Below are 49,922 nucleotides of genomic sequence, written 5' to 3'. Positions count from 1 at the left end.
CCTTGTCGGCTAAATACTGACCTGCACGAAAGGCATAATGATCTCTCAACTGTCTCAACACTAGACTCGGTGAAATTATGGTCCCAGTGAAAACGCTGGGTACCCGCATCTAGACGAAAAGACCCCATGGAGCTTTACTACAACTTCGTATTGAAATTTGGCCTAACATGTGTAGGATAGGTGGGAGACTATGAAACCGGGACGCCAGTAACGGTGGAGTCATCCTTGAAATACCACCCTTGTTATGTTGAGTTTCTAACTTGCCATCATAATCAGGTGGGAGGACAGTGCGTGGTGGGTAGTTTGACTGGGGCGGTCGCCTCCTAAAGAGTAACGGAGGCGTTCAAAGGTACACTCAGTACGGTCAGAAACCGTATGTAGAGCGCAAAGGTAGAAGTGTGCTTGACTGTGAGACTTACAAGTCGAGCAGGTGCGAAAGCAGGACTTAGTGATCCGGCTGTACATTGTGGAATGGCAGTCGCTCAACGGATAAAAGTTACCCTGGGGATAACAGGCTAATCTTGCCCAAGAGATCACATCGACGGCAAGGTTTGGCACCTCGATGTCGGCTCATCGCATCCTGGAGCTGGAGTCGGTTCCAAGGGTTGGGCTGTTCGCCCATTAAAGCGGTACGCGAGCTGGGTTCAAAACGTCGTGAGACAGTTTGGTCCCTATCTGATGTGGGCGTTGGAATATTGATGAGAGCCGCTCTTAGTACGAGAGGACCGGAGTGGACGTACCGCTGGTGTTCCAGTTGTTCCGCCAGGAGCATAGCTGGGTAGCTAAGTACGGAAAGGATAACCGCTGAAAGCATCTAAGTGGGAAGCCTCCTCAGAGATGAGTATTCCCTTGAAATTCCTTATAGACTATGAGGTTGATAGGCTGGATGTGTAAGCACAGCAATGTGTTGAGCTGACCAGTACTAATAAATTGATAGGTTTAAAAGTAGAGATGTTTATTTTATGACATTTCAATGAAACATATAAAATTACTATTCAGTTTTCAGAGAACAAGTACCATTAAGGGTACTTTTTTTATATAATTTTTAAAGTAATATTTTTTACTAAAATGCCTATCAAATAGTGAAATAAATAAAAAATTTATAATATTTATGAAACTAAAGAAAATAATGTATACTATAAGAGTATTTATTGAATTAGCTACAAAAAAATAAATATAAAAAAGCTAAAAAAATGTTTTATTTAAATTGTAAGTATTGTATAATTAATATGCTTTTTTAAGCACAACAGGAGAAGTAGCTCAGCTTGGCAGAGCGCTACGTTTGGGACGTAGTGGTCGCAGGTTCAAATCCTGTCTTCTTCACCATTTATGGGGGATTAGCTCATTTGGCTAGAGCGCCTGCCTTGCACGCAGGAGGTGGTGGGTTCGAATCCCATATCCTCCACCATTTATGGCGTTGTAGCTCAGTTGGTTAGAGCATTCGGTTCATACCCGAAAGGTCAAGAGTTCGACTCTCTTCGACGCTACCATTTATATGGATAAAATTCTAACTGAAGGACCTATAGCTCAACGGTTAGAGCAACCGGCTCATAACCGGTTGGCTACTGGTTCGAATCCAGTTAGGTCCACCAAGGGTGATTACCCAAGTCTGGCTGAAGGGACTAGTCTTGAAAACTAGCAGGGGCTTCACGGCCCGCGGGGGTTCGAATCCCTCATCACCCGCCATTTGTTCAATAGAACACCAAACTTCACATATCGCGGAGTGGAGAAGTTGGCATCTCGCAAGGCTCATAACCTTGAGGTCACTGGTTCGAGTCCAGTCTCCGCCACCAAAATGGTCCAGTGGTAAAGTGGTTTAATACGCCTCCCTGTCACGGAGGAGATCGCGGGTTCAATTCCCGTCTGGACCGCCATGGCCCTGTAGCTCAGTTGGTAGAGCAACAGATTGAAGCTCTGTGTGTCGCTGGTTCGATCCCGGCCGGGGCCACCATAATTAAGAACACGTTAAATACGTGATTTTTTTATATCTTTTTTACTTACCTATTATTTTTACTTTTAAAAAATACGCATATAATATGCTTATGAAAAATAATAAAATTATGAATAAAATCATTAAAATAGGTTCTCCATTGCTTTTGACTATTTTGCCTGTTTCATTGTCAGTTTCGTGCAAAAAAACACCTGAATTAGACCAATTTATAATTGATAAAGCAAAGGTTAAATTTGATAGCAATTATGTTATTGACGACCAAGATAATGCTAAATTAGACTTATGAATGTTTAGATTGAGTTTTCCAAATCAAGTACAATTGCAAGAAGAAATCAATAAGATTAATAAGCTAGTTGCTAAAGATAGTTCGTTACTTAAAATATACCCATGAATTAAAGATATAAAGCCAGAATTAACAGATTTTACAATGGATTATTTATGGGGTCGTAATTTAATTAAAGTTGAAAATAATTTTCCTGCAAAATCTAATTTAAAGATTGAATTAAGAGTTATTTCACACCCTTCTACGCTCACTAAATTTAATATAACTTTTAGGTTATCAAATAAAAATAATAATGAAATTTATTCAAATATTAATATCTCAAATTATGATGTAACGTTTTTAAAACCAATTAGTAAGAACCATAACCATATTACTGCTTCAATAGTTAATGAATTAGGTAACAACTTAAAAGAAATGCTTAAATTCAATTCAAGTTCTATATAAATTAATAATAATTTTTAATAGTTTTTTGTAGCTATACTGTCAAAAATAGCTATTTTTTTATATAATTAAATAATATTATTTAATTATTTTTGGAGTATTATGACTAAATTTATATTTACAACTGGAGGTGTGCTTTCTGGATTAGGAAAGGGAGTTACATCTGCGAGTATAGGAAACTTATTAAAATCGCAAGGATTTAAAGTTTTCGCTTTAAAACTGGATCCATATTTAAATATTGATCCAGGTTTATTATCACCGATTGAGCACGGAGAAGTTTACATTACAAATGATGGCTGAAAATGCGACCTTGATTTAGGTCACTACGAAAGATTTATTGATGTGGATTTAAGTAAAAATAGCAATTACACAAGCGGAAGAATTTACAACGAAATCTTTAAAAAAGAAGCTAAAGGCTATTACAATGGTAAAACTATCCAAATTGTGTCACATGTAACTGATGAAATTATTAATATTATTGAATCAACAGCTAAAAAAGAAAAATGTGACTTCATGCTTATTGAAATAGGTGGAACAGTAGGAGATATTGAAAGTAGAGCTCATATTTACGCTATTAGCCAATTCGCTTTAAAACATCCTAAGCAAGTCTTTTTCAACCATATAGCCTTTGTACCTTATTTAAGTGCTTCTAAAGAATACAAATCAAAACCATCTCAATTTTCAATTGCAGAGCTTAGAACATTTGGAATTAACCCTAATTTATTACTTTTAAGATCTCAAGGTGAAATTGACGAATCAATCATAAATAAAGTTGCTAATGCATCATTTTTAAATAGTAGAAACGTTATTAGCGTACCTGATAAAGCAAATGTTTATGAAATTCCTATTTACTTATATAAACAAGATTTATTAAGTATTATTTATGACCATTTTGGTATTAAAAAAGAAATCGACGAAGATGCTTTAAAACCATGAGTAAACTTTACAAATAAATATAATCAAGAAAAAAATAATTCATTAAATATAATGATGCTTGGTGAGGATGTAGCACTTGAAGATGCATATCTTTCTACAATTACATCACTTAAAATTTCTTCAGTTTATGCAAATGTTAAATTAAACTTAATTTTTAAAAGCATTAAAGACTTTAAAAATTCAAGTTTAAAAGATTTTATTGATGAAAATAAGATCAAAGGTATTATGCTTTTGCCTGGTTCAACCGATAATAAAACCTTTATGGATAAGGTTAATTTAATTGGTCAAATTAAAGTACTTAATGTTCCTGTTTTGGCTTATGACGACGCTTTTTTAGCCACTGTCGCTAATTCAGTTATAAAATTAAACCAAAATGATTTAAATATTGATTTATTCAACAAAAAAACTACTGAAAATAGTTTATTTAAACCAGCTAATAAACAATTAAAAATTGGTTCAAATACGATTAAATTAATTAATAATACAATTATCCAAAATATTTATAAAACAGACGAAGTCAGCGAAAGATACAATATTAGATTTGAATTAAATGAAAAATTTTTAAACAACATTGTTCTTGATGATTTAATCTTTAATTCTTATGATGCACAAATGCAAGTACCACAATCATGTGAACTTAAAAATCATCCATTCTATCTAGCTGTAGAGTACCACCCTGAATTTACTACTAGGGTATTAAAATCTAATAAAATATTTGATGCATTCATTGATGCATGTAACAGTTCAAAATAAGGAGAAATATGAACGCAGAAGATTTAAAGAAAACTTTAAATATGCCTAAAACAAACTTCGATATGCGTGCTAATTTAGTGACTAAAGAACCACAATTTAGGGCGTTTTGAGAAGAAATAGATTTATATAATAAAGTTTTAAAGAAAAATGAAAATAATACACCTTTTGTATTGCATGATGGTCCCCCATATGCAAATGGAAACATCCATATTGGACATGCTTTAAATAAAATTTTAAAAGATATCATTGTACGTTATAAATCACTTAGGGGTTTTTATTCTCCTTATGTTCCTGGTTGAGATACACACGGTCTTCCAATTGAACACAAAATGCTATCAGAAGCAAAACTTAACTATAAAAATTTAAGTAAACTAGAATTAAGAAAAAGAGCATCTGCTTATGCCGATTCTCAAATTGAACAACAAATAAAACAATTTAAAGAATTACAAATGCTTACTGATTTCAAAAAGATTTATGTTACTAAAGATCCAAAATTTGAAGCTGCTCAATTAAAATTATTCAAAAAAATGATACTAGAAGGCCTTATTTATAAGGGTTTGAAACCAGTTTACTGATCACCATCAAGCCAAACAGCATTAGCTGAGGCTGAGGTTGAATATAAAGACATTGAATCACCTTCTATTTTTGTAGCTTTTCCAATTATTGATAACAATGGATCACAAAAAGTCAAGAATGCAGATAATTTAATTATTTGAACTACTACTCCTTGGACGCTTTTGGCTAACGCCGGAATTGCTGTTGGTGAAAAATATACTTATTGTCGTTTTGAATCTAATGGTATAGGTTATGTAGTTGCTAAAGATTTATTTGACAAAGTTGTTGAAGTTTGTCATTTTGAAAATGCTAAGATAACATCTGATTTTAGTGCTCTTGAATTAGTAAATATGAAATATAAAGGCGTTATAAATAATAATATTTGCCCTGTTGTTTTTGGACACCACGTAACACTTGAAACTGGTAGTGGTTTAGTTCATATTGCTCCTTTATTTGGTGAAGATGACTTTCAAATAGGAAATAAAAATTCACTTGAAATGATAATGCATGTTGAAGATGATGGAATTATTAATGAACAAGGCGGTAAATATCAAGGTCAATTTTATGAAAAAGCTAATGAATTAATTTTTGACGAATTAACCTCTAAAAATGCCTTATTGGCAAAAAATAAAATCAAACACTCATACCCGCATGACTGAAGAACACATCAGCCTATTTTATTTAGAGGTACTCCACAGTGATTCGTTTCAATTGATAAAATAAAACATGAATTATTAAGTGAATTAGATAACATTAATACATATCCTGAATGAGCTAAAAAGCGTCTTTCAATCATGATAAGTGAAAGAAATGATTGAACTATCAGCCGCCAAAGAACATGGGGGGTTCCAATTATCGTATTTTACGACAAAGACAATAAACCAGTCGTAAACGCTGAAATTTTAGACTATGTGATTAACTTAGTTGAGCAATTTGGAACTGATATTTGGTGAGAAAAAGAAGCTGATGAGTTGCTTCCTGAAGAATATCGTAATTTAGGTTTCACAAAAGAAATGGATATTATGGATGTTTGATTTGATTCTGGTTCAACATCAATAGCTGTTGAAATTGATCCTAAGGTTTCCAGTCCATACGATTTATATCTTGAAGGTAGCGATCAATATAGAGGTTGATTTAACTCTTCATTAATAAATTCCGTTGCATATACTTCGCACGCACCATACAAACAAATTGTTAGTCATGGTTTCGTGCTTGATGCTAAAGGCGAAAAAATGTCAAAATCAAAAGGTAATACTGTTGATCCTTTAAAAGTTATTAAAAAATCTGGTGCTGATATTTTAAGACTATGAGTAGCTAATTCAGAATATACTAATGATGTTTCTATTGGTGATGATATTATTAATCAAAATAGCGAAACATATCGTAAGATTAGAAATACAATTAAATTCTTACTAGGAAATTTAAACGATTACACCTATAATCCAGGCTTAAAAAGAACAGGTGTTCACGAATTTATTAAAAATCAATTAGAACAAATTAAGGAACAAGTTTATACAGCATACGATGAATATAAATTCTCAAGTGCAATTAAATTAATAAATAATTACGTAGTTGAATTATCAAGTTTTTACTTAAATATTTCTAAAGATGTCTTATATGTCTATGAAAAGGACTCAAAAGAAAGACAAATGACTTTATTAAATATTTATGAAATTACTGACTTCTTAATTAAAGCTATTGCCCCAATTTTGCCTACTACAGCTGAGGATGCGTATAAATACTTCAATAAGAACCAAAAATGTGAAAGTGTTCATTTAGAAACAATTGAATATCCAAAAGGTTTTGATACAAACATTATTAAGCAATGAGATGAATTCTTTAATCTTAGAGATGAAATTAATTTACATCTAGAAAAAGCAATTAAAGACGGCTTAATTAATAGAACAAATGAGGCTAAAGTTAAAATTAAAACACCTAGCGATTTTATTATGGGTCTTGACCTTAAACAACTATTCATGGTTGGATATGTAGAATTTTCAGATTCAACTGAAGTTGAAAAATTTGATTCATTAAAATGTTTTAGATGTTGAAATCATTTTATTCCGAGCCAAATTATGGATGAATTATGTCCATTATGTCACAAAGTGGTTGATAAGTTTGAGAAAGAAAATCAACCTAACTAGGATTTGCGATGAAAGAATCGAAAAGCAATATTTCATTTACAGATAAACTTAAAGTATTTATTAAATCTATTAAATTAAATTGAAAATCTATTGTTTTCAAATACATCTTATTTATAGCTGTTTTCGTTTGTCTTCTATTGATTGATCAGATTACTAAAAACTTCATTTTTGGTGAAGATTCTTCTATGGAAAGCTTCTTAAAAGATGTTGCAAGTGGAAAAAGTTATGATTTCGGCATAATAGGTTTTAAAGCTCTTGATCATCATGGTGTAACTGTTTTATCTAATAAAAATCTTGGTGATTTTGGATTTATGATTATTCATGTTATCAGCATTTTATTATTTATCATTATGCTATCACTTCCTTTATTTATCGAAGACCATGTTTTAATCATCTTGGTGGCAGGAATAGCCGCCGGCGATATTGGAAACTTTATAGATAGAATGAGATTTAATAATACTGTTAAAGATATTATTTATAGTCCTTTTATAGACAGATGAATGGGCAGATCTACAGGAGTATTTAATTTTGCTGACACTTTTATAATTGGCGGAATTATAACAATGGTTGTTTATTTATTATTTAGATCATCAAATTCTTCAATGCAAGAAAAACTTAATGATCAAAATATGGCTTACGAACTTTTTGTTGATCCCAAAGTTTTAGATGAAATTGAAAAAGAAAATAAAAAATCGGGAATTGATAAATTATTTAGTTAAAAAATAATGGTGATAAGACCATTATTTTTTGTCGTTTATGTTAGTTTTTAAGATGTTTAGGAAAGCTTCCTGCGGCACCTCAACTGTTCCAAGCATCTTCATTTTTTTCTTACCAGCTTTTTGTTTTTCAAGCAGTTTTTTATATCTACTTAAATCTGAGGCGTGAAGCTTATGTGTAACATCTTTTCTATAAGCCTTAATTGTTTCGCGGGCGATAACTTTTCCGCCGATTACGGCCTGGACAGGCACTTCAAAGTTTTGTCTTGGAATAGCTTCTTTTAATCTGACACATAAATCTCTAGCCTTTTCATAAGCTGAATCTTTATGGCTAATAATGCTAAAAGCATCAATTTTATCGCCGTTTAGCAAGATGTCCACTTTTACTAATTCGCTTGTTCTATAGCCTATTAAGTCATATTCAAATGATGCATAACCTTTACTTAAACTTTTCATTCTATCAAAGAAGTCAAAAACAATCTCAGCTAAAGGAAGCTCATATACTAATTTACTTCTTGTATCATCAATATATTCAAGCAATTTATAAATACCTCGTTTATTTTGACATAAGTCCATAATATTTCCAATATATTCATTAGGCAGAATTATGGTTGCTTCAATATATGGTTCTTCAATATGATCGATATAGTTTCTATCTGGTAATAAACTTGGATTAGAAATCATTTCGACTTCATGGTTTGTCATAAATACTTTATATTCTACTGTTGGACTAGTTGCAATAATACCAATTTTGTATTCTCTACTTAATCTTTCTTGGATTATTTCCATATGCAGCATTCCCAAAAAGCCTACACGAAAGCCAAATCCTAACGCTTTAGATGTTTCTTGTTCTCAAGTTATAGAACTATCACTTAAAGAAATTTTTTCAAGGCTTTCTTTTAATTCCATATAGTCTCTAGTATCAATTGGATAAAATCCGGTAAATAAAACAGGTTGTTTTTTCTTATAGCCCGGAAGAGCTTCTTTTGCTGGATTATCTACAAGTGTTATAGTATCGCCGACGTGAACTTCTTTAGCATCTCTAATTGTAGCAGCTACATAACCAACTTCACCAGCTTCAAGAACTTTCTTTTTAGTTTCTTTAGGGTTTCTAACGCCTAATTCAATAACATGATATTCAGCATCATTAGACATAAACTTAAATTTGTCCCCTACTTTTAAGGTTCCTTCAAAAACTCTAATTAACATAACTACTCCACGATATTCATCGAAATAAGAGTCAAAAATTAAAGCTTTAAGCGGTTTATTATCATCAGCCTTGACAGGCGCAGGAATATATTTTACAATTGCATCAAGCACTTGTTCACAGTTTAATCCGGTTTTTGCACTTATACAAATTGCATCATCACAAGGCAGACCAATAACACTTTCAATTTCATCTTTAGTTCTTTGAATATCTGCACTAGGTAGATCAATTTTATTAATAATTGGAATAATTGTTAGGTTATTTTCTAATGCTAAATAAACGTTTGCAAGAGTTTGTGCTTCAATTCCTTGTGTAGCATCAACTAATAACAAGGCACCTTCTGTGGCTGCTAATGATCTAGAAACTTCATATGTAAAGTCAACGTGTCCTGGAGTATCAATAAGGTGAAAAATGTAGTCTTTATATTTTATTTGAACTGCATTTAATTTTATTGTTATTCCTCTTTCACGTTCAAGATCCATTTGATCTAAAAATTGATCATCCATTTCATGTGTGCTAACGGTATTTGTTAATTCTAAAATTCTGTCCGCTAGTGTACTTTTACCGTGATCAATGTGTGCAATAATTGAAAAGTTTCTGATTTTTGATTTATCCATGTTAACCACCTTGTTATATTTTATGTATAAAATATACCAAAAATATAGGAACTGGTATCATTAATATCATATTTTAAAAAGTTGTTTATAATTAATCCATAAAAATGGAGGATAATATGGATAAAAAATATATAAAAATAGGTTTTACAAATATTTCATACTTGCAAGATGGATATTTTTATCAAGAAAAAAAATATACTGGTTTTAATCATAAATTAGATTATTCTTTATTATCTCAATTTTCGTTTGTGCCTAAATTATTGTCAAATTCAGAAAAAATAGCAAAATGAGAATACATTGAGGGAACAGAACCTAAAATGACCGATGAAAATTTAATTCAAATTGCTAGATATTTGAAAGAATTACATAATTCAAAATTGCCATTTCCCCCTTCAAATCACGCTCGCAGGGTAAAAGTTTATAGATCAATTTTAAGAGAAAAAAACATTAATATTCCAGCATTAAATAATTTTTATGATCACGTTAACGCCACTTTAAGTAAAATGGACAAAACTAAACCCTTACACAATGATTTATGACCTAGAAATATGGTTTGTGATGTAAATAATAAAATTTATATTTGTGATTGAGAATATGCTACCTTAGGAGATGTCAACTTTGAATTGGCATATTTTATCGAGAGTGCACAATTAACAGATGAACAAGAAACAACATTTTTAAAAGAGTATGACGACTATAGTTATTTATTTGTTTTAAGGCATAAAATTTTAGTTAATTACTTAGTTATTCTTTGAGCTCATTCCCAAGAAAAATTACCTTTTGAAACTGATTTTTACGAAAAGCGTTTATATGAATTAGATACACAACTAAAAAAATACAAAGAATCATAATGACCAATAGGTCATTTTTTATATATCTCTGTTTTATAGTATTTTTAGTAATTTAGATCCATTTATATAATTTAATTTAGGTGTACTACTAAATTTATTAATATAATTATAAATATAGTAATGTTATGGAGGCTAATATGGACAAAGAAAAAAATAAACAATATCAAAGTATTCTAAATAATTTATTAGATGTAAGTCCAAATGATACTGCGGTTTTTTGCAGAGTGAATAATAAAACTTGCTTTGATTTCTATTCTTTATTCGGTTCTGAAGCTTTCAATTATATATATCTAAATAAAAATTTTGATATTCCTATTTTAGAAGTGAATTTATTAAGAATTTCTCAAGAAATTAATGAATGTGATAATTTTGAAGGTATTTTGGAAATTTTAAAGTTTAATAATATTGAAATAAGTAATGCGAAAATAACATTATTAAAAAAAGATATTAAACAAGCAAAAGAAATTATTATTTCAGATTTAAAAGCTTCTTTTCAAAAACAAGCAGTAAAATGAAAAATCTTTTTGAATAAAGCTAATGAAATTAATACTGAAACTAATATTTGGCCAATGCATTTAGGTTTTTTCTTTGTTAAAACATCTATAGAAGGCAAAAGCATTTATGCACCTTTATTTCTTAAAGAAGTTTATATTGAAATTAGAAATGCAAGACCTTTTTTAGTTTCTAATGGTGATATAAAAATTAATGAAAAATTACTATTTTTATTAACAAATGCTGGATTTGATTTAGATTTATCTGATAATTTTGGCGACTGAAGTATCAAAGAATTAATTAAATATCTGAATAATGTATGAGGTCAAATTTATCAATTAAATCTCAATATTAATCAAAAGTTTAAAAATATTGATAGTGAGCTTATTTCTAATAAATCACTTGATTTTGAACCTGGTATAGTTTTAGGTTTATTTCAACCATCAGGTGGATATGTTAGAAATAGAATGCTTGAAATTATTGAGAATAATGAACTTAATAAAATTATTGACATTGAATTTAACAAAAACATCTATAAAAAACGTATCAATGATACAATTTATAATCCTAAAACCAGTATATTTAAAATTACTCCAACTAATTTTTCACAAGATAAAGCTATCGCAAGCTCACTTAATCAAAATACAATAATATGAGGCCCTCCTGGAACAGGAAAAAGTCAAACTATTGTGAATATACTTACAAATCTACTTGTTTACGGAAAAACATCATTAGTATGTAGCCAAAAAAAAGCTGCCTTAGAAGTTATTAGAAATAGAATGGGAGCATTACAACCATTTTGTCTATTTATGTTAAATTCTAAAAATATGAATAAGAAGAGTTTTTACGCTCCACTAAAAGAATATTTATATTATTTAGAAAACTTTGACGAAAAGGATTCATTAAAACCATTAAGGATTATTAACTATGAAGATTTAAACTTTGTGAATAATATTGGTACTATTTCTTCTGATTCGAGATTTTTGGAAGCGACTAAGATAATTGCAAAAATACATAATACATTTGAGTGTTATACAAGTGAATTCTGAGAAAAAATAGTAAATCTACCACGTAATATTAAATATCCTGAAAGTTTTGAATTTGAATATTCTAAGCAACTTTTGGTAAATATGCTTAAACTAAATAAAGTAAGATTTAAGCCGCATAAAAAACTTAATAGAGACATTAAAAAAGTTGCAAAAACTTTATTCAATGATTTTAAACATTACCAAGGTAACCTAAATGAAATTTTAGCTGAAGTTAAAACACTAAAAGCAGATGATTACGATTATTTAATTAATATTGTGAACATACTTCCTAAAAATAATTTAAATCAAGTTAGTGATGAAAATGAGTTAAAGAAATTTGTCGCTAAAAGCATTATAAATAAAGTTTCTTCGTTAAATGCTGATGAAAAAGCGGAATACATTGAATTTGCTGCAACGATTAGATTAGGTAATTTAGAACCATATAAATTCATTAAAAAATTTCCTAATATGATTAAAAAGTTATTCCCAGTAGTTATCGTAACTCCGGATGCTGACTTAAGCGCCTGAAAAAAAGAAGAATTTGATTATTCAATACTAGATGAATCTAGCCAAATTTTTCTTGAAAAAGGTCTTCCTGTATTGTATTTATCTAAGATTAAAATTCTTGCTGGTGATGATAAACAAATGAAACCAAGTAATTGATTTGGCGTTAGAGTTAGTGATGAAGAAAGCATTTATGGAAAAGTTGATTCGCTTTTAGATTTTGCGAAAAGTTTAGGTGTTTATAGTGTTTTATTAGACAAAAATTATCGTTCAAATTATGCTGCATTAATGACCTTTAGCAGTAAATATTTTTACGAAAGTACTTTGGATGTAATTGATTCGGCAAATTCGGAAGTTAATTACAAACCTATTGAAGTTATACAAGCTAATGGACAATGAGAAGATAATAAAAATATAGCAGAAGCAGCTTTGGCAATAAAACTAGCTTATGAAAATCTAAATAAATACGGCAAAATTATAATTTTATGTTTTAATGCTAAACAACAAGATTTTATAACGGCAAATATTTTTAAAAATTTTCCTGAACTTGAAAAAGCAGTGAATGATCAAACCTTATTGCTTAGAAATATTGAAAATATTCAAGGTGATGAAGCAGATTTAGTAATTGTGTCTGTAGCTTATGACTATAAAACCTCAATTCATTCAACTTATGTTGGTCGTCCTGGCGGTATGAATGCGTTAAATGTTGCAGTTTCTAGAGCTAAAGATAAAATGATCGTTATTAAATCTATCAATGCTGAAGATGTCAATGTCTTAACAAATAATGAAGATGCAATTATTTTTAAAAGATGGCTTGAGTTTTTAGAATTAAGCGATGCTGACAGAAAAAACTTTTTAGCACATAATAAAAATAATTTAGAAACCGAAAAAACAGACTTAAGTTTAGAAATTAAAAATACATTAATTGAAGCTACTGTGGATAAAAACTTTTTAGAATTAGCTGAAAATGAAGTTATTGGAACATTGCAAGTAGATTATGTAATTAAGAAAAATAATAAACCTGCAATTTGTTTTGTGGTTGATAATTATGCATATGCAAATAAACCTGAAGACTTCATAATGTCTAATGATTTATGTAACTTTATTAGAAGTAAAAATTATACAGTTTATAAATTAGATAGAATCCTTTGAGAAGTTAAAAAAGATGAAATTATTGGCATAATTAATTCTTACGAAGATTTAAGAGAAGAGTATATTGCCAATGACGTTAAAAAGGAAGATGATATTGAGGTAGAATTATCAGCTGATGTAGCTAAATTATTTGATGAAAAAGACTATAAAACAGATGTTATAGAAAATAATAGTAAGATTAATGTTGAACAAGTTGATAATAATACAATACTTCAGGACGAAGAAAAAACAATCACAGTTTTAATAGGAGAACCAGAAAATAATATCGAAGTACATAAATTACCAGTTTTAAGAACTAAAAAAATGCTTGTTAATTTAGAAATTATTGAAGAAGAAAAATTTGAAATTCCTCGTGAAATTAAACAAATTGCATCTTTTGACGACATGACCAAGGAGTGAACTCAAATATTAAGCCAAGAAATTTATATTGGCAATGAAAATATTAAGAATACAAATTAGAGGATTTTTATCCTCTTTTTTTATGGAAATAATATGGAATATATTATTAAAAATTAACTAATTAATAATTTAGTATTATATTAATATTGTTATGAAATTTAAATTATTATTCAACTATATAATCCCATTATCATTTTTTTCATATGTGGCTGTTTCGTGCACGAATACGGCAAAGGATATAGAAAAAAATACAAGTGAAAATAGTTCAATAAATAACTCAAGTTCTTCTGCAAATTTACATCTTTCAGTAGGCGATTTTCCAGCTGATGAACGATTTTTAGAAAAATATCCACTTACTAATAAATTAGAATTGAATAAAGCTTTGAAAGTGGACATCGTATGATATAACGATGGCGATACTTTCAGAACTTCAAATAATTATGTTTTTAGATTTGCAGGAATTGACACACCTGAAACACACCAAAGAAATCTAGAAGGTCAATTTGTGGATACTGAAGGAGATCAATTAAAATATGGAAAAATAGCTGAAGAATTCACTAAAGCTTATTCTGATGTTTATAGATATAACTCTCCACAGAAAAATAAAGGCATGAGTTTTTATCCTACTGAAGTATATGTAGTTCCTCAAAAAACAAAAGGTGGCAATAATAGTAGAAATCCTGAAGTTCCAGTATATATGTGTGATCCATATGCTAGAATTGTCTCAATCATTTATATTAAAGCCAACAACGGTAAATACTATAATCTAAATGCTCTTATTGCTTGAAATGGAATTTCTAGAGTTCACTATATCTCAAACAAAAAAACAAGCAAATACTATACAGACAATACAGAATATTATAATTTCTTGCAAGAATGTAGCGATCATGCAAAACAAAATAAATTAGGTATCTATTCGCCTGAAGCTGACTATAGTAAAATTTATCCATAATAAAAGATATGTCTTTTAATGACATATCTTTTTTCTAAATTATCTCTAAAACAGTCTTTTAAGATATTTTATTTTCAAGATTAAGTAATTTTTTAATTGCTTTATTTACACTGTCATATGCAGCACTTCTTGTTGTTGCTGTGATCTCAGCAATTTCAGAATATGAAAGGTTTTCAAAAAAATAAAGCTGAAATGCTTGATTTTGTGTTTGAGTTAAAAATGATTGGAATTTATCATATAAAGTACACAAATGTTCAATATTTTCAATATTTTTAATATCTTTATTCATCTCTAGAAATTAGTTCCTTAGTCATTTCATAAATAAAGTTATCTAAGTCAAACTCTTGAAGATCTTCAAGCCCTTCTCCCAGGCCGATATATTTAACGTTTATGCCAAACTCATCTTTAATTGATAAAACAATACCGCCTTTAGAAGTTCCATCCATTTTAGTTAAAATAATTCCAGTAGTATTAGCGACTTCACTAAAAGCTTTTGCTTGGCTAACACCATTTTGACCTGTTGTAGCATCCAAAACAAGAAGACATTCTTGAGGAGCATCAGGTTCGAATTTATGAATAATTTGATAAATTTTTTCAAGTTCTTTCATCAAATTAACCTTATTTTGAAGTCTACCTGCTGTATCTATTAATAATAGATCGTAATTTTCCTTTTTTGCCTTTTCTAAAGCTTCGTATACTACGCTGGCTGGATCAGCATTTTCTTTTACTGGTTTAACAATGTCTGCATGAACTCTATCGGCTCAAACACTTAATTGATCTACTGCACCGGCTCTAAATGTATCGGCTGCAGCTACTAAAACTTTTTTGCCTTCCTTTACAAATTTGTGAGCAATTTTAGCTATGCTTGTAGTTTTTCCTGAACCATTTACACCAATAAAAATAAATATATTAAGTTTATCATCTTGATAATTTAATGTTGTATCAACTACGCTTTTATTAGTATAAATAACAAACATTTGATCAGCAATAAGTTCTCCAATTTCTTTTGGATCGCTTAGCATTCTAATTTTTACTTCATTTTTAATATGAGTAATAATTGCATTAACTAATTTTGCATTAATATCCGCCATTATAAGAATTTCTTCTAATTCATCAAAATATTCTTCATCAATTTTGTTGTATTTATTTTGCAAAGTTAATATTTTTGCACCAAGTGAACCTGTTTTAGTTAAACCAGTACTATATTTTTCAAGTTTTTTTGATTTTAATAATTCTTCTTCTTCTTGTTTTAATAATTCTTGTTCTTTGGCTGCAACTTTTTCTTCTTTAGATTTTTTTCTCCAACCAAATAATTTTTCTTTTAAATATCCAAAAAATCCCATAATTCAATTTTATATTAATACATTAATATAATAAATATTATTTGAAATCTAGCTGTAAAAATCAATTTTAAGCACTTTAATAATAAGGATATTGTTATAAAATAAATAATATGAATACAGTAATGAATAAGTTAGTTATCGTTGAGTCTCCTAATAAGGTTGAAACAATTAAAAAATATCTTGGCGAAGGTTATGAAGTTTTAGCTTCAGTTGGTCATATAGTTAAATTAAGTACTTCAGGTGCTATGAGATTGGGCATAGATTTAGAAAAATGAGAACCTAAATATGTGTTAGATAGTACTAAAAAAGAAGTTGTTAAAAAACTTAAAGAAGTTGTTAAAAAAGCTTCAATTGTTTACATTGCAACTGACCCTGACCGTGAAGGCGAAGCTATTGGTGAACATTTAGTTAAGTATTTAAAATGTGAAGACAAATATTCAAGAATTAAATACAATGAAATTACCAAAGACGCTATTTTACAGGCTATTAATCACCCTGGAAAACTTGACCAAAACTTAATTGAAGCTCAAAAAGCAAGAAGAATGTTAGACAGAATCATAGGGTTTAGATTAAGCCATTTAATGCAAATTAAACTTTCAAATTCTCCAAGTACCCCTTCTGCTGGTAGAGTTCAGTCAATTGCTTTGAAATTAGTAGTCGATAGAGAAAACGAAATAAACAGCTTTATTCCTGTTGAGTACCATACTGTTGAGGCTAAAATAAATGATAATGTTTTAGCTTCCATTTATATTGACAAGCATTTAGCCGATGAAAAAAACTGGGTTTATCCAAGCGAATTAGAATCAGTTAAAAAAGTTTTAGATAAAGAACCTACTAATAAATTAATTGTTAAAAATATTAAAGAAACTACAAGAAGCGTTGGTAGATTAACACCTTTAAAACAGGCTGTTTTGTATAAGAAAAGCCCTTTTTCTTCAGGTGTTACACAAACTTCTGCTCAAAAATTATATGAAGGTTATGGCGATGGTGGTTTAATAAGCTACCCACGTACAGATAGTACAAGATTAAGCCAAAATTTCATTAATGCAGCACATAAATATATTGAAAATAAATTTGGAAAAGAATACGTATTAGCTGAAATTAAAGGTTTTAAAGGCGACCAAGATGCCCATGAAGCTATTAGACCAACTGATATAACTCTTTTACCTGAAGAAGCTAAAGCTAAATATGATTTGAATAACTATGACTACCAAATTTATAAGCTCATTTATGAACACACATTACAATGTTTAATGACACCTCCAGTCAGAAAAGCTAAAACCTATACTTTTAAGAAGAATACTTTAGCATTTAAGTGAACTGCTAGTTCAATCGTTTTTGACGGATATTACATTGTTAAAGGTGAAAAAGAAGAAACTACTGATCCTAATTATTCAGAAAATCAAGAAATTGATGTACAAGAATTTAATATTGGAAATCATCAAACTAAACCGCCTGCTAGATACTCAGAAGGTGCATTAATCGAAAAACTTGATGAAATTAAAGTCGGTAGACCTTCAACATTTGCATCGACTGTTAAAATTATTTTGCAGCGTGAATATGTTATTAATGAAAATGGAGCTCTTCACCCAACTGAATTTGGAAAACTTGTTTTAAGTAAGCTGCTATTAGGTTTCCCAGATATTATTAACGAAGGATATACAGCAAAAGTTGAAGAAGAATTAGATATGATTGCTCAAAATAAAATTGCTGTAGAACCTGTTATGACTGATTTTTATAATAAATTTACTTCAAATTATGAAAAGGCCTCTGAAACAGTTGAGCACACATTAATTGAGCCAGAAAAACTTAATGAAAACTGTCCTGATGATAGTGGCGAACTACTTATTCGCAAAAATAGATATGGTGATAAATTTATTGCTTGCAATAACTTCCCAAAATGTAAATATACAAGAAGTTTAGATAATGCAGAGAAACCAAAAAGAAGATTCTTTAAATTTAAAAAGAAGACCTCATAATATTGAGTTTTTCGCAGATTGTAATCACAAAAGCTACAACCTAAAAAATAATAAGGTATATCTATAAAAAAGATGTATCTTTTTATTTTATTGAATATAAACAAAATAAAAACACACACACATTAAATCTAATCTAATATGTGTGCGTTTGTAATTACAATGTAGCTCCTTAGTTAAAGTAGATTTGAAATCATCGTTATAAATCTAATTTAAATACTTCTTCGCCGTTGCTATTAGTTGTTTTTTCTCAAATTGTATCGAAGTAGAATACCAAGTTCTTAAATACAGCATTTAGTTGTTTGTAGATTAATGGGTATCTATTCTTGTCGACTCAATCTAAACGGTCAAAGTGACTGTGTCAAATATCACCAGCAATAAGAACGTCATCTAATTTCACACCTTCTGGTAAATCATAAAGTGTTAATTCTGAACCATTTTTGTGCACTGGTACTAAATTGACATGATCGCCATTTTTAGTTACTCATGCTTTAGGATCGTTTGTTTGAGCATAACCATCGTAGGCTCCTTCTTTTGAATAAACGTTGAAGTTTGTTGATTCGATGTATGCAATAGGTAATTTAGCAACCAAATAGAATGGTGCGTGATCTGATCAATCGCCCGTTTCACCTGCTTTAAAGTCTTCTTTGTAGAATTGTGGGTGGATTTCTAAAATACCATCATAATTCTTTTCAGCTCTAGCGATAGTTGTTGATAATGCATTTAATTGATCTCTAATGCGTGTTGAAGTGTTACCTGCAGTAGGAGTATTAGGCGAGTGTACATAAAGTTTATCACCACCAGCAACAGTATCTAAGTTAATCATACCTACACTCTTTGCTAATAATTCATTAGTTTCTTTACCTGTTGATGTGTCAGGAGTTGGTGTTAAGAATTGATGTACAAAAGCATTTGTACCAAGAACACCAACTTCTTCAGCATCTGCAAAAATAATGTGTAATCTTACACCTAATTTCTTTCTATTTTCAGCTTTTGAGTAGTGTTGTAATAATGATAAGTTTGTAGCAACACCTGTACCATTATCGGTTGCACCTCAAGAATTTTTCTTGTGTCCTTCGCCAAGCATAATTGTTGAATCGTAGTGTGAAACAATTCAGAAATCTTTTACATCTTCAGGTTTAATGCCTTCTACACCTGGCTCAATTGTTACGATAAGGTTTTGACCTACGTTGTTGAATGAGTAAACTCCGTTTGCTCTATCTGGACCTCTTCATAAGAAACCTTGTGTTACAACGCCTTGTGTTTTTAATAATGGTGTAAGAGTTTCTTTAACACTATTTAAGTAGTAAATTCCTCTTTCACTAGCTTTTGAACCTCTGGTTTTCACATATGTGGTACCATTTTTTGGAGTTGCTTCATAAAAGGTAATGTCTTTACCTTCTGTATTTTTTTCTGTTTTTTTAGTTACTTCAGCTTGACCTGGATACATAATTTGTGTATCTTTGTTGGCATAGCCCATACCAGTAATTTCATTTTTTAGTCATAAGTATGCGTGGAAACTACCGTAGTTTGCAACATCTGGATTAACTTTTTCACTTAATGGGTGGAGTGGTTGAAGTTGACTTTGTTCAAAACTATCACCAGTAATATCTTTTATACCTGTATTATCTTCTTTAACATTTTTGAAGTTACTAATATTGCCAGCCCATCTGCCTTGAACGGATGTTAAGTATTTTCTAAAGTTTTTAGTTGTTTCCATCTTTTCGACATTTTCTGTTTTAGTGCATCCCGCAGAAATCGCTACAGCAGGAACTATTGATACTATTGGAGCAAGCAATAAAAAACCTTTTTTAAATCTCATATATACCTCTTATACTTTCAGAAATAAACGAAAAATATATCTATTTCTAACTAAATTTTCTCAAATATTAAATATAGTTATTATATAAAGGTGTAAATGTGAATTTTTCCACATTTATTTTTTAGCCAAAAATTAATAAAAATCGAGCCGTTTTATGTGTTTTTATTAACTAAAATTTTATAATCACTCACTAGATATACTGGGAATTATTGTTCTTTTTAATTATTTTATATTGCTTTTAATTTACTAAAATGACTATAAAACAGAATTTTTGAATAAAAAGGATAGGCAATTACCCTATCAATTTGCTAGATTTAATACAGACTACAATCTTGGGTTAACGCCCTATGATGTTAATTTTTAGTGCCTTGGTCTAACTTGTAAAAAAGATATATCTTTACTTTGAATGTAGATTTTGAAATCACAATCAGAGGAAAGCCTCATAAAATAGAGGTTTTTTTCTAAAAAGTTTATTTTGTAGTCTTTTTAGGTAAAAACTTTTTAATAAATAAAATACAAAGCAAAAATTTAATTCTTTTGGCATCCAGCAAAATACCCTTTTATATTAATTTAATTAATATAATGTAAAATATATATTATGAATTTATTTAAGTCGACTGAAATGAGAATGGCTGAAAGAGCCCTTAAAAAAATAAACCAATTTGAACCATTAATTTCAAAACTAACAGACGAAGAGTTAAAAAATAAAACAAACCAATTTAGAGTTAGATTGCAAAATGGTGAAGCGTTGCAAAGTATTAGAGCAGAAGCTTTTGCTGTTTGTAGAGAAGCCACAAAAAGAGTTTTAGGTAAAAGACCTTATGATGTCCAAATGCTTGGTGGTGTTTTATTAGACTTAAGCAGTATTGCTGAAATGAAAACTGGTGAAGGTAAAACTATAACTTCTATTGCACCTGTGTATTTGAATGCTTTAAGTGGAAAAGGTGCCATCGTTTCAACTGTTAATGAATATTTAACTGAACGTGATGCACATGAAATGGGACAAGTTTTTAACTTCCTTGGTTTGTCTGTTGGTATAAATAAGGCACAAATGGATCCAGATTTAAAAAGACAAGCTTACGCTTGCGATATTACTTATTCTGTTCACTCTGAATTAGGTTTTGACTATCTTAGAGATAATATGGTTTCTAAACTTGAAGAAAAAGTGCAAAGAGGTTTACATTTTTGTCTAATTGATGAGGCTGACTCTATCTTAATTGATGAAGCTAAAACTCCTTTAATTATCTCAGGTGGTGAAGGGGAAGATACTAATACATATTTAGCGGCTGATCAATTTGTTAGAATTTTAGATTCTCACGATTATGAAATCGATGAAGAATCAAAAGCTATTTCATTGACTTATAATGGCGTGCAAAAAGCTAATAAATTTTTCCATTTTGATAACTTATATGACATTAAAAACTCTGAAGTTGTTCATAGAATTCAAAATGCCTTAAGAGCTCATAAAGTTATGAAAATAAACGTTGAATATATTGTTCGAGATAATAAAATTGAACTAGTTGATGCATTTACCGGACGTATAATGGAAGGCAGATCTTATTCGGAAGGTTTGCAACAAGCAATTCAGGCTAAAGAAATGGTTGAAGTTGAACCTGAAACAAAAACTCAAGCAACAATTACCTATCAAAACTTTTTCCGTATGTTTGATAAGCTTTGTGGTATGACAGGTACTGCTAAAACTGAGGAGCAAGAATTCATAGATATTTATAATATGCGTGTTAATGTTGTTCCTACAAATAAACCTGTAATTAGGGATGATCAGCCAGATGCTATCTTTGCATCGTATGAAGCTAAATGGCTAGCTGTTGTTGAAAAAATCAAAGAATTATATGCTAAAGGGCAACCTGTTTTAGTTGGTACAGCACAAATTGAAGATTCAGAAATCGTGCACCACTTATTAGTGCAAGCTGAAATACCTCATACAGTGTTGAATGCTAAACAAAATGCTTCAGAAGCTGAAATTATTTCAAGAGCAGGTCAAGTTAAATCTGTAACAATTGCAACTAATATGGCTGGCCGTGGTACTGATATTAAGCCTTCAAAAGAAGCTTTAGAGTTAGGTGGTCTTTACGTTTTGGGAACAGATAAGGCTGAAAGTAGAAGAATTGACAACCAACTTCGTGGTCGTAGCGGCCGTCAAGGCGATCCTGGTATTAGTAAGTTCTATATTTCAATTGACGATCAACTGATGCAACGTTTTTCAAATTATGAAGAATTTAAAAGTCAATTTGCAAATGAAGGAAATAAAGAAATTACTACGAGATCTCTTACTCGAGGTTTTAATCAAGCTCAAAAGAAAATTGAGGGCTTTAACTACGATAGTAGAAAAAGTGTTTTACATTATGATGATGTCATTCGCCAGCAAAGAGACCTATTTTATGCTCAAAGAGACTTAATTCTAGTAAATAATGATATTTCATACATTATTAAAAGAATGCTTAAAAATGCTGCTTCAAATGTAGTTAATATGCCTCGTTTCAAAGACAAAGGGAACACCTTTAAGTATGCTGATTTTGTTGAATATGTTAATACAGAAATATTAAGTCGTTTTGTTAAAACTAAATTAGATTTATCAATCGTTTCAGAAGTACATGACAATGAAATTGAAGCATTCTTGCAAGATTTCTTTGTTGAATGCTTTGATAAATGGAGACAATCAGCATTAGATAATACTCACGAAGATTTTGCTTATGTAAGATGGTATGAAAAGAATATTGTCTTAGAAATTATTGATACTTATTGACAAGCTCATATTGATACAATGGATAAATTACGCTCACATACTAATTTAGTTCAATATGCTCAAAAGAATCCATATCAAGTGTATACTCAAGAAGGCTCTAAAAAGTTTGAAGAAATGCTAAGAAATATAGCATATGATGTAACTGAAAAAATCTTCTCAGATAGACTAGGTTATGCGTCTTTAATTTCTAATGAAATAAAAGCAGACCCAATTTTCCAACAAATTATTAATACTGTTTATTTAACGCAAAATACAAAAGAAGAACAAGAAGAGTTTCTACTTAAAATGTATAACACAGTTAAAGAGCAAATTTTTCAAGCTGATTCAGTAAAAAACACTTTAAGTGATGAAATGAAAAAAGCTGATTAATTTTTGAAAAATACTATAAAACAAACGTATAAATAAAAAGCACAGTACTTAAAAAAGTGTTGTGCTTTTTAAATTATTTAAAAACAAATCATACAGGAACGGCTATCATTAAAGATTTATCTTTTAAGCTTATTTTTTCTTTTTTGTTTTGTAATACAACTATAGTTGAAAATGTGATTATTCTTATAATGTAATATGAAACTGCTTGAATAGGCATTCACAAGATAAATGAAAAAGGCATTATTGAATAACGTTCTATTAAAAAGTGAGGCATTAAGAAGTGTAATAAATAATAGATAAACATAAGTGCGCTAAATGATAGTACAAAAATCATACTTATCATGTTATATGAATTATTGAATTTTGCACTATTGTATTTCGAACAAGAACATTTAACAAGTATTGTCAAATTATAGAATAGATATAATAGAGATAAACTTAAGTAAGGTCATAAAAACAACCATGAACGTGTTAAACTTGGAACTCTCATCGTTAAAGCAAATGCTAACCAAATTAAGTAATTTATTTTGTTAAAAATATTTAAAGAATCAATAACATAATTGTTAAACTTTGAGTTTTGAATGTTACCTGTTAATAAGCTAATTTTGTTATCGTTTATTGATAGTTTATCATATGCAAATAATGCAACTATAATAATGTTGGAAATAATGATTGTAAATAATATTCAGTCGTATCTTATAAATTTAAAATCAATATCATTAATCGTTGAATAAAGTTGTGTTGAAAAACAAACTATAAAAGCAAGAATATTAATTAAATATATAACTATTGATGAAATTAATGTTTTTTTAATTGTTGAATTTTTATCTTGTTTATACAGATCTCAAAATTTAAAAATATTAATCATATTTTACACCTCTCAATTCTTTGCCATAATCTACTCCGCTTATGTATTCTCCTTTATATGAAAAGTATTTTCTTGGTTTTATTATTTCTTTTTTCTTATCGATATTTATTCTGATTGCTCATGTTCAATCTAATGCTTTTGTTGAAACAACAACTTGGGAATGATTATTTCAACCATAATGGCAAAGATATTTACCTCCGCCATTAGCTTTAAAATAGCCATATACGACAACTGAATGTCCAATTTTTTCATTTTTTGTGGGGTCTGCTAATATACTTGAATAAATCATATAAGGAGCACCCTCATTAATATATTTCCATGGACCGATTGAACCTCACAATTTTCAACCCATTGAATAGTTTGGTGTAAATGTTTTATTCTTATTTACTTTTGAATCTAGAAATTTTGATATGGTTTTTGACATATGGCTTGCGGGTGTTGCAATTCACTCATTACCATATATTTTATAGAGATCTTCAACCAATAAATCATTAACTCTTGGGATCATTGGAGCTCCCAAGTATCCAAAAACATTCTTTTCTGGAGATAAACTTGGTAAAGAGACATATTTTTCAATTTCTTTTTCAGAAAAATAACCTGCAGATCTAAAAAACTCATTATATTGTATTAACATTGCAGCAGCTACATAATGACATAAACCTTGTTTACTGTCGTTTCCTTCGATTGATGCTACACTTGCGTGTCCAAATCCAGTTTTTAATAATTTGAATCATCAAGAATAAGGGACTTCGACATCTGCATAAATTATATTATTTTGTGGTTCTGTGCTATTCGCTGGTTGAGCTTTATAAAATGAGAAACCACCAGGATTCTTATTTTGTTGATAAAAACTATCATCAAAAGAAAGTTTTAATAAATCAAAAACAGGTAATTGATTTAGTTTTCTCTTATCTTTGAACAATGCAATTTTATCTGCAGAAATCGTAACATGTTTGTTTCCAAATGCTTCGATAACTAATTCGTCATTATCATCTAAATCCACCAAAACGAATCCAATTGGATTAAACTCGATATATAAGCATAATTTATTTCTACTATCTATGCAGTAAAAATAGTTTTTAATTTTATAATCATTTTTACCAATTTGCTTTATTGACTTTAAAGCTTGACTTAACAGTATGTCTACATTATTAATTTCATATTTTTGAACTATATTGTTGTTAACTTCTTGTTGCAAAAACATAAAAACCTCCAATTATTTTTTACCCATTTTAATTATATTAAAATATATAACTGACAGGTATATTACAACATAATATATGAAATAATTACCTATTTTATAGCACTATTCGTGAATTAGTATTTAATTAGTGAAAATTCTATTATAATATTTATGAGTCGACATTGAGGTTAAAGCTTTAATACAAAACAGCCGTTTAATGGCTGTTTTTATTGCTTTTTTTAATAGCCGTATAATTAGTTTTAGCTATTCTTATGTTAAAATAAAAATGTATATATAGAAAGGAAATATGGGAGAACTAGACAAAAAAGACAAAAAAGTAACTGTTTGACACGTTACTCCAAAAGATGAACAATGACAAGTTAAGGGTGCTGGTGCTTTAAAAGCTACAAAACTTTTTAAAACCCAAAAAGAAGCCATTGAATTTGCTAATGATTTAACAAAAAGAAATGGTGGTTCTGTATTAATTCACCGTACGACTGGTCAAGTTAGAGCAAGCATTAATAATAAACCTAAAAAATAATTTAATCTCCAATAAGGAGATTTTATTTCACTGTTTTATAGTGGTATCTGTCAATTTATGATTATATTAAATAAAAACATCCAGATTAGGATGTTTGTGATTTAGTTTCATTTTTTCTTGAAATTAATTCATTAAGAGTTAGGAATTTATAAATGTTTTGTAAAATTGCATTAACCATTTTATAAAGGTTGTTTTCATCTTCAAAATATGTCTTTGTAATTTCAACTGCTTCATTTATAACAACTTTTGGAGCTATAGAAAACAATTCATGAGTTGCATTAATTAAAATAGCTCTAATTAATGGCGATACTTTGGTTCATTCGTAGTTAGTTTTAAAAAATGAGATAATAACACTTTTATAGTATTTGTAGTTTAAAGTAATTTGTTCAAGTTGCTTAATTTCTTCGCTTGATAATTTTTTATTTTGCTCAAAAATTTTATTAATATCAATATCTTCATTCATTAGTTCATATCTATAAATAACATTTATAATGTTAATTCTGAATTGTCTTCTAGTTATTTTCATAAATTTTATTATATATTAATATGAGACTTTATTTCTATTATTTATATGTTTTTCCAATACATAATTGATTATGCTATACAAGCTACCTAAAATTAATGTATAAAACGGAATGTTAAACATACTTTTAATAACAATAGGAACAAAATATAATAAATATCTTTCTTTTAAAATATATGTTTTTTTGTTGATGTATGAAAGGTATTTCACGAATATAATAGGCCCAAAAATTCATTTGTAAATTGAAATGATTAATGTTATTAAACCAAGAATCAGTAAGTAGTCTAATAATTTTTCGTTTTTGCCTTTTACATAGGAAATTACGACAAAAATAATTGCAATCAACATTGCTAAAAGATAGAATGAAAGTCCTAAAACAACCATGATTCATGGGATTGATTCTCAATAAGCTATGTTGCTTTTACTCATTTTCACGCCGATAGCGATATGACCTGTTTCGGTTCTTGTAACATATTTAGCAAAAACAAAAGTCATGATAGTTGCACTGGCGATAATAACAATAATAGGTAAAATAATCTTAAATATTTTGCTTGATTTAAATAAGGCAAAATATCAAGCACTAATGAATGCAATTATTGGTGGCCAGATTGCATATAAGTAGTATCATGTGCCTATATTTCCCAAAATTAATAAGCTCAATGTATCGGCTATAAGAGCTAATAATGCTCCCTTAAATGGGCCTAACAAGATTCCAAAAAGTATGTAAAAAACTATTTCTGCACTTGTGAAATTACTTAATCCAGTTAATTTTAAAATTGATGATACAATTGTGAAAAGTGCTATCAATAAGCCGGAAATAGCTAAATCTATAACTGAAAATTTAAACGGATGTTTAAATATTGATCTTATTCTTTGAACTAATGATGTTTTAGTTTCGACGACATTTTCATTATTCAGATAATTTTTTGAAGCATCATTTATTTTATTTAATTTAAGTTTCTTTTTCATAATAATATGTATGTATTATATTGTAGATTTAATATATTGTAATAATATTATTATATGAAGAATAAATTAGAATTTGGTACAGCCGGAATTAGAGGAAAAGTTGGTTTCGGCGAAGATAAATTGAATTATGCCCATGTGCAAAGAATTGTTCATGGTTTTGCTAAATATCTTATAAATAAGTTCCCTGATGAAAATATTAGAGTAGTAATAGGAAGAGACAATAGAATTAAATCTTTTGGTTTTTCAGTATGCTGTGCAAGAATTTTAAATTCATACGGAATTGAAGTTATTTATTCTAAGGATATTAGTCCGACTCCTTTTGTTAGTTTTTGTATTCTTGAATATAAAGCACACGGAGGGATCAATATAACTGCAAGCCATAATCCTAAAGAATACAATGGTATTAAACTTTACAACAATATGGCTAGTCAATGCTTACCGGAAGAAATTAAAGAAATTTCATCATATTTCAATGAATATGATTCTAGCTTAGAAAAATACAATTATTCAATGAAATTAAGTAAATCTAATTGTGAAAATTTAACCTATATTTCTAAAGAAGTCAAGAATAAATATTTAGATGAAGTAGCTAAAGTTGGTGGTATCGTTGACATTAAAAATGTTAAATTGTCATATTCACCTTTACACGGAACTGGCAATAAATTTGTTCCAGAATTATTAGAAAAAATTGGTTTCAATATTAACGAAAATATCAACCAAACAGCCTTTTTTGTAAAAGAGCAAATGATTCAAACACCACATTTTACAAATGTTAATTATCCTAATCCTGAAAAGAAGGATGCTTTTGACTTATTGATAAAATTAGGTAAAAAAACTGATTCTGATATTTTATTGATGACTGACCCAGATAGTGATAGAGTTGGTTTAGCTGTTAAGTATAATAACACATATAAATTGTTGAACGGGAATGAAACTGCTACAATAATTTTTAACTATTTATTAGAGCAAAATAAAAGTAATGATTTCTCAAACCAATATTTAATTTATTCATTTGTTTCATCTAATATTCCCGCTATTCTTGCTGAAAAAAATAAAATTAATACTCATATAGTTCCAACTGGATTTAAATGAATAGGAATGCTGATAAATAAATTTGAAGCAGAAAATCAAAGATGCTTTTTAGCGTTTGAAGAAAGTTATGGCTCATTAATTAACCAAGATTTAGCTAGAGATAAAGATGCTTTGCAGTCTGTTGTTATTCTTGCCAAAATGTCGTCATTTTACAAAAAGCACGGCAAAACTTTGATTGATGTTTTAAATGATATTTATGATGAAGTTGGGTACGTTGCGAGTGAAAATGTTGAAATTACAGTTGACGAAAACACTAATTTAAAAGAGCTACAAGAAAAATTTATGGATTTACCTTTAAATAATAAAGTTATAACAAATTACAATGAAAAAACTGGCTACATGAAAGCAAATATGATTAAAATGGAATTTTCTGACGATCATTCTTGATTAGCTTTAAGGCCTTCAGGGACTGAACCAAAAATTAAGTTTTATGTTTTTGCTTTTGATAAAAATCAAGAGTTAGCTAATAAAAAACTTTTAAAATTTAAAGAAATAATTTGGTCAATCTTACAAAAATAATTAACATTAAGCAGGCATAGTCCTGCTTTTATTTTAATCCAACTCTGATTTATATTTATGTAGAAATATAAGATAAATAAAAGCACATCAATGATGTGCGTTATAACTAATTGAACTGTTTTACAGATGTTTTAAATGTTCCAATTCTTAAAGAAGTTTTTCAAGCATAAGCTAATCCAATTGGTAATCCTGGAGCTAGTATAAAAATAACAATATTAAGAATTATTTTTATTGCAAGATTATCCCCTTTGTAAAACATTGGAAATCTAAAGTTTAAGAATGGATAAATTACGATGTCATACTTAACGTAATCATCATAATTTATGTCTCTTCCATTAATTGTTACAAGGATTTTTTCACCTATAAAAAAGGTAATTAAGCCAAATGTAAAGTATCCTAAAATCATTAAGCTTGACATTAAAATTTGCGAGTGTTTTAATGTAATATTTTTTCTCAAAAAGATTAAAACTATAAAACCTAATATTGGATTAATTGCGTGCATAAAGAAACTTGGAATTGCTAAATCTAAACGGTTTCAAACACCTTTTTTAATAGAACTTGGTAATACTAATGTTCAGTAAACCAAGAATGTAATTGTAATAAAAACAATTGTAGAAAAGAATCAAGCTTGTTGTTTTTGATTATCTTTCTTAAATGGAAAAACTATTAAAGTTATAGCAAGTATGAAATTACTGATTTCTGTAAATGTGAGTGTTTTACGCCACATCAAGCCTAATGCACTAGGATATACTCACTCTCCTTTTGAAATTTCATAATTTATTTGACTTGCATACATGCTATCATTTGATTTATCAATGAAATCCGCCAAGGCATAATTAAAATAGTTAATTAGAATACAAATATCAATTAAGATTAAGGCAAGGCCAAATATAAATGATAATTTATATCCTAATTTTCAATTTAAAAATGTCTGTTTAAAATTTGATTTTTTAACTTCTGAATTCATATCATAATAATACTAAAAAGTTGTATTTTAACGAGCATTAAACATTAAAAAAACCGACTAAGTCGGTTACAATAATCCTTTATATAACTTTTTATAAATAACTCTTGCAATCATAACTAAAGTTATATATAAAGTTACAAGTGAAATTAATAAGATAAAGAAATATGGATTTAAGGCTTTAATTTTCAATGCTGTATTAAGGCCAGGAATATAAGGGCTAGCTGTTACTAATGCTATTCCTAATAATGAGAATGTGAACAGAGGCCATGTTGGTCTTGATTGAATGAATGGAATTTTTTCTGTTCTTATAAAGTGAATTACTAAACTTTGAGTTCACATTGATATTATGAACCAGCCTGTTTGGAATAAAGCAATAAACTCAGGATCACTTGGATTAAGGCTTGGATAAAGTTTTGGAATGAATAAAAATCTTAAAATAATAAACGAAATAATATCAACAATTGAGCTTGTAGGACCAAACCAAAGCATAAATTTTAATATACTTTTAGTGTTTCATTGTCTTGGTTTCAATAAGAATTTCTTATCAACACTATCTCAAGGGATAGCTCCACAGGCTATATCATAAATAAGATTTAAGAAAAGAACTTGGGCAGCTGCGAGTGGCACGAATGGAAGCAATGAAGCAGCTAAAATCATACTTAAGATATTACCGAAGTTACTACTTACAGTCATCTTAATGTATTTATTCATATTTGCATATGTTTTTCGGCCTTCAATAATTCCGGTTGCTAAAACATTAAGATCTTTTTCTAAAAGAATTATATTTGCACTTTCTTTTGCAATATCAACTGCGGTGTCAACTGAAATAGATACATCTGCAGCCTTCATAGCTGGAGCATCATTAATACCATCGCCCATATAGCCAACTACATGTTTGTTTTTTCTTAAAGCAGTTATAATTCTGGCTTTTTGGTCAGGGCTTAATTTTGCAAAAATATTATATTCTTCAACAATTTTGCCTAATTCGTCATCTGAAACTTCAAGCAGTTCTTTGCCAATAATAATTTTTTCAGCAGGTATACCAACTTTTTGGCAGATAGCTTTAGTAACTCTTGCGTTATCTCCGGTTAAAATTTTGACATCAACACCATGATCATAGAGGTTTTTGATTGCACTCTTGGTAGATTCTTTTGGCGGATCTAGGAAGGCTAGATACCCGATTAATGTCATTTCGTTTTCATCAGCTACACCAAATTTTCCAACTGAACTTGGATTACTTTTACGAGCTACACCAATTACACGCATACCCTGGTCATTTAATTCATCAACTTGTTTAAGAACTTTTTTCACTAAATATTCATCAAGAGGCACAACTTCATTATTTAATTCAATTTGATTACATACAGAGAGCATTTCTTCAACTGCACCTTTTGTAATCATTTCTAACTTGTTACCCTTAGACTTATCTTTTACTAAAACGCTCATTCTCTTTCTGTTGAAGTCAAATGGAATTTCATCTACTTTTTCGTAAATGACTTCTAAACTGCGTAATTCGTCGTGAATGTCGCTAAGTTCTTCAGTTTTTTCAATGATAGATAAATCTAAAAGATTTTTAAGTCCAGTTTGGTAATAACTGTTTAGAAAACCATATCTCAATACTCTAGTATTTTCGTGTCCTAAAACATCAAGGTGCTTTTCTAAAACTACTTGATCTAACGTTAATGTCCCTGTTTTGTCTGTACAGAAAACATCCATAGCTCCAAAGTTTTGAATTGAGTTTAAGCTTTTAACAATAGTTTTCTTTTTTGACATTGAAACAGCACCTTTGGCTAAAGTACTTGTTACAATCATCGGCAACATTTCAGGTGTTAAACCTATTGCGATAGAAATTGCAAACATTAAAGCCTCTAATCATTGAGCACCTTGATTATCAGGTTTATTTATTCAGATTTTGATACCTAATATTAAAAAAACAATAGGCACAACCGTAACCATTATTTTCAGTAATAAGGTTGAAATTGAACGAATACCTTTTTCAAAATTAGTTTTTACCGGTTTTTCATTAATTTTTTGTGCTACTTGGCCTAAATATGTTCTATCACCAGTGACAATTACTAATGCTCTGGCACTTCCTGAAATAATATTTGAACCCATAAAGGCTAAATTATGTCTATCGGTAATATTTTGATAATCATGACCTTCAATTAAATCAGGAAATTTTTCAATTGACTCACTTTCACCTGTTAAAGATGATTGCGAAACGAATAAGTCTTTTGCACTTAAAATTTTTACATCAGCCGGAATAATATCGCCGGCTGCTAAAATGATAATATCCCCAACAACTACTTGATCAAGCGGAATTTCGTAGTGAATCCCGTTTCTTTCTACCTTCGTAGTTGTCTGGATCATATTTACTAATTTAGCTGCAGATGAGCTACTTCGGGTATTTTCTACAATATTTAGAACACCACTTATAAGTACCATTAATAAGATAATTATCATTGTTGCTGGTTGTGCTTTTGAACCTTCTTTAAGGGGCAAAATTATGTCAGTTACCATTGAAATTAAAGATAGAACAAGCAAAATAATTGAAAATGGATTAAAAAAGGCTTCTACGATTCTTTTTCAAATACTGTTTTTACTTTTTTTACTTAAAACATTTTTACCGTGCTCAACTCTATTTTTTTCAATTTGTTCTTCATCTAAAATACCTTGAGCAGAAGTTGAATATCTTTGAAATAAGTCTTCATTGTTTATTTGGGAAGCTGAAACTAAGTTAAATTTAGCATTTTCATTTTGCTCATTTATGAATTTCTTTGACTTTTGTTTACTTATCATAAGACCTCCCATTATTAATATTTATATTATAAATTACATTTATAAATATAAAATAATTTACATAGCTTATATATTCCTTAGACAGATTATTTAAAAATATATAGGATTTTGCGATAATTTAACTAATAAATTAAAGGAGATAAGATGTCAAATTTTGAAGAATTAAAAACTAAACTAAAAAAATATATGTCAATTGAAGCTATGTCTAGATATGAAGAACCTGTCGTAGAAGAATTAAAAAAGAATACTAAATCTGATAATTTAGAATTTTTAAGAGATGGATTTGGTTCATTGATTATTAAAAATAAACCTGCTTTAGCTAATGCACCAAAAATTATGATAGCTGCTCATATGGATGAAGTTGGGTACCTAGTTAGAAGTATAGAAGAAAACGGTAATTTATTAGTTTCAACTGTTGGTGGCGTTTGACCAGTTGCAGTTATTGGAACAAAAGCAAAAGTTGTTATGAATAGACTAAACAAGGTAATTTATGGTATTTTTGGACACACATCAATTCATATTTTAGAAGCTGATAAAAGAACAAAAGCACCTACAGAAAAAGAATTATTTGTAGACTGTGGTTTTATGTCTAAAAAAGAAGCTGAAGAATTTGGAATTGAAGTAGGTGACAGAATTTATATGTCAGGCGAATATCTTGAAATGCCAAATAATTTAATAGCTGGTAAAGCTATGGATAACCGTGCTGGTGTAACAATTATTGATATGCTTGCAAATAAAATTAAAGACTTACAACTTCCAAACGAAACATTTATAGTTGGAACAGTGCAAGAAGAAGTTGGAACTAGGGGTGCTAAAACTAGTGTTGGATTAATTAATCCTGATGTTGCTTTTGCAATTGATACAGGAGCATCGCACGATACAACCGGATGTATTAAAGGTACACCAGTTTTAGGCAAAGGTGTAGCTTTATTAATTCAAGATAGAGCTGTTATAACGGATCCAAAATTAGTTGAAATTTTGACTGATATAGCTACAAAACACAATATTCCGGCATATAAATATATTGCTGAAGGCGGTGGGACAGATGGTGCAGAATTGCAATATGGTCTTGGAGGTGTTCCAACTATAACATTAAGCTTACCACAAAGATATTTACATTCACCTATTGGGGTTTGTTCATTAGTAGACTTACAAGCTGCTTTAGATTTAATTTTTGAATTTGTTAAAGCTTTTGATAGCAATATGCTTGCAAAATTAAAAAGACAATAATACTATTTTATCTATTAAACAGGCGTTTTAGTAAAATGTCTGTTTTTTTAAATAAAAAAATGTACAGGTGTGCATTAATTAAGATTTTTATTGTGTTTATAGGCGTAATCTCATAAATTTGTTACATAAGTTTCAAAGTTATATGTTTCTCCATTTATATACACTTCATCGCAATACGAAATTAGTGAATAAAAACTTATTAAACCTATTGGATTATTTGTTGTTTTAATATCTTTTTTAAATGGATTTAATGAAATAGATAAATCTGATTTATTAATTTTGAAAACTACTTTTGATGCGTTTTCTAAAATATTTTGATTTAAATTTGGATTCTCCTTATTTTCCTTTAAAAAAGATTTATTTGAATTTTCTTCTTTTCATTTTTTTATGAATTTATTTAATAAAACATATTTAGAAAAGCTGAAGGAAATAATAATTAAAGCAATAATTGAAATTAATAAAATTAAAAACTCAGCGAAGGTTTTAATAACATAAGTATTATCAAAAATACTTTTTGATGCCGCCATAAACGTTTTAATTTCATTTGTAGTTGTTAATAAAATTATGTTTGTTATGGTAAAAAATAAACTAATTATAATTCATACAATTGAAGATATTAAAGAACCCAATCAAAGAGCTGAAAGTATTTTATTTTTCTTATCTAAACATTCAAAATACGCATCATTAATTTTTATATCCTGATCAATATAATATTTTCTAGTCAAATTTGCTTCGTGAAATATAAGCTTATTGATGGAAGATATAAACATTCAAATTAGGAACCCAATTAAAACAGCTGGCAAAACTAAAGCTGTAAAAATTCAAGAATAATTTCAAGAAAACGATGTAAAACTCATTTTTATACTCCCTTAAGGAAAATTTAATTTAATGTATTAACTATATTTTATTAAAAATAATGTAAGATTGCACTAACTTATAATGCATTTAATACATAAGTATATAATTTAATTATGTTTTTATTAAAAGATAGAAAAAAAGAAATTGAAAACTCATTAGCAGAGAGATTTGCTAATAGACCAATTAAATATTTAAGTATTATTTTTAACCCAGAAAGTGAAATTCCTTACGATCCTGAACATAAATATAAATATTATTTAACTAGAATTTTCAGGGATTTTTATGCTATTTTAGTAGCATTTATTATACTTTTTAGCTTTATAAATTTTTACCTACAACGCAATTTTAGTGAGATAAATAGTAAAGCTGTTAAAACATTTGAATTATTTACATTTATTTTCTTAATTTTTGACATGATTATTCATATCGCGACTTATCCAGCCAGAGATACTGGACACGATAAAATATCAAGATCTATATTTTCGTATTTTTTGACAGGTGGATTTTGAATATCTGTAATTACAATTTTGCCATCATTATATGTAATTAATTTATTTTTTGGAACGGATTATAAAATTTTAGAAGCTTTCAAAGCTTTCAAATTCTTAAGAATTTTAAGATTAATTATGCTTTTAAATATGTTTCCTGCATTTGCAAGCATGTCAAAAGCATTCAAAAACGACAGAGCAATCTTATTTAACATAATTTTATTCGTCGTTTTATTATTATTCTTATTTAGTTTAACAGTTTGATATACAGAAAGTCAATGAGTAATACAACAAGCTAAGGATTTATATATTAAAGAATATAAAGAATTAAATCCCGGCAAAGAAGTAGATTTTGCAGACTTCGCAAAAAGAAGTTCATATTGAATAGATAAGTGATATTCAACAAATCCCGCTGGTTCTTCTACAATAAGAAGTTTTAGCGAAGCATTATACTTTAGTGCTATAACTTTAACAACAATTGGTTATGGAGATTTTACTCCAAAGAGTCCATTTTCAAGAATGATAGTACCTGTTATTTCAATTGTTGGAATTGCCATAATTGCAATTCCTGGTGGTGTTATTTCGGCTACTTTAATCACTTCGTTAAAAGAAACGAAACCAACTAAGAAAGTTGAAAATGAGCAGTCTAAAAATGATGAAAAAGTTCAAGAAGAAGCAGATACTGAACGTGCTAAATTAATTCTCAAAGAGAAAAAAGAAATTTTAGCAATGTTAGATAAAGAAATAGAAAAAATTGCAACAAAAATTATTGAAAACAGAGAAAATAATAATTAGGATTAAGATTAATTACTGAGTTGGCCAATGGCCAATTTTTTTATTTGTTTGATTGTGTATAGTGTATTCACAAAATTATTTTAAATTTTTAATTCTATTTTATACCATTATTGGTAAATTGCTAGGGTATTTTATAAAACACTTTAAACAGTTTTATATTGTTATAATTTAAATAATATTTAAATTAATATATATAACTTTAATGGAGAATTATGAAAATCAAACTTAAACCATTACTTATAACGGGTGGAATATTACTTGTTGCGACCGTTTCATTATCTGTTGGTCTTACATTTATTCCTGTAGGTGATAAAAAAATAGAACATTCATCAAATACTAAAAACGATGATTCCGCTAGCTCAAACGATTCAGGAATTCCATCACTTCCTGGATCAAATAACATTAATGAAAAAACTAAAGAAGAAACCATTGAATTAGATGATAGAAGCAAAAGCTCTGACATAATTTTAGCCAACCAATCAGTTAGATATTTTGCTTTCGGGGATTCAATTGCTGCTGGTTTTGATTCATCGCTTGATAAAGATTATCCAGGTTCATATGATCCAAATACTAAAGTTATTTCTGGTATTTCTTACCCGGTTTATTTAGCTGATTTTATAAGCAAGTTAGGCGAAAATAAGCTTGAATCTTTTCATAATTTTGCAAAAACTAGTTCTACAACTAAAGAGTGAATACAATTATTAACTTACAATGATATTAAAGATAATTTAACAGAAGCTGAGCTAAACAGATTACATAATTTGTTTGGTGATAACTTGGAAGAATTTAGTCAAAAAACAATTCAAGAATTATCAAATGCCAACTTAATTACTATTAATTTAGGTGCGAACGATTTATTTGATTTATTACTTGAAAACATAAATAACATTCCAATTTTTGACTTAATTAATCAAGCTAGAAATAATAACTTAAACTATGCTCAGCTTGTTAGTTCAATTAGTGATTCAATGTCAAATATTTTTGACGAATTATCTAATAGATTAAGCACGCTAAATATGATAGTTAAAAAGTATGCCAAAACTACTAATATTAATTTCATCGGTTATCCTTTGCCAATGCCTCATATTTTCAAAATTATTGACTCAGCTATTAATGGCGAAAATTCAGGTTCACAACTGATAAATGTTGGTTCAATTTTGCTTGATCTATTAAATAAACAAGTTAAATCTAACGCAATTAACAAACAATTTAATTTTATAAATGCATATGATCAAACTTTCTGAAATAAATACTTAAATTTACTTGTTCCAAATCTTTTTGAGATTCACCCTTCATCTCTTGGTTATAAAAAAATGGCACAAGATATATTTGTTAAATTGATCTTGCCATCAAGAAAATTATCTGTGATGAATGCTAATGGCATTAATTTTGACCAAAAGTACTTTTCTACAGACTTTAACAGTTTTTTACTACAATTTGATGTTAATAATCCAATTGAACAGATAACAAAGATTTTTGATGGATCGATGGATCAATTTACGTTCAAAAAAGATCCAATTTATAATGAATTTGATAAAGCAAGAGAGAATGCTGACAAAAATTATTATGATAGGGTTTTAAACAGAAAAGCCTTATATAAAGTTATTTTAGATAAACTATTTTCCGCTTTATTCAATTCTGAAATTTATAAAACAATTGATGAACACGAAAGATTGAAGAACTTCTTATATGATAATAATTCAGAAAACTTAAACCAAATTAAAAACTGATTTATTGATTCTGGATTCTTGCCTAAAAATTTGCTTCAAATACAGCATGAATATTTTGAAACTGATTGGGATAATGATGGGTTACCTGGTGCACTTAATCCTAATTACTATCATTTATTACAGACTTTCAAACAACAATTTACTAGTGAAACGATGCTAATTAAATTTATCGCATCCTTCTTTAAAATACCGTTTTTTGAAAATAAAAAAGATGAAATTAAGTCAATTTTCTCTGAAATAATTCAAAATGTAATAAATGTTTCCGTAGATGATAAAGCAATTGAGGATATTATTAATTGATTGCCAAGTTTAGGTTTAGAAAACTATATTTCTAAATCTGATTTAGTTTATTTAATTAGAACTATTATAAATAATCAAGAATTAAAAAATGCACTAGGCAGTTTATTGTTAAAAATTATTGATAATTCCGATAAATGTGCTGAAGTCCAAAGTTTTAATGGTTTATGGACAACATTTATAACAGATGTTGAAAACCAAAAAATTATAAAAAATATGGTTCACAATGTCTTGGGTAATTTATTTGAAGATACAAGACTAAAAGAAATTACTTCTAAATTTATTACTAAAATTTTAAAAACTAAAACATTATTTTTAACTGAAATTTCAAATGAAGAGGTTGAAGTTTTATTTGAAAAAATTCTTAATAGCGTTGAGCAAATTGAACAAAATTTCAAATTTATAGACTCTTTAGTAAATGATTTTATATCAGAGTTATCGACAAAACCTTTCGGCCAGCTTGATTTTGCAAAAATTATTGAAAATTCTGAAGCTATTTTTGAAAGTAAGTTTTCTGGCGATCAATTGCCTGAATCAATTCTTAATATTGTAAAAATTTTAGTTTCATCTGGTGTTATCGAGCATTCTGAAACAATTGCAAAAATACTCTCAAACGTTATTGTTTATTATAAAAATAATGGTGATTTAGCTCATATTTTAGCTAATAAATTAACTTCTTTAAGTCCTTCTATTTTAGAATTTATTTCTATTGCTGAACTTGAATCATTAATTGATAAAACGTTTTCAACCCCTGAAACATACATCTTAATTAATAATTTATTAAATCATTTATTGAATGTAGATAAAACTGAAATTTTAAATGTATCTTCAATAGACGAATTGATTGCATTATTATTCAAAGATATAACTAATTCTAAAGTTTCTAATAATTTAATACCTTTGCTTGAAAAAGTATCTACATTTGCAGAAACAAGAAAACTATTTTCAAATGTGATTTCAAAATATGTTCCGAATTTTTCTGAAAGCTTAACAATAGGTTCTATTGTAGAAATCTTAAAACAATTATTCAATAATTATAACTTTAAGTTCGTTATAAATGATTTTCTTCAAAAAGGACTATTTAATGGAAGTTTTAGTTTAAATAACTTTAATATTGAAAATTCATTAAAATTATGATTATCTGATGCAGAAAACAATAATATTTTGGCCGAAAAAATAACGCTTGTTCTAAAGGAAACCACTAAGAATGAAGCTGTTTCTGATTCATTAGCTAAAATTATTTATGATTTAATTCAAAATATTAATCAAAATGTTCTTGAAGGAACGAACAAGGATAAAGTTCTTGCGGTTTTAAGTGGTTCATTATCAAAAATTTCTAATATTGATGAAATTCTAAACGTTTTACAACTTATTATTAAGTTTGCTTTGGATGAACTAGGACAAAATGGATTTATATTTAGCGTTGAAACCTTTAAACAAAATGTATATGCCTTATTTACAGACTTATATAATGATATGGATTCCTTTGACACAAAGTTATTAAATGTAATTAAATTAGTTATAACGACACAAGAAATTAATGAAAACAGCGATCAAATAAGCATCATTGGGAGTAATTTAATTAAGTTAATTTCTAATAATGATGATTATATAAACAAAATCTCAACTTATATTAAAAATCAATTAAACGATATAAATTCATATATTGGTGTAAATGATTTAAACAGTTCGTTAAAGAAAATTTTAAATTCAAGTTCATTCATAAATATTCTAAAAAACTCATTAACTAGTATTTTAAGTGCAAACAATTTAAAAGTATTGACGTCTAATTCACTTGGCGAATTGTTCAGTATCCTTTTAACAGATTTAATTAAAAATGCTGATGCATCAGAAATTATAAATTTCGTTAAAGAAGTTCTTGATTATCCCGAAATTATTACTTTAATCAATAATTTAAAAACTCAAAATAATAATGAAATTTTTAACTCATTAACCGCTGAAGAATGAATAGACTTAGCAAAATCAATTTTAAATAACTCAAAGATTTTAAACATAATAAACTCAGCAATATTAGCTGCAGTTAAAGATGAATCGTTTAAATTTACAGATATATTTAATGTTAATACACTCTTAATTAAGATATTAAAGGATAATACTGTAAACGAGTTATTAAAAGAAAATATCACTACACTTATAAACGAATTAGGTTCTAACGCTAACGTTTTAAAATTATTAACTTCATCAATTTTTTACAGTGTCCCTTACAACAATGAAATATTTAAAAATATTTCCTTAAATGAATTTACTGTACTAATTTCAAAAACATCTAATCATATTGAAAAATTAAATGAAATTTTTGATATTTATTCATTTATTCATATTCTTTTAGAAACTGTAAAAAATAGCGAGAAAACTACTATTGATGTAATTTCTGATATTTCTAAAAAATACTTTAGCGACTTATTCACCGAAGAAAAAATTGAAACTAAGATTCTCGAACTACTGAAAATAATTATCCAAGTTAATAACGAACCCGAAGTTAATGGAGTTCTTAAAAAGCTTATTAGTAATATTTTTGAATACTTGATTCAAAATAATGTATTACAAACTGAGTTAGTTAATTTAGTATATATAAGTACTTCTAATTTTGAAGAAATTATTTCAAAAGATAATTTTATAAATCTTATCAATAAAATTTTCCAAAGTGATAGTTTTACAGCTGTTTTAGATAAAATATTGTCTTCATTATTATCGGTAAATACTAATGATATTCAACCTCTTACACTCAAAAAAGTTGTGGATAAACTTGGTAAAGAATTTATAGAAACAGAAGAATTTAATAAATTTATAGAAACTCTTTTCAACACATCAAAAGATGCTGAATTTAATAATTTCATTTCAAAATTAATTTCTAAAATGTTAAATATAGAAGTTGAAAATATTGGTCTTATTGTTAATTCTGTCGCATCAAATCAAAATACCATTTCAATTCTTAAAAACTTTTTAAATAAAGTTGTTTTTAACGATGAAGTTGAATTATCAAATTTATGGGATGCTGATTTTATAATCAAAAAATGATTTGCAGAAAATGCAAACGATACTGAATTTAAAAATCTTGCAAAGAATTTAATTACTGAAATAATCAAAGATGAAACATTAACGAATAAACTTTCTGAATTTATTTATTCTATTATTAATTCAAAATATCCTCGAGTATTCCAAAATATTGCAAAAGAGCAAGTTGTTTCATTCTTAAATGACTTATTGAAAAACGCTGTTAATATTTACTCAGTTATTGATTCTGAATTTAATATTTTAGATAAATTATTTAATGAATTAGCCACAAATGGATTAAATGTTGACTGAAATGATTTCCAAAACGAGCTATTAATCAGTCTTAAAGACAAGTTTTCTGGAGCTGATTCATTAAATGCAATTCAATCATTAATAAAAGTATTAAATAAAGATCAATTTTTGACAAGAAATAAAGATTTAGTAAAATCATTGCTTTCAAATATCATTAGAGAGTTGACAAATCAAGAATCAATTTTAGATATTATTAATAGTTGATTTAGTAAAACAATCACAAACTTTAATGATTATGTTTCAAAAGAATTATTAAAAGATATTATTCAAAAAACTATTAATTTAGAATCATTAAACTCATTATTTAGTGTTGCTATTGACACAATAATAAGTTTAGAAACTATTGAACATACTGAAACATTAACATATAATGAATTACTAAAATTATTAATCAATAAGCTAAATACTGAAAATCATAATGATTCTGCATATGTTTTATTAACAGGATTTTTAGGTTTAAATGAAGTTAAACAAATAATAGCTAAATTGGTTGAAGTTAATCTTCCTAACTATTCTAATATTCTTAATTTAAGTACTATATCGCATTTGGTTGATTCTGCTATTACAGATGAAAACTTTGCGTTTGTTCTTAAAGACTTTATTGATAAAGCATTATTAAATCAAGAAATTGATGTTAATAATTTTGACTTTGCTGTAATTATTAAAAAATGACTTTCAAACGAAGAAAATAATAAAGTTATAGCTTCTAAACTTGCAGAATTTGTTAAATCCCAAGCAACTGATAATAAAACTGTTGAAATCGCATCCGAAGCCATATATCAATTAATTGTGTCTAATACAACAATATTAAATAATGCTAATAAGCAAAATATTATTGCTTTAATTAGAAATACATTAGTTCAACTTCCTGAATTAGACAAAATTTTACAAATTAATAGCTCAATATTTGAAGTGGTGCTCAAAGAATTATCTACAGAAGGCTTACAAATTAATTTATCACAATTAATAAGTAAATTAAAAGATTTATTTAATGAAAAAATAATTAAAAATGCAGATTTTGACAATATTTTATTGAATATTTTAAAACCTGTTTTATTATCTGGATTAACAACTCAATATGTTGATGATATTAATTTAGTTTTGGCAAATACAATTGATTATGTATTAGCTAATTCTGATCTTAAATCAGAGTTAATTAACTTTATTTATGCAAAAGTTAATAAATTGGAATCATATATTTCAAAAGATGATTTTGACGTATTAATCAGTGAAATAGCAAAATCTGTAAATGTAAGAGCTATATTAACAGATTCAATTAATGCAATATTAAACACAGACAAAAATCAAATTAATAGTATTAGTTCACTAGCAGACTTAACGGATTTATTATTAAATACTATTCTTAAAAATCTAAATACGGATAATGTTATTGAATTATTAAAAGAAGTAAGCAATAAAGAAATATTTACAAAACTTATTAATAGCATGCTTCAACAATCTGAAAGTGATATTTTAAAAGGTGTAAATTCTACTGATTTAATTAAAATAATAAAATTATTAATAAATGATGAAAATGTTAAACCAGCTATAAAACAGACTTGAACAGAAATAACTTCAAAAGATGAGTTTTCTATTAGTCAGTTTGCTAATTGAAAATTAATCCTTCTTTCATTAGCTAAAAGTGATTCATTTAAGGATCTTCTGCTTGCCGGAAATAACTCACTTATAACCAAGTTGTTGCAGAATTCAGCATTACAAAAAATCATTGGTAAATTAATATATGATAATATCCCATCAAGTTATAAATTGTTTGAAAATATTACAATAGACCAATTTAATAGTCTTTTTGGCCAAATTGCAAATAATTATGATGTTTTAAAATCAATCTTTGATATTAATAATTTATTAATCAAAATTATTGATTATATTAAAAGTACAAATGGCAATATTGAATTAGTTCAAATTCAAAATATTGTTAGAGAACACTTTACGAATATGTTTTCAAATGAAAATATTGAAAACACAATACTGCAATTATTCAAAGAACTAAATGGCAGTATTTCAGACGCAAATAAAGAAACATTAAAAATAATATTAAGCAATCTAATTGATTATTTAGTTAATTCAAATTTAATTACAGATAATATTTCAAAGGTTGTTTATTCAAGATATCCATCGTTAACTACTTATATTACAAAAGACAAATTTAACGAACTATTAAATAGAGTATTTAACCAAAACAACTTCAAAACAGTTGTAAATGAATTACTAAAAAAATTATTTAGTTTGGAAAATTCATTCATACAAAATGCTAAAAATCTAAAAACTATTATTAATAAGGTAATCATTGACTTTGTTAATAATGATAGTTTTAATACATTAAAAGAATTATTAAAATATGTCATTGATGATGAAGAGTTTGATGATTTAATAACTAAATTATTATCTAAATTTGTAAGCATTAATGCCGAAGAACTTAAGCAAGTTTCACATTTATTAATTAATGATAGTGATTTTGCTTACTTATATAAGGATTTCATAATTAACGTTTTATTTGCTGAAAACACTACTTTTGAAAACATTACTGACGCAGATTTCTTGGTTAAAAAATGATTTACTCTAAACCAAAATAATACTGAGTTTAAAAATCACGTTAAGGATTTTGTATTTACTCTAATCCAAAATGAAAATGTTAAATCAACGGTCGCTAAGTCAATTCTTGAATACTTGAAACAATATCCTCTAATTAGTTCAAATATATCAAATGATAAATTTGAAAACTTAATTAAACAACTGTTGTCTGATTTTAAAGGTATATACGAATTATTTGATAATAATTACAGTATTTTAGATGAATTGATTAATGAATTAGCCATAAATGGAATTAATGCAACATTTAATGCCATTTTAAATGGTTTATTAGATAGATTTAAGGTGAAATTCAACAAAGATAACTTTAATGATTTCTTTGTGGTTTTTGTTAGAAAAATAAATGAAAATAATTTAATTACAAATAATAAAGACACTATAAAACAACTCATTTTAAATATTGTTAAAATGCTTGCTGAAAATGGATTAATTTCTGATTCACTTGCTGATTTAATTTATAACGCTAATGAAAAAGTTAAAATCTTTATAACTAAAGATCAAATTAAAAACATAATGCAAAGTACATTTGCTTCAAGTGAATTTACGGATTTATTAAGTGCTATAGCTGAGTCATTATTAAATATTGATGCCAATGTTCTTCAAACTTCAACAAACGCAAAACAATTGTTAGATATTGCCTTTAAACAAATTGTAGAACAAGGAGCGTTTGATAAGGTTTATAAAGTAATTCAAAAAGTATTTGAATTTGACGATATGCATACATTGTTACAAAACGCTTTAAACTATGCTTTTGAAGCAAATCCTCCTATTTTCTCGAAAGAAACTGTTCAAAGAGTTGTTGAATTACTAACTAATAATGACAATATAAAATCTATTATTAAAAGCTTCTTAACTAATGCAATTTTCAATGATTCAATAACTCTTGAAAACTTATCAGATATTAATGTTTTATTACTACAATGACTTAAAATAGAAGAAAATAAAACTAATGCTTCTGGTGATTTAAAAGCTATTGCACAAGTTTTATTAAATGATGAAAATGTAAAACACGTAATTGCCATATTAATCTATAAAACAATTGCTAAAGAAGAAATTCTTGTTAAAGATATAGATGAGAATGCTGGTATTGAACTAATTAAAAATATGTTAGGTTCATTTAATACTTTTACTCAAATTTTGGGACTTGAAGATTCATTATTCAGCTTGTTTATAGATAATTTAGCTAAAAATGGTTCAAATATTAATATAGAAGAATTATCTAATGATTTATTTGTGAAAATCTCTGCTAAATTTAATCAAGATAATTGAGAAAATACTTTTGTTGAATTATTCAAAAAATCAGTTCAGGTTGCTAACCCATCCCAAAATAAATCATTATTAAATCAGTTATTAACCAATATTTTTGAATATGTAAGTAGAAGTGAAAATATTGGACTTAAGATATATGCATTATTGCCAGAAAAAATCAAATCTCTAATTAATGTTATAACTCCTGCTGACTTTAATGAATTATTTACTTCATTATTTGTAGCTAATGAAGATACAAAAGAAATTATTAATATGTTCATTGCAGATATTGAAATTAATCAAAGTCAATATGAAAATGCAACATCGTTAATTGATATTCTAAAAATCTTTATTAAAAATAAAGACAATATAACAAAACTATCAACTAGACTTGAAAATATTTTTGCTAAATCATTAGAACACGATTCTATTAAGAAATTACTTACTGAATTATGAAAGAAAAATATAAGTCCTTATGGAGTGGATGTTAATTCTGCTGAAAACATTGCTTTTGTAAATGATTTACTTCAAGAATTACCTGAATTATTTAGAAACTTGAAGTTGATTTCTAAAACTTTAGAAGCAATTAATCAAAGTATTGAAAGCACTAATAATATTTCAGAATTCTTATCAGCTTTACCAAAAGCACTATTAAACAGCCTTGAACTTAAAGAATACTCATTTGTGAAAACAATTTTAAATTCTAAAGTAGCTCAAACTCATCATGAAGTATTAAAACAAGATATATTACAAGTTATTAATGGAATAACTTCAAATGATGAATTATTAAATAAACTAATAAGCGATTTTGATTTAGTTTCACTTATGACTGGTTTAGGTTTAACCCAAGAAAAAGCTAATACTTTCTGAAACCAATTATTTAAATCTGAAAATGTTAAAACAATCTTATCTACCTTATTAAATGAGGTTTTAGACAATGTAAGCGAATATGCAAAATTAAATTCTTGAACTGAAGTATTGTCAAAAATTTTCCAATCTTCAAATATTACTACAGTTCGTGAAGCTTTAAAAGCTTGATATAAACAAGCTACTGAAAACGCACCTGAAATTTTTAATGCGGTTGGAACTATTATTGCTGGAGAACTTAAAAAATCAGGCTATACAATTGATACAGCCGAAGAAGGCCAAATTCAAAAATTTATGCTTTCTTTAGCAAAAGCAATACCTCATACAAGAATATTGGATGATATTATTGATGCTGTGTTTGAAGAAATTAAAAATATGTCGTCAAGAACTGATAATTCAAACTTTGGAACTAATATTTTAGGAGCAATTAAACGCGGAGCTCTTAAATTTATTAGTAATAGTAGTGGAAAAGTTTCATTATCAAAAATCTTTGATAATATCCCTGTATTTAAAACACTTATGAATAATTTAAATGCAGAAGACTATTCTAACTTTATTAATATTTTATTCTCTAGTGCTCCAGTAACTACTTCAGAAGGTTTATACAAAATGATGTTTGATTCTAAATCAAATGATAATCCTGTAGAAGTAGGTGCTTCTGGTATTTGAGATATTATTAGAGGTAAATTAGAAGATTTAATTTCAGCTTTTATTACTCCATTAATGAATAATTACTTGAGAGAATTAGAAGAAAAGCAAACATATAATACCGTTATGGAAGTTAAGCAAAATATTCAAGGATATCAATCTATTTGAAGAGTATATTCATTCTTAGCGGCTATTTTATACACTAATACGCCTTCTGGTTTATTCTGAAATGCAACTAATTTAACCTCGGAAGCTAAATTAAGAAATGGCTTTAGAAATGCTTATATTGAGGCTTTAAAACAACACCCAACAGTTTATGATAAATATAAAAACAATCTTAAAGTAATAGGTTTAAGTGGCCAAAATAATCCTAATACAGAATTCTGAGCTGGTATGGATGAATATTGATACACATCAACATCTAATAGAATTAGTTATAGATGATATGGTTCGGATTTCGTGTTAGCATATATTTACTATCAAGATTGAGATGATCATTTATACAACAAAGGTAAAACCTTGAAACAAGCTTTAGTTGAAGCAATGCATACAGGTTATATGCCTATGCTTGGCAAAAAATAGGAGAAATTATGACAAAGGAAATATTTAAAGAAAAGTTAATTACATACTTAGAATTAGAAGGTATGTCAAGAAATGAACAAGCTGTAGCTAAAGCTTTAGTTAATAGTGTAAATACTAATATTTATGAAGTAAGTTATGACAATTTTGGTTCTGCTATCTTATATAAAAAATCAAAAGATACTAATGCCCCAAAATTTATGGTAGCAGCTCATATGGATGAAGTTGGTTTTATTGTTAAATCAATTGAACCAACTGGACATATAAAATTAGATTCTGTTGGCGGTATTTGACCTAACGTGGTTATTGGTACTAAAGCTAGCTTAATCAATTCTAAAGGCGTTAGATATGAAGGTGTTTTTGGACATACATCAATTCACATTATGGAAGCCGAAAAAGTTAAACAAGCTGTAACGTTAAAGGATTTATATGCTGATTTCGGTTTCTTAAATAAAGAAGATGCTTTAAATAATAATGTGGAAGTAGGTAACTTAGTTTTAATGTCTGGCGAAACAATTAGATTTGCTAATAACGATTTAATTGGTGGTAAAGCTATGGATAACCGTGCCGGTGTATGTGTTTTAGAACATATAGCTAAAGAACTTGAAAACATTGATTTAGGTGTTGATTTATACCTAGTTGGAACCACACAAGAAGAAGTTGGAACTAGAGGAGCTAAAACCAGCTTAAGTTTAATTAATCCTGATTTCGCAATTGCATTAGATACTACAAGTAGTCATGACACTCCCGGATGCATTCAAGGAACAACTCAATTAACTAAAGGTGCTGCCTTAAGAATTATGGATAGAGGTATGATGGCAAACCCTAAATTAGTTGAATTTATGTGTGAAATAGGCAGAAATAACAAAATTGATCATTATAAATTTGTTGCTATGGGTGGAGGAACAGATGCTGCTGAACTGCAATATGCTAAAGGTGGAGCAATTACTTTAACAGTATCACTACCTCAGAGATATTTACACTCACCAATTGGAGTTTGTTCTATTGATGATTTAATTAGTGCAACTAAACTCATAACAGAAACCATAAAAGCCATTAATAGTGAAGTTTATGGTAAAATATTTAAATATAACTAAGTAAAGGAGAAAATATGGGAACAGGTGGATGAATAGGAATTATCATAGGTGTTGCTATACTTTGTATAGTTATTGGTGGTTTTGCTGGTTTCTTTATTGCTAAAAAGAAATTTGAAAAAACCTTACGTGAAAACCCTCCTATTACAAGAAATATGATTAAAGCTATGTTTAATCAAATGGGCCGTAAAGCTTCAGAAAGTCAAATTAATGCTGTTATGCGTTCAATGACTAACGCTAAAAATAACGAAAAATAATTACTGAACTTATCCAGATTTGGATAAGTTTTTATTTATAACATTTATACAAATCTATGTAATTTAACATAAATTAATTTATGTTATTATTTTATTAATATGAGTAATAAAAGAATGGTACCTGAGGTTAGGTTTAAGGGGTATGATGACAGTTGAGCTAAATCTAAGATTTTAGATTGTATTTCAAAAGGTGCTTCTGGTAATACACCTAACACTAAAAATAGAACCTTCTATGAAGGAGATATTCCATTTTTAAATATATCTGATATTACATCTAATTCAAATATTATTTATGATACTGAAAAGCATATTACTCGTGAAGCGGTGAACTCTTGTACGTGAATTGTACCGAGCAATTCTATCTCACTCGCAATGTATGCTTCTGTTGGAAAAGTATGTATTCTTATGAATGATATGACAACTTCTCAAGCTATGTTTAATATGATTTTGAAAGAAAATCATAGCCCTTATTTTATGCTTCAAAATTTTGAATTAATAAATTATAAGAACAAATGAATTGAATTAATTTCAACAGGTACCCAGCCAAACTTAAATGCGGAAAAAATTCAAAATTTCGAATTACATTATCCAGCTTACCAAGAACAATCTAAAATAGGTGAATTCTTCAAAAATATAGATAACTTAATTACTCAAACTACTACTAACTTAGATAAGTTAAAAGATGTTAAAAAGTCTTTACTTAATAAGATGTTTCCATGCGAAGGGAAATTAGTTCCTGAGATTAGGTTTTCGCAATTTAACGATTTATGAAAAGTCGTTAAATTGAATGAAATTAGTAGGTATACTATTTCCAATCTTAATGTTTCAGATGCAAATTATAATGGTAAATATGCTCTATATGACGCTCTTTGCAAAATAGGTTATACAGATAAAATGGCTATAAATAAGCCATATATAACAATCATTAAGGATGGTGCAGGCATTGGAAGAGTTAGAGTCTTACCGGAAAATACAATGTTTATTGGGACTATGGGTGCGATTCATAATAATCAGGAAGTTAATATAAATTTTTTATATCATATTATGTCTAAATTTGATTTTTCAATATCTTCTATTGGAACTGCGATCCCGCATATATATTGGTCAGACTATTCTGAAAATTTAGTAAAAATTTCAGAACTTGTTGAACAGTCAAAAATCGCTGAATTTTTGACTGC

Annotated in this window: 28 protein-coding genes, 8 tRNA genes and 1 rRNA gene; 26 read left to right on the top strand and 11 right to left on the bottom strand. The window is 28.0% G+C overall.

The window, feature by feature from the left end; genetic code table 4:
• From T390_RS0101335 to T390_RS03730, 13 genes are all read left to right on the top strand, one after another.
• Positions 1–947 (top strand): 23S ribosomal RNA (locus T390_RS0101335); the annotation flags it as partial.
• Positions 948–1,249: 302 nt separating this feature from the next.
• Positions 1,250–1,326: transfer RNA gene (locus T390_RS0101330), tRNA-Pro, on the top strand.
• Between the two features lie 5 nt (positions 1,327–1,331).
• Positions 1,332–1,408 (top strand) — tRNA-Ala (locus T390_RS0101325).
• Between the two features lie 5 nt (positions 1,409–1,413).
• A tRNA-Met gene (locus T390_RS0101320) sits at positions 1,414–1,490 on the top strand.
• A 26-nt stretch (positions 1,491–1,516) separates the two neighbouring features.
• Positions 1,517–1,592 (top strand) — tRNA-Ile (locus tag T390_RS0101315).
• A 1-nt stretch (position 1,593) separates the two neighbouring features.
• Positions 1,594–1,686: transfer RNA gene (locus T390_RS0101310), tRNA-Ser, on the top strand.
• Positions 1,687–1,717: 31 nt separating this feature from the next.
• Positions 1,718–1,793: transfer RNA gene (locus tag T390_RS0101305), tRNA-Met, on the top strand.
• Between the two features lie 4 nt (positions 1,794–1,797).
• A tRNA-Asp gene (locus tag T390_RS0101300) sits at positions 1,798–1,874 on the top strand.
• 1 nt (position 1,875) lies between these two features.
• A tRNA-Phe gene (locus T390_RS0101295) sits at positions 1,876–1,951 on the top strand.
• A 91-nt stretch (positions 1,952–2,042) separates the two neighbouring features.
• On the top strand, positions 2,043–2,678 hold the full coding sequence (locus tag T390_RS0101290; RefSeq protein WP_156930738.1) for a hypothetical protein: 636 nt from the start codon (positions 2,043–2,045) through the stop codon (positions 2,676–2,678).
• A 99-nt stretch (positions 2,679–2,777) separates the two neighbouring features.
• Positions 2,778–4,364: a CTP synthase gene (locus T390_RS0101285; protein WP_036435991.1), complete on the top strand. Its 1,587-nt coding sequence runs from the start codon at positions 2,778–2,780 to the stop codon at positions 4,362–4,364.
• Between the two features lie 8 nt (positions 4,365–4,372).
• Positions 4,373–7,063 (top strand): isoleucine--tRNA ligase, encoded by a 2,691-nt coding sequence (gene ileS / locus T390_RS0101280; protein WP_027334731.1) that lies wholly within the window; start codon positions 4,373–4,375, stop codon positions 7,061–7,063.
• Between the two features lie 8 nt (positions 7,064–7,071).
• Complete coding sequence (locus tag T390_RS03730) at positions 7,072–7,782, top strand: signal peptidase II (RefSeq protein ID WP_051590841.1); 711 nt, start codon at positions 7,072–7,074, stop codon at positions 7,780–7,782.
• A gap of 21 nt (positions 7,783–7,803) precedes the next feature.
• Here the strand turns inward: T390_RS03730 and lepA are convergent, their stop codons facing one another.
• A complete protein-coding gene (gene lepA / locus T390_RS0101270; protein ID WP_027334730.1) occupies positions 7,804–9,603 on the bottom strand; it encodes a translation elongation factor 4 in 1,800 nt (599 codons plus the stop codon).
• A 116-nt stretch (positions 9,604–9,719) separates the two neighbouring features.
• Here lepA and T390_RS0101265 point away from each other — a divergent pair, with 116 nt between their 5' ends.
• The 3 genes from T390_RS0101265 to T390_RS03725 all read left to right on the top strand — a co-directional run bounded on the left by T390_RS0101265 (position 9,720) and on the right by T390_RS03725 (position 14,981).
• A complete protein-coding gene (locus T390_RS0101265; RefSeq protein WP_027334729.1) occupies positions 9,720–10,454 on the top strand; it encodes a phosphotransferase family protein in 735 nt (244 codons plus the stop codon).
• Positions 10,455–10,591: 137 nt separating this feature from the next.
• Complete coding sequence (locus T390_RS0101260) at positions 10,592–14,089, top strand: DEAD/DEAH box helicase (RefSeq protein ID WP_027334728.1); 3,498 nt, start codon at positions 10,592–10,594, stop codon at positions 14,087–14,089.
• A gap of 91 nt (positions 14,090–14,180) precedes the next feature.
• Positions 14,181–14,981 carry a thermonuclease family protein gene (locus T390_RS03725; RefSeq protein WP_051590840.1) on the top strand — a complete coding sequence of 267 codons (801 nt, stop codon included), beginning with the start codon at positions 14,181–14,183 and terminating at the stop codon, positions 14,979–14,981.
• Positions 14,982–15,039: 58 nt separating this feature from the next.
• On the opposite strand, the gene T390_RS0101250 is transcribed toward T390_RS03725, so the two are convergent.
• A complete protein-coding gene (locus T390_RS0101250) occupies positions 15,040–15,270 on the bottom strand; it encodes a sigma factor-like helix-turn-helix DNA-binding protein (RefSeq protein ID WP_027334727.1) in 231 nt (76 codons plus the stop codon).
• Entirely contained in the window at positions 15,263–16,324 is a 1,062-nt protein-coding gene (ftsY, locus tag T390_RS0101245; RefSeq protein ID WP_027334726.1) for a signal recognition particle-docking protein FtsY, read from the bottom strand. Before ftsY ends, T390_RS0101250 begins: the two co-directional genes overlap by 8 nt.
• 122 nt (positions 16,325–16,446) lie before the next feature.
• Here ftsY and topA point away from each other — a divergent pair, with 122 nt between their 5' ends.
• Positions 16,447–18,303: a type I DNA topoisomerase gene (topA, locus tag T390_RS0101240; RefSeq protein ID WP_027334725.1), complete on the top strand. Its 1,857-nt coding sequence runs from the start codon at positions 16,447–16,449 to the stop codon at positions 18,301–18,303.
• A gap of 196 nt (positions 18,304–18,499) precedes the next feature.
• On the opposite strand, the gene T390_RS03720 is transcribed toward topA, so the two are convergent.
• Positions 18,500–20,122: a M28 family metallopeptidase gene (locus tag T390_RS03720; protein WP_051590839.1), complete on the bottom strand. Its 1,623-nt coding sequence runs from the start codon at positions 20,120–20,122 to the stop codon at positions 18,500–18,502.
• Between the two features lie 598 nt (positions 20,123–20,720).
• Between T390_RS03720 and secA the strand changes: the two genes are divergently transcribed.
• A complete protein-coding gene (secA, locus tag T390_RS0101230) occupies positions 20,721–23,255 on the top strand; it encodes a preprotein translocase subunit SecA (protein ID WP_027334724.1) in 2,535 nt (844 codons plus the stop codon).
• Positions 23,256–23,328: 73 nt separating this feature from the next.
• Here the strand turns inward: secA and T390_RS0101225 are convergent, their stop codons facing one another.
• Both T390_RS0101225 and T390_RS0101220 read right to left on the bottom strand, forming a co-directional pair.
• A complete protein-coding gene (locus tag T390_RS0101225; RefSeq protein WP_027334723.1) occupies positions 23,329–24,123 on the bottom strand; it encodes a hypothetical protein in 795 nt (264 codons plus the stop codon).
• Positions 24,116–25,327 (bottom strand): putative cysteine peptidase, encoded by a 1,212-nt coding sequence (locus T390_RS0101220; RefSeq protein WP_027334722.1) that lies wholly within the window; start codon positions 25,325–25,327, stop codon positions 24,116–24,118. Before T390_RS0101220 ends, T390_RS0101225 begins: the two co-directional genes overlap by 8 nt.
• Positions 25,328–25,613: 286 nt before the next feature.
• Between T390_RS0101220 and T390_RS0101215 the strand changes: the two genes are divergently transcribed.
• Positions 25,614–25,847, top strand: coding sequence for a DUF2188 domain-containing protein (locus T390_RS0101215; protein ID WP_027334721.1), 234 nt, complete (start codon positions 25,614–25,616; stop codon positions 25,845–25,847).
• A gap of 85 nt (positions 25,848–25,932) precedes the next feature.
• Here T390_RS0101215 and T390_RS0101210 read toward each other — a convergent pair whose 3' ends face one another.
• Both T390_RS0101210 and T390_RS0101205 read right to left on the bottom strand, forming a co-directional pair.
• Positions 25,933–26,373 (bottom strand): transcription antitermination factor NusB, encoded by a 441-nt coding sequence (locus tag T390_RS0101210; protein ID WP_027334720.1) that lies wholly within the window; start codon positions 26,371–26,373, stop codon positions 25,933–25,935.
• Positions 26,374–26,388: 15 nt separating this feature from the next.
• Complete coding sequence (locus T390_RS0101205; protein ID WP_036435986.1) at positions 26,389–27,339, bottom strand: ECF transporter S component; 951 nt, start codon at positions 27,337–27,339, stop codon at positions 26,389–26,391.
• Between the two features lie 54 nt (positions 27,340–27,393).
• On the opposite strand from T390_RS0101205, the gene T390_RS0101200 reads away from it, so the two are divergent.
• The gene (locus tag T390_RS0101200) at positions 27,394–28,950 is read left to right on the top strand and encodes a phospho-sugar mutase (protein ID WP_027334718.1); all 1,557 of its coding nucleotides are present in this window, start codon (positions 27,394–27,396) and stop codon (positions 28,948–28,950) included.
• Between the two features lie 106 nt (positions 28,951–29,056).
• Here T390_RS0101200 and T390_RS0101195 read toward each other — a convergent pair whose 3' ends face one another.
• Complete coding sequence (locus tag T390_RS0101195; protein WP_027334717.1) at positions 29,057–29,917, bottom strand: MAGa3780 family membrane protein; 861 nt, start codon at positions 29,915–29,917, stop codon at positions 29,057–29,059.
• Positions 29,918–29,983: 66 nt separating this feature from the next.
• A complete protein-coding gene (mgtA, locus tag T390_RS0101190; RefSeq protein ID WP_027334716.1) occupies positions 29,984–32,716 on the bottom strand; it encodes a magnesium-translocating P-type ATPase in 2,733 nt (910 codons plus the stop codon).
• Positions 32,717–32,860: 144 nt separating this feature from the next.
• Here mgtA and T390_RS0101185 point away from each other — a divergent pair, with 144 nt between their 5' ends.
• Positions 32,861–33,946 (top strand): zinc-binding metallopeptidase family protein, encoded by a 1,086-nt coding sequence (locus tag T390_RS0101185; protein ID WP_027334715.1) that lies wholly within the window; start codon positions 32,861–32,863, stop codon positions 33,944–33,946.
• Positions 33,947–34,020: 74 nt separating this feature from the next.
• Here T390_RS0101185 and T390_RS0101180 read toward each other — a convergent pair whose 3' ends face one another.
• Entirely contained in the window at positions 34,021–34,803 is a 783-nt protein-coding gene (locus tag T390_RS0101180) for a hypothetical protein (RefSeq protein WP_027334714.1), read from the bottom strand.
• Positions 34,804–34,917: 114 nt separating this feature from the next.
• Here T390_RS0101180 and T390_RS0101175 point away from each other — a divergent pair, with 114 nt between their 5' ends.
• The 5 genes from T390_RS0101175 to T390_RS03985 form a co-directional block, all read left to right on the top strand.
• Positions 34,918–36,087 (top strand): potassium channel family protein, encoded by a 1,170-nt coding sequence (locus T390_RS0101175; RefSeq protein ID WP_027334713.1) that lies wholly within the window; start codon positions 34,918–34,920, stop codon positions 36,085–36,087.
• 212 nt (positions 36,088–36,299) lie between these two features.
• On the top strand, positions 36,300–47,396 hold the full coding sequence (locus tag T390_RS0101170) for an SGNH/GDSL hydrolase family protein (RefSeq protein WP_027334712.1): 11,097 nt from the start codon (positions 36,300–36,302) through the stop codon (positions 47,394–47,396).
• A gap of 8 nt (positions 47,397–47,404) precedes the next feature.
• A complete protein-coding gene (locus tag T390_RS0101165; RefSeq protein ID WP_027334711.1) occupies positions 47,405–48,490 on the top strand; it encodes a zinc-binding metallopeptidase family protein in 1,086 nt (361 codons plus the stop codon).
• Positions 48,491–48,504: 14 nt separating this feature from the next.
• Positions 48,505–48,744, top strand: coding sequence for a YneF family protein (locus tag T390_RS0101160; protein ID WP_027334710.1), 240 nt, complete (start codon positions 48,505–48,507; stop codon positions 48,742–48,744).
• A gap of 99 nt (positions 48,745–48,843) precedes the next feature.
• The coding region (locus tag T390_RS03985; protein ID WP_156930737.1) for a restriction endonuclease subunit S at positions 48,844–49,922 on the top strand (1,079 nt) is incomplete at its 3' end.

It is taken from the genome of Mycoplasmopsis felifaucium ATCC 43428 (assembly GCF_000687775.1).
GTDB lineage: Bacteria > Bacillota_I > Bacilli_A > Mycoplasmatales > Metamycoplasmataceae > Mycoplasmopsis > Mycoplasmopsis felifaucium.
This window is presented reverse-complemented; position numbering and strand designations above follow the sequence as displayed.